The sequence below is a fragment of the Natronococcus sp. JC468 genome (genome assembly GCF_012163165.1).
In the GTDB taxonomy this organism is placed as follows: Archaea; Halobacteriota; Halobacteria; order Halobacteriales; family Natrialbaceae; genus Natronococcus; species Natronococcus jeotgali.
The window spans coordinates 54759-109914 of the sequence record NZ_JAAVUO010000008.1 but is presented as its reverse complement, the minus strand read 5'-3'; the positions used below and the strand labels follow the sequence as shown (position 1 = coordinate 109914).

60 protein-coding genes and 2 tRNA genes (2 of these 62 only partly in view) are annotated in these 55156 nt (G+C 66.1%); 13 read left to right on the top strand and 49 right to left on the bottom strand.

Annotated features, from left to right (window positions below; all coding sequences use genetic code 11):
* The 6 genes from GWG54_RS07240 to GWG54_RS07215 all read right to left on the bottom strand — a co-directional run.
* Nucleotides 1–1371 carry the 5' portion of a bacterio-opsin activator domain-containing protein gene (locus GWG54_RS07240; RefSeq protein WP_167937136.1) on the bottom strand. 552 nt of this gene lie to the left of the window's left edge, so only the first 1371 of its 1923 coding nucleotides appear in the window; its start codon is at nt 1369–1371; its stop codon lies beyond the left edge, outside the window.
* Nucleotides 1372–1544: 173 nt separating this feature from the next.
* Nucleotides 1545–1967 carry a universal stress protein gene (locus tag GWG54_RS07235; RefSeq protein WP_167937135.1) on the bottom strand — a complete coding sequence of 141 codons (423 nt, stop codon included), beginning with the start codon at nt 1965–1967 and terminating at the stop codon, nt 1545–1547.
* Between the two features lie 108 nt (nt 1968–2075).
* Nucleotides 2076–2750, bottom strand: a complete 675-nt coding sequence (locus GWG54_RS07230) for a cytochrome c biogenesis CcdA family protein (protein WP_167937134.1) — start codon at nt 2748–2750, stop codon at nt 2076–2078.
* The gene (locus GWG54_RS07225) at nt 2747–3316 is read right to left on the bottom strand and encodes a TlpA disulfide reductase family protein (protein WP_167937133.1); all 570 of its coding nucleotides are present in this window, start codon (nt 3314–3316) and stop codon (nt 2747–2749) included. The genes GWG54_RS07230 and GWG54_RS07225 overlap by 4 nt, the downstream gene beginning before the upstream one ends.
* A 2-nt stretch (nt 3317–3318) precedes the next feature.
* Nucleotides 3319–4161, bottom strand: a complete 843-nt coding sequence (locus tag GWG54_RS07220; protein ID WP_167937132.1) for an SCO family protein — start codon at nt 4159–4161, stop codon at nt 3319–3321.
* A gap of 745 nt (nt 4162–4906) precedes the next feature.
* Nucleotides 4907–4981, bottom strand: a tRNA-Glu gene (locus tag GWG54_RS07215).
* A gap of 222 nt (nt 4982–5203) precedes the next feature.
* Here GWG54_RS07215 and GWG54_RS07210 point away from each other — a divergent pair.
* From GWG54_RS07210 to GWG54_RS07200, 3 genes are all read left to right on the top strand, one after another.
* Nucleotides 5204–5941, top strand: coding sequence for a fumarylacetoacetate hydrolase family protein (locus GWG54_RS07210; protein WP_167937131.1), 738 nt, complete (start codon nt 5204–5206; stop codon nt 5939–5941).
* A 46-nt stretch (nt 5942–5987) separates the two neighbouring features.
* Nucleotides 5988–6686, top strand: a complete 699-nt coding sequence (locus GWG54_RS07205; protein ID WP_167937130.1) for an MBL fold metallo-hydrolase — start codon at nt 5988–5990, stop codon at nt 6684–6686.
* A 189-nt stretch (nt 6687–6875) separates the two neighbouring features.
* Nucleotides 6876–7736, top strand: coding sequence for a zinc ribbon domain-containing protein (locus GWG54_RS07200; protein ID WP_167937129.1), 861 nt, complete (start codon nt 6876–6878; stop codon nt 7734–7736).
* Nucleotides 7737–7814: 78 nt separating this feature from the next.
* Here the strand turns inward: GWG54_RS07200 and GWG54_RS07195 are convergent, their stop codons facing one another.
* The 7 genes from GWG54_RS07195 to GWG54_RS07165 all read right to left on the bottom strand — a co-directional run bounded on the left by GWG54_RS07195 (nt 7815) and on the right by GWG54_RS07165 (nt 16500).
* A complete protein-coding gene (locus GWG54_RS07195) occupies nt 7815–8906 on the bottom strand; it encodes a DNA topoisomerase IV subunit A (RefSeq protein WP_167937128.1) in 1092 nt (363 codons plus the stop codon).
* Complete coding sequence (locus tag GWG54_RS07190; RefSeq protein WP_167937127.1) at nt 8903–11353, bottom strand: DNA topoisomerase VI subunit B; 2451 nt, start codon at nt 11351–11353, stop codon at nt 8903–8905. Before GWG54_RS07190 ends, GWG54_RS07195 begins: the two co-directional genes overlap by 4 nt.
* A 57-nt stretch (nt 11354–11410) precedes the next feature.
* Nucleotides 11411–12460 (bottom strand): potassium channel family protein, encoded by a 1050-nt coding sequence (locus tag GWG54_RS07185; RefSeq protein ID WP_167937126.1) that lies wholly within the window; start codon nt 12458–12460, stop codon nt 11411–11413.
* Between the two features lie 74 nt (nt 12461–12534).
* Nucleotides 12535–13782: a hypothetical protein gene (locus GWG54_RS07180; RefSeq protein ID WP_167937125.1), complete on the bottom strand. Its 1248-nt coding sequence runs from the start codon at nt 13780–13782 to the stop codon at nt 12535–12537.
* A 73-nt stretch (nt 13783–13855) separates the two neighbouring features.
* Nucleotides 13856–14284 (bottom strand): universal stress protein, encoded by a 429-nt coding sequence (locus tag GWG54_RS07175; RefSeq protein WP_167937124.1) that lies wholly within the window; start codon nt 14282–14284, stop codon nt 13856–13858.
* A 96-nt stretch (nt 14285–14380) separates the two neighbouring features.
* Nucleotides 14381–15160 (bottom strand): sulfite exporter TauE/SafE family protein, encoded by a 780-nt coding sequence (locus tag GWG54_RS07170; protein WP_167937123.1) that lies wholly within the window; start codon nt 15158–15160, stop codon nt 14381–14383.
* A gap of 89 nt (nt 15161–15249) precedes the next feature.
* Nucleotides 15250–16500 (bottom strand): divalent metal cation transporter, encoded by a 1251-nt coding sequence (locus tag GWG54_RS07165; RefSeq protein ID WP_312854260.1) that lies wholly within the window; start codon nt 16498–16500, stop codon nt 15250–15252.
* Nucleotides 16501–16886: 386 nt separating this feature from the next.
* Between GWG54_RS07165 and gyrB the strand changes: the two genes are divergently transcribed.
* Nucleotides 16887–18818: a DNA topoisomerase (ATP-hydrolyzing) subunit B gene (gyrB, locus tag GWG54_RS07160; protein ID WP_167937122.1), complete on the top strand. Its 1932-nt coding sequence runs from the start codon at nt 16887–16889 to the stop codon at nt 18816–18818.
* A gap of 49 nt (nt 18819–18867) precedes the next feature.
* A complete protein-coding gene (gene gyrA / locus GWG54_RS07155; RefSeq protein ID WP_167937121.1) occupies nt 18868–21345 on the top strand; it encodes a DNA gyrase subunit A in 2478 nt (825 codons plus the stop codon).
* 75 nt (nt 21346–21420) lie between these two features.
* On the opposite strand, the gene GWG54_RS07150 is transcribed toward gyrA, so the two are convergent.
* The 3 genes from GWG54_RS07150 to GWG54_RS07140 form a co-directional block, all read right to left on the bottom strand.
* Complete coding sequence (locus GWG54_RS07150; protein WP_167937120.1) at nt 21421–21954, bottom strand: Rrf2 family transcriptional regulator; 534 nt, start codon at nt 21952–21954, stop codon at nt 21421–21423.
* A 141-nt stretch (nt 21955–22095) separates the two neighbouring features.
* On the bottom strand, nt 22096–23022 hold the full coding sequence (locus tag GWG54_RS07145; protein WP_167937119.1) for a ZIP family metal transporter: 927 nt from the start codon (nt 23020–23022) through the stop codon (nt 22096–22098).
* 148 nt (nt 23023–23170) lie between these two features.
* Nucleotides 23171–23851: a metal-dependent transcriptional regulator gene (locus GWG54_RS07140; RefSeq protein ID WP_167937118.1), complete on the bottom strand. Its 681-nt coding sequence runs from the start codon at nt 23849–23851 to the stop codon at nt 23171–23173.
* A 96-nt stretch (nt 23852–23947) separates the two neighbouring features.
* Between GWG54_RS07140 and rocF the strand changes: the two genes are divergently transcribed.
* Both rocF and GWG54_RS07130 read left to right on the top strand, forming a co-directional pair.
* Entirely contained in the window at nt 23948–24868 is a 921-nt protein-coding gene (gene rocF / locus GWG54_RS07135) for an arginase (RefSeq protein WP_167937117.1), read from the top strand.
* 87 nt (nt 24869–24955) lie between these two features.
* Nucleotides 24956–26125: an NAD(P)/FAD-dependent oxidoreductase gene (locus tag GWG54_RS07130; protein ID WP_167937116.1), complete on the top strand. Its 1170-nt coding sequence runs from the start codon at nt 24956–24958 to the stop codon at nt 26123–26125.
* A 15-nt stretch (nt 26126–26140) separates the two neighbouring features.
* On the opposite strand, the gene GWG54_RS07125 is transcribed toward GWG54_RS07130, so the two are convergent.
* The 8 genes from GWG54_RS07125 to GWG54_RS07090 all read right to left on the bottom strand — a co-directional run bounded on the left by GWG54_RS07125 (nt 26141) and on the right by GWG54_RS07090 (nt 31760).
* A complete protein-coding gene (locus tag GWG54_RS07125; protein ID WP_167937115.1) occupies nt 26141–26662 on the bottom strand; it encodes a DapH/DapD/GlmU-related protein in 522 nt (173 codons plus the stop codon).
* 56 nt (nt 26663–26718) lie between these two features.
* Nucleotides 26719–27531, bottom strand: coding sequence for a hypothetical protein (locus tag GWG54_RS07120; protein ID WP_167937114.1), 813 nt, complete (start codon nt 27529–27531; stop codon nt 26719–26721).
* A 252-nt stretch (nt 27532–27783) separates the two neighbouring features.
* On the bottom strand, nt 27784–27963 hold the full coding sequence (locus GWG54_RS07115; RefSeq protein ID WP_167937113.1) for a hypothetical protein: 180 nt from the start codon (nt 27961–27963) through the stop codon (nt 27784–27786).
* A gap of 409 nt (nt 27964–28372) precedes the next feature.
* Nucleotides 28373–28443: transfer RNA gene (locus GWG54_RS07110), tRNA-Pro, on the bottom strand.
* Between the two features lie 67 nt (nt 28444–28510).
* A complete protein-coding gene (locus tag GWG54_RS07105; protein WP_167937112.1) occupies nt 28511–29413 on the bottom strand; it encodes an RNA-guided pseudouridylation complex pseudouridine synthase subunit Cbf5 in 903 nt (300 codons plus the stop codon).
* Entirely contained in the window at nt 29413–29991 is a 579-nt protein-coding gene (gene cmk, locus GWG54_RS07100; RefSeq protein ID WP_167937111.1) for a (d)CMP kinase, read from the bottom strand. The genes GWG54_RS07105 and cmk overlap by 1 nt, the downstream gene beginning before the upstream one ends.
* A 98-nt stretch (nt 29992–30089) precedes the next feature.
* Nucleotides 30090–31037: a DUF106 domain-containing protein gene (locus GWG54_RS07095; RefSeq protein ID WP_167937110.1), complete on the bottom strand. Its 948-nt coding sequence runs from the start codon at nt 31035–31037 to the stop codon at nt 30090–30092.
* An 87-nt stretch (nt 31038–31124) separates the two neighbouring features.
* Nucleotides 31125–31760 (bottom strand): adenylate kinase, encoded by a 636-nt coding sequence (locus GWG54_RS07090; RefSeq protein WP_167937109.1) that lies wholly within the window; start codon nt 31758–31760, stop codon nt 31125–31127.
* Nucleotides 31761–31819: 59 nt separating this feature from the next.
* Here GWG54_RS07090 and GWG54_RS07085 point away from each other — a divergent pair, with 59 nt between their 5' ends.
* Entirely contained in the window at nt 31820–32230 is a 411-nt protein-coding gene (locus GWG54_RS07085; protein ID WP_167937108.1) for a hypothetical protein, read from the top strand.
* Between the two features lies 1 nt (nt 32231).
* Here GWG54_RS07085 and GWG54_RS07080 read toward each other — a convergent pair whose 3' ends face one another.
* Nucleotides 32232–32519, bottom strand: a complete 288-nt coding sequence (locus GWG54_RS07080; protein WP_167937107.1) for an amphi-Trp domain-containing protein — start codon at nt 32517–32519, stop codon at nt 32232–32234.
* Between the two features lie 320 nt (nt 32520–32839).
* On the opposite strand from GWG54_RS07080, the gene trkA reads away from it, so the two are divergent.
* The 5 genes from trkA (at nt 32840) to GWG54_RS07055 (ending at nt 41352) form a co-directional block, all read left to right on the top strand.
* Nucleotides 32840–34174 carry a Trk system potassium transporter TrkA gene (trkA, locus tag GWG54_RS07075; RefSeq protein ID WP_167937106.1) on the top strand — a complete coding sequence of 445 codons (1335 nt, stop codon included), beginning with the start codon at nt 32840–32842 and terminating at the stop codon, nt 34172–34174.
* A 273-nt stretch (nt 34175–34447) separates the two neighbouring features.
* On the top strand, nt 34448–36802 hold the full coding sequence (locus GWG54_RS07070; protein ID WP_167937105.1) for an amino acid permease: 2355 nt from the start codon (nt 34448–34450) through the stop codon (nt 36800–36802).
* Nucleotides 36803–37306: 504 nt separating this feature from the next.
* Nucleotides 37307–38149: a cytochrome c oxidase subunit II gene (gene coxB, locus GWG54_RS07065; protein WP_167937104.1), complete on the top strand. Its 843-nt coding sequence runs from the start codon at nt 37307–37309 to the stop codon at nt 38147–38149.
* Complete coding sequence (locus GWG54_RS07060; RefSeq protein ID WP_167937103.1) at nt 38149–40629, top strand: cbb3-type cytochrome c oxidase subunit I; 2481 nt, start codon at nt 38149–38151, stop codon at nt 40627–40629. The genes coxB and GWG54_RS07060 overlap by 1 nt, the downstream gene beginning before the upstream one ends.
* A gap of 459 nt (nt 40630–41088) precedes the next feature.
* A complete protein-coding gene (locus GWG54_RS07055; RefSeq protein WP_008420010.1) occupies nt 41089–41352 on the top strand; it encodes a cytochrome C oxidase subunit IV family protein in 264 nt (87 codons plus the stop codon).
* Between the two features lie 1026 nt (nt 41353–42378).
* Here GWG54_RS07055 and secY read toward each other — a convergent pair.
* The 24 genes in view from secY to GWG54_RS06930 are tightly spaced (at most 9 nt apart) and all read right to left on the bottom strand, a layout consistent with a single transcriptional unit that may run on beyond the window.
* Nucleotides 42379–43827, bottom strand: coding sequence for a preprotein translocase subunit SecY (secY, locus tag GWG54_RS07045; RefSeq protein ID WP_167937102.1), 1449 nt, complete (start codon nt 43825–43827; stop codon nt 42379–42381).
* Between the two features lie 3 nt (nt 43828–43830).
* Nucleotides 43831–44337, bottom strand: coding sequence for an uL15m family ribosomal protein (locus GWG54_RS07040; RefSeq protein ID WP_008420007.1), 507 nt, complete (start codon nt 44335–44337; stop codon nt 43831–43833).
* A gap of 3 nt (nt 44338–44340) precedes the next feature.
* Complete coding sequence (rpmD, locus tag GWG54_RS07035; protein ID WP_167937101.1) at nt 44341–44808, bottom strand: 50S ribosomal protein L30; 468 nt, start codon at nt 44806–44808, stop codon at nt 44341–44343.
* Nucleotides 44805–45461 (bottom strand): 30S ribosomal protein S5, encoded by a 657-nt coding sequence (locus GWG54_RS07030; RefSeq protein WP_008420003.1) that lies wholly within the window; start codon nt 45459–45461, stop codon nt 44805–44807. The genes rpmD and GWG54_RS07030 overlap by 4 nt, the downstream gene beginning before the upstream one ends.
* The gene (locus GWG54_RS07025) at nt 45458–46006 is read right to left on the bottom strand and encodes a 50S ribosomal protein L18 (protein WP_005559238.1); all 549 of its coding nucleotides are present in this window, start codon (nt 46004–46006) and stop codon (nt 45458–45460) included. Before GWG54_RS07025 ends, GWG54_RS07030 begins: the two co-directional genes overlap by 4 nt.
* Nucleotides 46006–46455: a 50S ribosomal protein L19e gene (locus GWG54_RS07020; protein WP_167937100.1), complete on the bottom strand. Its 450-nt coding sequence runs from the start codon at nt 46453–46455 to the stop codon at nt 46006–46008. The genes GWG54_RS07025 and GWG54_RS07020 overlap by 1 nt, the downstream gene beginning before the upstream one ends.
* Entirely contained in the window at nt 46448–47197 is a 750-nt protein-coding gene (locus GWG54_RS07015) for a 50S ribosomal protein L32e (protein ID WP_167937099.1), read from the bottom strand. The genes GWG54_RS07020 and GWG54_RS07015 overlap by 8 nt, the downstream gene beginning before the upstream one ends.
* A 3-nt stretch (nt 47198–47200) precedes the next feature.
* Nucleotides 47201–47734: a 50S ribosomal protein L6 gene (locus tag GWG54_RS07010; protein WP_167937098.1), complete on the bottom strand. Its 534-nt coding sequence runs from the start codon at nt 47732–47734 to the stop codon at nt 47201–47203.
* 2 nt (nt 47735–47736) lie between these two features.
* Nucleotides 47737–48129 (bottom strand): 30S ribosomal protein S8, encoded by a 393-nt coding sequence (locus GWG54_RS07005; RefSeq protein WP_008419983.1) that lies wholly within the window; start codon nt 48127–48129, stop codon nt 47737–47739.
* A 1-nt stretch (nt 48130) separates the two neighbouring features.
* Nucleotides 48131–48313, bottom strand: coding sequence for a 30S ribosomal protein S14 (locus GWG54_RS07000; protein WP_005559248.1), 183 nt, complete (start codon nt 48311–48313; stop codon nt 48131–48133).
* A complete protein-coding gene (locus GWG54_RS06995; protein WP_167937097.1) occupies nt 48306–48851 on the bottom strand; it encodes a 50S ribosomal protein L5 in 546 nt (181 codons plus the stop codon). The genes GWG54_RS07000 and GWG54_RS06995 overlap by 8 nt, the downstream gene beginning before the upstream one ends.
* On the bottom strand, nt 48844–49593 hold the full coding sequence (locus tag GWG54_RS06990; protein WP_167937096.1) for a 30S ribosomal protein S4e: 750 nt from the start codon (nt 49591–49593) through the stop codon (nt 48844–48846). The genes GWG54_RS06995 and GWG54_RS06990 overlap by 8 nt, the downstream gene beginning before the upstream one ends.
* Entirely contained in the window at nt 49590–49967 is a 378-nt protein-coding gene (rplX, locus tag GWG54_RS06985; protein WP_167937095.1) for a 50S ribosomal protein L24, read from the bottom strand. Before rplX ends, GWG54_RS06990 begins: the two co-directional genes overlap by 4 nt.
* A gap of 2 nt (nt 49968–49969) precedes the next feature.
* Nucleotides 49970–50368 carry a 50S ribosomal protein L14 gene (locus GWG54_RS06980; protein WP_008419978.1) on the bottom strand — a complete coding sequence of 133 codons (399 nt, stop codon included), beginning with the start codon at nt 50366–50368 and terminating at the stop codon, nt 49970–49972.
* Nucleotides 50368–50817: a 30S ribosomal protein S17 gene (locus tag GWG54_RS06975; RefSeq protein WP_167937094.1), complete on the bottom strand. Its 450-nt coding sequence runs from the start codon at nt 50815–50817 to the stop codon at nt 50368–50370. Before GWG54_RS06975 ends, GWG54_RS06980 begins: the two co-directional genes overlap by 1 nt.
* Nucleotides 50808–51263, bottom strand: a complete 456-nt coding sequence (locus tag GWG54_RS06970; protein ID WP_167937093.1) for a ribonuclease P protein component 1 — start codon at nt 51261–51263, stop codon at nt 50808–50810. Before GWG54_RS06970 ends, GWG54_RS06975 begins: the two co-directional genes overlap by 10 nt.
* Before the next feature lie 9 nt (nt 51264–51272).
* Nucleotides 51273–51509, bottom strand: a complete 237-nt coding sequence (rpmC, locus tag GWG54_RS06965; protein ID WP_008419975.1) for a 50S ribosomal protein L29 — start codon at nt 51507–51509, stop codon at nt 51273–51275.
* A complete protein-coding gene (locus tag GWG54_RS06960) occupies nt 51509–52495 on the bottom strand; it encodes a 30S ribosomal protein S3 (protein WP_167937092.1) in 987 nt (328 codons plus the stop codon). The genes rpmC and GWG54_RS06960 overlap by 1 nt, the downstream gene beginning before the upstream one ends.
* Nucleotides 52495–52974: a 50S ribosomal protein L22 gene (locus tag GWG54_RS06955; RefSeq protein ID WP_008419973.1), complete on the bottom strand. Its 480-nt coding sequence runs from the start codon at nt 52972–52974 to the stop codon at nt 52495–52497. Before GWG54_RS06955 ends, GWG54_RS06960 begins: the two co-directional genes overlap by 1 nt.
* Before the next feature lie 7 nt (nt 52975–52981).
* The gene (locus GWG54_RS06950; RefSeq protein ID WP_008419971.1) at nt 52982–53404 is read right to left on the bottom strand and encodes a 30S ribosomal protein S19; all 423 of its coding nucleotides are present in this window, start codon (nt 53402–53404) and stop codon (nt 52982–52984) included.
* Complete coding sequence (locus GWG54_RS06945) at nt 53401–54123, bottom strand: 50S ribosomal protein L2 (protein WP_167937091.1); 723 nt, start codon at nt 54121–54123, stop codon at nt 53401–53403. The genes GWG54_RS06950 and GWG54_RS06945 overlap by 4 nt, the downstream gene beginning before the upstream one ends.
* 3 nt (nt 54124–54126) lie before the next feature.
* Nucleotides 54127–54381 (bottom strand): 50S ribosomal protein L23, encoded by a 255-nt coding sequence (locus GWG54_RS06940; RefSeq protein ID WP_167937090.1) that lies wholly within the window; start codon nt 54379–54381, stop codon nt 54127–54129.
* Nucleotides 54378–55130: a 50S ribosomal protein L4 gene (rpl4p, locus tag GWG54_RS06935; RefSeq protein ID WP_167937089.1), complete on the bottom strand. Its 753-nt coding sequence runs from the start codon at nt 55128–55130 to the stop codon at nt 54378–54380. Before rpl4p ends, GWG54_RS06940 begins: the two co-directional genes overlap by 4 nt.
* Before the next feature lie 3 nt (nt 55131–55133).
* On the bottom strand, nt 55134–55156 hold the 3' end of the coding sequence (locus GWG54_RS06930) for a 50S ribosomal protein L3 (protein WP_167937088.1). The gene runs 997 nt beyond the window's last position; only the last 23 of its 1020 coding nucleotides appear in the window; its start codon lies beyond the right edge, outside the window; its stop codon occupies nt 55134–55136.

The window sequence follows — 55156 nt, the reverse complement described above, 5'->3', positions numbered from 1 at the left end:
CACGGTTCCGCCGCCGTCGGTCGGAACGACCGACCGGATCGTCAGCGGTCGGCCGATTCGGTGTGCGATCGACGCGAGCGGTTCGGACTCCCGGAGGACGAACTCGAGCTCGGCGACGGCGTCACCCCGAAGCGCGCGCCGGCTCTCCATCGCGTCGATGGCGACCCCGGCGACCCGTCCCAGACGCTCGAGCCCGCGGCGGGTCGGGTCGTCGAACGCCGCGGGCGCCGTCGAGTAGAGTACCAACGCGCCGTACCGGAACCCCTCGTATCGGAGCGGAACGCACAGCGCGGAGCGGATTCCCGCCTCGAGTGCGCGCTCGCGCCAGGGCTCGTCCGCCCCTTCGGTCAGGCGGTCCGCGGACGCCGACTCCGGGATCGCCCGCCCCATCGCCGAGGCGTGTCGTCTCGCGAGCGACCCGAGGCGACCGTCGCCCGCTCCGGCGACCGCTCGCGGCTCGAGGGCCTCGCCGCCCTCGACCGCGCCGACCCAGGCGAGATCGATCCGCCCGTCCCCGAACTCGAGCGACGCCGCGCCCCGACAGAGCCGGCGGTACACCGCCTCGCGGTCGGTGGCACCGAGCAGATCTCGCCCAGTTTCCCCGAGCCGTTGGAGCCGATCGAGACGCCGCTCCGCCTCGGTCGCGGACCCGGGGGTGACCGTCGCGACGATCCCCTCGAGGCGGTTGCTCGCCCGTAGTTCCGCCGTTCGCCGGGCGCCGTCGGCGGGACCGAGTCGGACTCGAACGCGCTCCGACGCTCCGAGTGGTCCGTCCGCGGCGGCGGCGACCGCCTCGCGGACGGCGTCGCGGTCCTCGGGGTGGACGACCCGCGAAACCGATCGCCCCTCGAGTTCGTCCGGCGAGATCCCGAGCTCGCCGTCGGTTGCCGGGCTCGCGTACGCGACCTCGCCGTGGGCGTCGAGGAGCCACACGACCGCGCTCGAGCCCTCGAGGATCGAGCGGGAGTCGGCGGTCGACTCGTCGGTCGGTCGATCGCGCTCGCCCGCCGCGAGTCGGCCGAGCCGGGCGACCACGAGCGGGTCGGGGGCGGCGGGGTCGACGACGTCGGTCGCGCCCGCCTCGAGCGCGCCGACGGCATCGGCGGCGACCGCGAGGATCGGGACCGACTCGCGCTCCGCCCGAAGGCGTTCGACCGGCGACCGTCCTCCGGGATCGAACCCGCAGACGACGCAGTGGGGATCGACCGTCTCGACGCGGGCGACGGCGCTAGAGAGCGCGCTCTCCCTGACCAGCGAGACCGAGTCGAACCCCCGCGTCACCGCCTCGGTCACCGCCTCGAGCGGGTCGGCGTCGCCGACGACGAGTACCCGGAGCAACGGATCGGCCGCGGCGCTGGTCGGTCGGGTCACGCGACCGCCTCCGGATCGGCGTCGCTCTCGATATCGGAACGGGCGGGTGCTCGAGGAGGACCTGCACGGCGGGACACGGTGGCACCTCCTCGCACTCGTCGGAGTTAACTATCGGTCTCGTAGTCTCGAGTAGCGATCCATTACGACCGGGCGAGGACGGCGGATCGGCCTCCTCAGGACTCGTCCCGCACCGTGACGACCGGAACCGACGCGTTTCTGACGACCTCCTCGGCGACGCTGCCGACGATCAGCTGGTCGAGTCCGGAGCGGCCGACTGTCCCGACGACGATCAGGTCCGCGTCGTGGGCCTCGGCGGCGTCGACGATCTCCTCCTGGGGGACGCCGTGGCGGATCGTCGTCCTGACGTCGATCCCGTGCCCGGCCGCCTTCTCCTCGGCGTGCTCGATCGCTTCGGCGGCCTGATCCTCGAGGTCGGTCCGCATCAGGTCGCGTTTCTGCTCGGCGTGGGGGCCGTCCTCGGAGACCGAGAGGATGTGCAGACTCGCGTCGAGCTGGCGCGCCAGTTCGATCGCGTGGTCGGTGGCCCGTCGAGCGCCGTCACTACCGTCCGTCGCGAGTAGAAGCTCCTGGTACATCTCGTCTCGGGGTTCGGGAAGCCGTCTGATACGTTTCCTACCTGCAGTTGCCGGCGGAGTCGCCCGGCCGTGCGGGACGAACGCGGCGCGAGCGTCGACGTCCGTCGATCAGATCACGTCGAGGACGAATATCGCGAGGTAGAGCTGGCCGAGTCCGGCGAGGATCATGATCGCGCCCGCAATTCGCTCGATGGTCTTGGTGTGCGCGGAGAGCCAGCCGCCGCTCGCGACGAGTCCCACGCCGGTCGCGACGGTCAGCGAGACCATCAGAAGGGTAACGGTGCCGGCGTACGTTCCAAGCGCCAGCGCCGCCGACGTCGTCGACAGGGTCAGCGAGTACGACGTCACCGCGATGAACACCGGCGCGACACAGCCCGCCGCGGCGAGCGCGTAGCCGACACCGAAGACGCCAAAGCCCAGCGCGCTCGAGCGCCGCTTCGGGAGCGCGATCGACAGCGAGGGGGCGCGATCGAGGACCACCAGAACGCCGAAGACGATCAGGAGCCCGCCGACGATCGGCTCGAAGACGGCGATGTTCGACAGCGTCGAGTGTCCGATCAGGAAGGTCGCGCCGAAGAGTGCCGCAAACGTCGCGAGCACTCCAAGCCCCGCGATAATGCCCCTGAGGAGTGATCCCGACAGCGATGCCGTCTCCTGATCGGTCTGGCTGGCGTAGAACCCGACGTAGCCCGGCAGTAGCGGGTACGCACACGGCGAGAAGAAGGTTCCGACGCCGGCAGCAAGTGGGAACGCGACCACCGACAGCAGCGACGCGTCGATCATGGGTCGGCCTCGAGCGCCCGCTCGATTCCGGCGACGAGCTCGTCGGCGGTCTTGACCCCCGACTCGGACCACCGCAGCCGGCCCGTGGCGTCGATCGCTGCCGCGGAGGGGTAGCCGCTCTCGAGGTACCGTTCGGTGACCGCCGCGGTCGGATCGAGCCCGATCGTCCAGTCGCCGCCGTGTTCGTCCCACCAGTCGGCGAGTTCGGCCCGCGTGATCGAGCCGTTCTCGCCGACGGACTCGCTGGTCACCGAGATGAACAACACCTCGTCGCCGATTCGGTCGTTGGCCTCGGCCAGCGCCGGCATCTGCTCGACGCAGGGCGGACACCAGGTCCCGAAGATGTCGACGAACGTCGCGCGGTCGCTCGCGGGCACGGTCGCGGTTCCGGCCTCGCTGCCCGGCGCGTCGACCGTCTCGACCTCGAGGGGCTCCTCGGGCTCCGGTTGGTCCGACTCGCGGCCGAGCAGCTCGTCGACCGACGGAACGCCGGAGGCGGCGACCGCGCCGGCGCCGGCGATCACGCCCGCGCTTCCGACGCCCGCGAGCAGCTCCCGGCGGCGCATGGTTACCCGTCCACCACCGTCTTGGTGTCCTCGACGAGTTCCTCGGGGCTAACCCCGCCCTGCGGATCGATCGCGCGGGGATACGCGCGCTCGACGACGCCGTCCTCGTTGACGAGGACGATCAGGTTGTAGTGGGTGAAGGCGTACCCGTCGCCGTGGCCGCCGGTTTCGCTTTCGTTTCCGTGCGTTTCGTTCCCGCTCGTTCGGTTCTCTCCGTGGGATCCGTTCGCCTCGGTTTCGTTTCCGTTCGTTTCGTTCCGACCCTCGCTTTCGTCCGTCCCGTTGTCCCCTCCCTCGTCGTGACCGAGCGCGCTGTGGTCCTCGACGCGCTCGACGGGCATTCCGACGTCGTCCTCGACGAACGTCTTGGCCGCCTCGTTGTCCTCGGGCCGGAGGAAGTGCCAGTTCCCGACCTCGAGGTCGACGCCCTGTTGTTTGGCGTACTCCTCCAGGGCCTCGGGCGTGTCCCGGTTCGGGTCGAACGTCGTCGCCAACAGGCCGACGTCGTCGGCGTAGCCGCGCTCGATCGCGTCCTCCTGCACACGTCGAAGCCGAAGAAGCAACGCCGGACAGGCGCCGTCCGGACAGGAGGTGTAGAAAAACGTCATCAGAAACGGTCGATCGCCCGTGTAATCCTCGAGCGATACCGTCTCGTCCGCCAGCGGATCCGGAAGCGAAAACGACGGGAACTCTTCGCCGTTGACCGGGTGCGACGGATCGCCCCGAGCGTTCCCTTCGAGGACGGTCCGATCGTCGCCGCCGATACCGGGTACGTCGCCGAGACAGCCAGCGAGACCAGCGACGCCTGTTCCCCCGAGCGCCCGAAGATACGTCCGCCGTTCCATACCGGAGTCCTGGGAGCGCGCGATCAAATGCTCGTTGGTTCGATTTCTGAAAGCGAAAAACGTCTCCGAATCGGAGAACGGGTCGGGGGTCGGTACTGTTTAATCACTTACTATTTCACGGTGCGAGGAACGTGGCGCCGTCGTTCGTCGACTAACAGCGCCATAATCGCCTCGAGCGTGGAGCGCCCTCTCGAGGTCGAACCGCCGAAACCGGACTCGAGACCCCTCGTCGAACCGATCGCGGCCGTTCTCGCACGACTCAGTCCGGCGTTTCGTCGGGCTAGTCTCGAGTTGCGTCCGGAAACGACCCGCGATCGGTCGGCCGGACGGGCTTACGACTCGGATAACTATTTGGGGATGTCGGGTACACCCGATTATGTCACAATCTAACAATCCAGCAGTGGACGTCGGGTGCCCGGAGTGTGACGGTACCGTACGCGCGTCCGTTCCGCCCGGCCCGGGCCGCTCGGACGGTCAGGGTCGAGGCCGCCTCCGCGGAACCGAAACCCGCTGTCGGAACTGCGGACACGAACTCGAGTTCTACTACTACTGAACCCGCCGCTCGAGGGTTCCCCGCGAAACGCCACGTTGGTTCGTGTTCGCTCGAAAAGCGCTCCCTCGTAACACTCGGTCACTGTAGTGCTCCGTCTGGGATTTGAACCACGCGAACCGCTCGCTGCGCTCGCGGTTCTCTCGTTCAAACCCAGGATCGCATTTTCGGCTCACGAAGTTGTTCGCCGAAAAGTGCTCCGTCTGGGATTTGAACCCAGGTCATCGGCTCGAAAGGCCGAAATGATTGGCCGGACTACACCAACGGAGCGTTCACTTCGTTCACGCTCCGAGCCCTACGTCACTGCGTTCCGTAGGACAACGGAACTGAACGCATTCACTGCTTGCCGAGGCCTAGTAAAAAACGTTCCGTTCCGCGGCCGTCGTGAGACGTCCTGCCGTGCGAGTCCACGAGCCGCCGCGTCCTCGAGGACGCCCTGCGATACCCGCCGCCATCTCAATTCTTTTGAAGCCGCGCTACGACCGATCGGCCATGAAATACGTCCGATTCCGGGACCCCGCGGGCGCCGTCCGCCGGGGCGAACTCGAGAGCGGTCACGTCCACTTCGCGAACGAGAGCTACGCCCTCGAGGACGAGGCGATCGACGTTCTCCCGCCCTGTGAACCCTCGAAGATCGTCTGCATCGGTCGCAACTACGCGGCCCACGCCGACGAGATGGGCAACGACGTGCCGGATCGCCCGCTGCTCTTTCTGAAGCCGCCGAACGCGCTCGCGGCCCACGGGGACACGGTGACCGCGCCCGCGGGCAAGGAGCGAATCGACCACGAGGCCGAACTCGGCGTCGTCATCGGCCAGCAGTGTCGCCACGTCCCCGAGAGCGAGGCGATGGACGTCGTCGAGGGCTACACCTGCGTCGACGACGTCTCGAACCGGGACGACCAGCGCGAGGAACAGAACTGGATCCGCGGGAAGGCCTTCGACGGCGCGGCGCCGATGGGGCCGGTACTCGCGACGCCCGACGAGGTGCCCGACGACGCGGCCGTCCGAACCCGCGTGAACGGGGAGACGAAACAGGACGGCTCGCTCAATCAGCTCATCTTCTCGGTGCCCGAGCTAATCGCCGAGATCACGACCTACATGACCCTCGAGCCCGGCGACGTGATCGCGACGGGCACCCCGGAGGGGGTCGGCCCGCTCGAGGACGGCGACGACGTCGAGATCGAAGTCGAGGGCGTGGGGACGCTCGAGCACTCGATCCGCCGTCCCTGAACGCACACCGCCAACGCTTTTCGTTCCGGCTCGCCAATCGCCGCCCATGACTGTTCGCTACGGCGCGGTCGATATCGACTGGCTCGGCTATGCGACGGTTCGCCTCGAGGGCGAGACCGGAACCGTCGTCTACATCGATCCCGGCCGGTACGGGGTGCTCGAGGACTACGACGCCCGCGACGGCGACCTGGTGCTGATGAGCCACGACGACCACTACGATCCCGAGGGGATTCGACGGGTGGCCCACGAGGACGCCGTTGTGGTCGCCCACGAGGCCATCGACGCCGACAAGATCGACCGCGTCGACGAGTCCCTCGAGGAGCTTCCCTACGAGGTCGAACGGGTACGAGGCGACGAGTCGTTCGTGCTCGGCCCGCTCGACCTCTATACGACCCTGGCGTACAACGAACCCGGCGGCCCCTACACCGACGACGAGGGCGAGCCCTACCACCGCGAGGGCGAGGGCTGTGGCTTCGGCGTCACGATCGACGGCGTCACCGCCTTTTGGCCCGGCGATACCGACGCGCTCCCGGTCCACGAGGAACTGGCCGTCGACGTCTTCCTGCCGCCGATCGGGGGGTCGTTCACGATGGATCGACGCGACGCGGCCGAACTCGCGGGACGGATGCGCCCGGGACTCGTCCTGCCGATCCACTACAACACCTTCGAAGCCCTTGAGACCGACCCCGACGCGTTCGTCGTCGACGTCGCAAGGCGACGGGTTCCGGTCGTCCTCGACGAGTGACCGCGTCCGCGCCCCACGGCGTGGGGTCGGGACCCGGAGCGCGCTCGAGAACGGGTCGCCCTCGAACGCGGAAGCCACACGCGGCGCTGCGGATCGACCGACTCGCGTGTCCGAGCCGACTCCGGTCGGTACCGCTTTCGTGACTGACAGCTCCAAAGAGTTAGTGTCGCTCTCGCCCTTTTCCCGCACATGCGAAACGACCGTCGGAGGGGGAGTCGCGTCGACGGCCCGTACTGCACGCACTGCGGCGAGGCGCTCGAGCTGTCGATGAACTTCTGTCCGGACTGCGGCCGTCACGTCGGCGGGGCCGACGGTTCGGCGTCGCGATCCACCCTCGAGCGACGCGTCGCGGCCGCGACGGCGGACGGGTGGACGCTCGAGCACGACTTCGGCGACCGCGTCGTCATGGTCCGTCGGACGGTCGGCGGGAGGAACGAGCACCTCGTCGTCGCGGCGCTGTCGGTCTGGTGGACGATGGGACTGGGAAACGCGCTGTACGGGCTCTACCGCTACGTCAGTGACGCCGAGCGGACGGTGCTGCGGGCCGATCCGTCGACCGACGAGCGCAACGCCGGTTCGCGGTTCGAGACCGTCGGGCGGATCGCTGGCGCCGGCTGTCTGGCGACGGCCGTCGCGCTGGCAGGATTCGCCGCCGTCCCGGCGAGTCCGACGGTGACGCCACTGCTGGCCGCGGTCGCGGTCGGACTCGCGACCGTTGGGCTGGGGCTGTTTCCCGGGGTTCGCCGCCGCCTCGAGAACCGTCGTTCGCCGTCCGCGAACGGCCTCGTCAGATCGGTCGAGGAGTCGGCGATCGTCGACTACGAGCGGTCGTGTACGGCCTGCGACGGCCCCGTCGGCCGCGGGCTCGAGCGAACCTACCGAAAGGGGGTCTACGTCCTCGGCGTCCCGCTGACGCTGTCGGAAGGGCACAACGCCTACTGCGGGCGCTGCGCGACCGAGGCGACCGAGGACTCGCGGTCGGTCGGCGAGACGACGATCCCGATCACGGACTCGAGCCCGGGTGAGCGCGAGTCCGAGCCGCGGCGCTGATTCGGATTCGAGAGCGGGGACTCCCGCGATAGTCGGCCGTCGAACGAGCCTCGAGCGCTCGAGACGCGGCCGTCGGCTCTAGAGGACGCCCATCTCGTCGAGGCGCTCGGGCAGGTAGGTGTCGGTCACGAAGTCCAGGCCGCGGGAGGCGAGGGACTGCTGTTCGGACTTCTTCCCGATCTCGAGCTGGAGCTCGATCTGTTCCTCCCAGTAGTCGGTCTGGAACCGGGGGTCCTCGAGTTCGCTCTCCAGGGCGTTGACGTCGGAGTCCGAGAGGGGGTCGGTCGGCAGGTCGTACTCGACGATGTCGGCGGGCTGGATGCCGATGAACTTCGCCTCGGGCGTCGCGAGGTACTCCGAGAGGTGTGCGGACTTGATCGAGCCGTAGGCGACCGAGCCGTAGATGCGGTACGACCACGGGTCGCCGTCGGTGAAGACCACCACGGGGAGGTCGAGTTCGTCGTGGAAGCGCTTGGTCAGCCGGCGCGTGGCGCGTGCGGGCTGGCCCCCGAGGTGGACGACGATGGCGTCGTACTCCTCGTCGAAGCCGTTTTCGACGAGGCGGTCGCGCATCCCGCCGGTCTCGACGCAGAGAACGAACTCGGCGTCATTGTCGAGGAACTCGATCATGTCTGGATTGTTCGGGATCTGGTAGCCGCCCTGGCCCACGTCGAGCTGGCAGTGGATGTCGCGGTCGCCGCGGTTGGTCTGCTCGCGGATGTGCAACGGCCCCATCACCTTCGCGCCCGACTCCTCGGGGCGCATGTGGAAGTCCTCGCGGGTGACCCCCGAGACGATCTCTAAGTCCTCGATCAGACCGTTGGACTCGTCCTGGCTGGTGAACTGGGCCTCGTCGTTGTCCCAGCTCTCCGAGAGGTAGTACAGCTCCCGCAGCGTCGAGGACCGGTCCTGCTCGAGCTGGTTCGCGAGGAACTCGATCGTGTAGACGGCCTTCAGGAGCTTCCGGGCGCCCCGCACGGAGTTCGCCGAGCGGGTCGACTCCCGGTCGCCGTACACCCAGACGTCCTTCTGTTCGTCGTACTCGATGTTGCTCTTGGTCCGCGTCGGGACGGACATGTGTGGGATCTCGCCCAGTTCGAACTGGTCGTAGAACTGCGCGGCGAGATCGAGCAGCTGTTCTTTCGCCTGCTGGTCGGTGTCTGCGCTCATTGGTTGACGGTGAGTTTCGCGCCTTCGACGCCTTTCACGTCGAGGTCGAACGCGGCGTCGTCGGCGATCTCGTACTCGAGGACGGCCTCGTCCTCGCTCGATACTTCGGGCTCCCACTTGACGAACCACTCGCCGTCCATCTCGACGGCGGTCGCGCCCTCGGAGAGGTTGCGCGGTTCCGCGGAGACGATGTCGGTGATCTCGAGGCTCTCGTTCGTGCTCGAGTGGTTCTCGACGACCAGGGAGACGGACTGGCCGTCGCCGTTGGCCTCGCAACGGCGTTCGACGAGGACGTTGTTCATGATGCGGGCGACCGCGTCGTCGATCTCGGGTTCCTCGCGGTCGGTGACCTCCGCGACCTTCTCGGCCATCTCCGGCAGGATCTTCCCGAGGACGTTCTGTTTCTTCCGGCGCTTTTCCATCGAGCGGCGCTTGTTCAGGAAGCTCTTGAGTTCGCGGGCCGCCTCACGGATCGCCAACTCGATCTCGTCCTCGATCGCGGGCACGTTGGCGATGGCGTCTTTCGACTCGCTGGTAAAGGGAACGTTCGTCGAGGCGACGTGGACCATGATGACGGCGGGGCCGTTGGGCAGTCCCGAACCGCCGGGCTGGTCGAGCCCGTAGTTGCGCCAGCCGATGGACTTGACGACGTCGGTGGTCGCGCAGGCGCCGCGCTGGTAGACCAGCGGGACGCGGTTGGCAAACCGAAGGACGTCGGCGCTGCCTTCGGCGGGGATCTCGCCGCCGTAGGCGATCCCGGCCTCGACGATGAATGGATCGCCGGAGTGGACCTCGGCGTCCCGGGTCGCCGCGGCGTAGAAGTCGGCGTCGAACTCCTTCTCGAGACCCGCGCGGATGAGGTCGTCGGTGATCGGCGAGAGACACCGCGTCGGCGGCGCCATGATGTCGGTCGCGCGCATCGCGTCGACGAGGTCGCTGGTCGCGTCGCGGTCGCCCGCGAGTTCCCGCACCAGCGGCGGGTCGTCGGGGACGGTCACCATCACGTCCCAGACGGCGTCGGTGACGTTCTCGCGGGCGGTGTCGCCGAAGGAGACCTCGTCGTACTCCTCGGTGAGGTCGGCCGCGCGGTCGACGTGCTCGCGGAGCCGTCGGCGAGTGAGTCGGTGACGGTCGTCGTCCTCGTCCTCGAATTTCGCCGCCAGCCGGCTCGCGAAGCCGTGGATCACGTCGTCGTCCTTGCGGGTGCTCGTCGCCTCGTCGGCGAGCTCGTAGCAGTCGGTGACGAGTCGTGACTCCTCGACGGCGTCCTCGTCGGGCTCGGCCGCCTCGTCGGGCGCATCGATCAGTACGTTCCAGACCGCGTCCGCGGCGTTTTCCCGGACCGTCTCGCCGAAGACGGTTCCGTGCTCGCCCGCGACGTCGTCGGCCGCCCCGGCGACGAGTTCGAGCAGTTCGTGGTGGGCGATCCGCTCGCGGTCGGCGACGGCGTCGGCGACCGCGTCGGCGAAGGCGGCCGTCGCCTCGGGACCCTTGTTCGCGGTCGCCTCGGAAACCGCGTCCCCGATGTCGACATCTTCGGTGTCGTCGGGGGAACTCCAGCGCATCTCGCGGCCGTAGTGGCGGTCCCGGAACGCGTCGATCACCGAGTCGGCGGTCTTCTTGCCGACGCGGGTGAACTCCTCCTGGAGAAAGCCCGAAATCGTCTGCGAGTCCGTCGCCGAGAGCATCTTGATGACCGTTCCGAGCTCGACCCCGTGGGGGTGAGGTCGGATCTCTTCGGTCTCCTCGGGGAGCTGGTCGGTCCCGCGCTCGAACTTGAAGTGGGCGTTGGGCTCCTCGAGCTCGAGGCGGGCGTGGGGGTTGACGACTGCCGTGTGCTTGACGTAGTCGTGGAGCTGCTGGCGGGCGCGCATGTTCCCCTCCATCTCGAGTTCGATGCGGGTGCCGTGGGGACGGTCCCAGCTGGTGGTCTCCTCGACGCTGATCTCGGGTTCGTTCTCGTCGGTGTCGACGATGAGCTCGAAGTACTCCGCCTCGCTCGAGCCCTGGGTTCGGCTGGTGATCTTCGCGGGTTTCCCGCTGGTCAGCTGGGAGTACAGCACGGCCGCGGAGATGCCGATCCCCTGCTGGCCGCGGGACTGTTCGCGGGCGTGAAAGCGAGAGCCATAGAGCAGCTTGCCGAAGACCTTCGGAAGCGACTCCTTCGTGAGCCCGGGGCCGTTGTCCTCGACGATCAGCGTGTAGTAGTCGCCCGACTCCTGGATCTCGACGTAGATGTCCGGCAGAATACCGGCCTCCTCGGCGGCGTCCAGGGCGTTGTCGACGGCCTCCTTGACGGCCGTGACCAGGCCCCGAGCGCCGCTGTCGAAGCCGAGCATGTGCTTGTTCTTCTCGAAGAACTCGGCGATGGAGATCGCTTGCTGGCTCTCGGCCAGCTCCTCGGCGATCCCCGACTCCTCGCCGAGCGTCGACTGGAACGACGTCATCGTCTCCCTGTACTAACGGCGGGGGTAAAAGCCGCACGCTACCGAAGTGAAAGTGAACTACTGCGAGTCGCTCTCCTCGGCCGCGTCGTCGGGCCGGGGAACCGAGTCGCCGTCGTCGATCGGCGGCCAGTGCCACGCGTCCGCCTGGACGACCCCCAGCAGGTTCCGTCGGCGCTCGGTCAGCTCCTCGAGGGCATCCTCGAACGCCTCGTCGTCGGCGGTCGGGATGCCGTCCTCCCGGAGGCGGTCCAGGTCGGGCCGCGGGGGCTCCTCGTCGGCGGGCTCGATGAACGCGGTCTCGAGCGTATCGAGGTAGCTGTCCGTGCTCGAGCGGGCGTTCTCGACGAGGGCGGGGTCGAGCTGGACGTCGTCGTCGACGCCGTAGCGAAACAGCGTCATGGCCTCGTCGAAGACGGGGACGGCCATCGCCGAGGCCCGTTCGCCCTTCTCGCTGTGGTAGTAGTGGAGGATGGGGTAGGCCTTGTGCTGATCCGCGAGCTCCGAGAGGTCGGAAGCCAGCGACTCGACGGGGAGATCTAGCCCGTCGAACCCCTCGTCGGTCCAGCCCGCGCGGACGAACTCCTCGCTGCGCTCGCCGAGCCCGGTGACGCTGTTGGCGAACGCCCGCTTCTCGGAGACGGCGCCGATCACGGTGAGGATGTAGGAGACGCCGAGCGTGACGAAGGCCATCCCCGTCGCCGTCGTGAACGAACTCGCGATCTCCCAGACGCCCGTGGTCGGCGAGTAATCCCCGTTCCCGTTCGTGAACATGGTGTAGGCGACGTAGTAGAGCCGCCCCGTCCAGTCGGCGGGCACCCCAGTCTGGGGGTCGACGAGGGCGACGTCGCCGCCGGCGAACAGGAACGTCCAACCGAGCCACAGCAGCGCGATCCACATCGAGAGCGTCAGCGTGAGAATCAGCGGACCGGCGATGCTCAGCGCCCGGGGGTGATCCCTCGTCAGTATCCGAAGGCCGCGCCAGACGGCCGTCGTCAGCCGTCCGGAGAGCGGTCCCGAGCCGCCGTCGACCCACAGCGCCGTCCAGATGATGTCGACGATGACCGCGATCAGCGCGACTGTTCCGACCGCGAGGTACAGCGGTTGCATTTCCGGAGGCTACCGTCTCGAGGACCGTCAACGACACGCCGGTTACTGCACGGTCGGGGGGTCCGGACCCGTCGTTACCGGTCGTCCTCGACGACGTCGGCCATCACCTGCGCGATCTTCCTGTTGGTCTGGGGGCTGTAGTGGCCGCCCTCCCCGCGCTCGACGTACAGCGACTCGACGTCGCCGCCGCCCGAGAGGTGGGTCGCCATGTCGACGGTCTCGAGGTCGTCGTACTCGGTGTCGAGCCGTTCCATCAGGTCGCCGTAGATCGGGCCGTGCTCGGCCTCGTACTTCGCGTACCGGAGCTGCTGGACCATCACGAACACCGGCGTGAACCCCTGCTCGTCGGCGTAGTCGACGAACTCCTCGATCAGGGCGTCGAACAGGTCCTCGTGGGTGTCGAACAGCCGCTCGTGGTAGCGGACCCGGGGCCGTTCCATCCGCAGTTCGGTGCGGGTCTTGGCGTCGTCGAGGTCGATCCCCGGAATCGCCCGACCGGAGCGTTTCTCGAGTTCGATCCCCGCCTCGTAAAGGGCGTGGCGGACGTTCTCCGCGTCGTCGAGCAGATCCGCGGTGTAGGGTCGGGAGGCGTGGTGCGGTTTGAACCAGTGGTCGTAGTGGAAGTCGTGTTCCCGCAGGAAGTCGGCCTTCGACTCGAGGTCGAGCAGGTCCTCCTTCTCCTCGATCGGACTCTCGATGCGTTTCAGCGCGCCGTCCTCGAGGGTGTAGCGAGGTTTGACCGCCAGGATGTTGCCGAACTCCTGGTAGTGTTTCCACACCGAGAGGATTCGGGCGATCGAGGAGGCGGTGACGACCACGAAGACGTAGTCGGTTTCCTCCTCGGGGTACTGGCGTTTCAGCCGCATCAGCGCCTGGTCGAGCCCGTAGTTCCCGCCGCCGTAGTTGGCGACGTGGGTGTCCAGTTCCCGGGCCAGGTAGTGCTGGAACGTCTCGTCGTCGTCGACCTCCCGGCAGAAACAGTAGGAGTCGCCGTACGTCGAGACCGTCACCTCGGCGTCCTCGTCCCGCTCTTTCGCCCGACAGACCCGGCTGCCGTACTCGTCGGTCGAGTAGGTGACGACGCTGCGGACCTCCTCGCCGGGGAGGTGGTCGCCCGTGTCCTTCTGTTTCTCCCGGTTGGGCTGGGGAACCCAGCCGAGTTCGGCGTCGAAGCTGCTGAACTTGCCCAGCAGTTCGCGGTCGATCCCGGGAAACTCCTCGGTCGCGACGGAGGGGTTTCGCTCGAGCGCCCGGTAGGAGACGCGCTCGAGAGCGACCGCTGCCACGAGTATCGCACCGACAAGCGCGACGTACGGAAGCATTCGGCCGGTGGTTTCTGAGCGACCCCGAAGTGGGTTGGGCCGGCAATGGCCATCGCACCGCCGACCCCGCGGGTCAGCGGACGACGGTGACGGGAACCGGCGAGTGCCTGACGACGACCTCGGCGACGCTGCCGAGCAGGAGCCGCGTGACGCCCGATCGCCCGCGACTCCCCATCACGACGTGGTCGAACTCGTGTTCCTCGGCGCAGTCGATGATCTCCCGGGCCGGCGGGCCGATCCGGCTCCGCTTCTCGAGGGAAACTCCGCGTTCGGCCGCGATCCGCTCGGCGCCCTGTAGCTGGTCGTCGGCCTCCTCGAGCAGGTCTCCGATCTCCTCGCCGGGATCGGAATCGCCGGTGGCGTTCGGGAGCAGCGGGACGCTGTCGGTGTCGACGACCGTCAACGCGAGGAACTCGCCGTCCGGGAACAGCCCGATCGCGTACTCGAGGGCCTCCCGCGCGGGCGCCGAGCCGTCGAACGGGACGAGGATTCGGGGTGGCATGCTATCGAGAGACTAGGGAAGGACGCTCTTGAGTCTGCCACCTGAACGACCGCCCGCGACGGCGATCTCGCCGGTTCGAACCCGGGGCTCGAGCGATCACAGCGCGAGGTAGGGGCCGACGCCGAGCAGGACGGCCCCCAGTGCGACCTTCAGCCGCGCGGGATCGACGACGTGGGCGACCCTCCAGCCGACGACGACCCCGAGAAGCAGCGGCGTCCCGACGACGACGGCCAGCGGGAGGAGGACGTCGCCCTGGACGGCGTAGCCGGCGGTCGCGAACGCCGCGATGAAGATCGACTGCACCTGCGCGACCGCGACGGCGAGCAACATCGGGACTCCGACCAGCACGAGCGCCGGCACCGCGAGGACGGGGCCGCCGATTCCGAGCAGACCGCTGGCGACGCCGAGAACGAGCCCCAGCCCGGCGAGCGCGGCCTGTCCCTCTCGAGTCAACGGATCGATGTCGACGATCGGCGTGAACCCCCGGCGCTCGCGGTAGAGGATGACCCCGCCGACGGTCGCCGCGACGCCGCCCAGCAGGATCCCGAACAGCGACCGCGAGACCAACGGGTTGATCTGGGAGCCCAGCAGCGCCCCGAGAACGCTCGAGAGGCTGAGCACGATCGCGATCGCCCGGCTCTCGCCGGTTTTCATCTCGCCGGAGTAGAGGTAGGCGACGCTGCCGACCAGCCCGGTGACGATGAACGTCGCGTGGGCGGTGCCGGCGACCTGACTCGAGGGAAGCGGCGTCAGCGAGTACAGCGCGATCGTCACGAAGATCCCGCCCGGACCGATAGTGGTGATGCCGATGCCCGAGAAGAACGCGATACAGACGAGCAACAGCACCAACGCGAAATCGAACGGGAGTCCGAGCATGACGGTATCGGGTCGATTAGCTCGGCGGACGTGATTCTTCCGGTAGCGAAACGGATCGATTCTCGGACGGCGCTATCGCCGTCGGTCGCTCACAGGATGTTCACGATCGTCTCGTAGAGCGACTGGACGGTCGTCGCGCTACCGAGCAACAGGACGATCCCCGCGGCGAGAAACGCCGCGTTCTCGTACCACTCGACGTCGGAGAACTCGTTGACGGCGCCGATGAGCGCGAAGACGGTTACCGGGAGTCCGACCGCGCCGTTGACGGCGGGCATGACGATCGCAAGCTGAACGGGACCGAAGCCCGTGTACACGAGCAGCAGCAACGCGACGCTCGCCGAGAGCACGATCAGGCCGATGACCGTCCGTCGGAAGGCGGCGTCCCCGAAGACGGTGCGGCGGCCGAGCGACTGGGGGATCATGAACCCGGCGCCGAACAGCGTTCCCGTCGCCGAGGAGATCGTCGCGAGAAACACCGCGACCATGAACACGATTAACGCGCCCTGGCCGAGGATCCCCGCCAGCGGGACGCCCGGCCCGGTCAGGGTCATCTCGCCCCCCGTAAGCGTGACTGCCGAGACGATCATCACGAAACTCCCGATCAGCAGCGTCGTCGCGATCCCGACGGCGTTGTCCTGGCGGTACCGCCGGAGGTCGGTCCACTCCTTGGTCGGCTGGATGCTCGACTGGATGAAGAAGTTCGGCCAGTAGACGGTCGTCCCCAGGAGCGCGATGACGGTCGTCAGGTAGCCGATGTCGCTCTCGAGCACCGGCTGGAGGCCGGCAGCGACCGACTGCCAGGGGACGTCGAGCCCCGCCAGAAGCAGGCCGTACGAGCCGAAGACAGCGAACACCATTACGGCGATCGCCGCCTCGATCCGGTCGTAGACTTTCAGCTGAACGAGCCCGATGCCGAACCCGGCCGCGAGCGAGATTCCCACGAGGACGTTGTCCAGGCCCGGGACGAGCCACGCGAGCGCCGCGCCGGCGACGGCGTAGTTCGAGACCGCCCAGAGCGCGGACATCAGCGATATCGCGACGACGAGCGCGGAGCCCCCGACCGGCAGCGTATCGACGATGTAGTCGGCGAGGGGTTCGTCGGCCACCGCGAGCCTGGCGCTCATGTCGTGGAGCGCGATGTCGATGAGGAAGGCCAGCGGGAGCACCCACAGCAGGGAGAACGCGAAGTTCGCGCCGGCGTCGGCGAGGATGTAGACCGACCCCGCGCCGAAGACGTTCGCGGCGAACAACACGCCGAGCCCGTACCGATAGAGCGCGCTGTGAATCGTTTCGCCTCCGGGGATCGCCTTCACGACGTCGGACGCCGTCGCCGAGCTCACGTGCGATCACCTCGAGAGCCGGGCCGACGGAGAGGTTCGTCGGTGAGACGGCCGTCGACTCCGGTCGGCCGTCCCGCGTTCGCCGACATCGGTGCCGACGGGTCGTGCCCGGAGTTCGACCGTCCGGGCGGGGTTTCCTCGAGCGTCGATTCGTCCGTGCGCGTAGGTGTGCCTTGCATACTGGAAACCGGCGGTAGTGGCTAGCTGTTCGAGCGTGAGTACGGGGGGATCGTCTCGGATGCGAACGGCGTATCGATCACGATTCCTCATCCGTCACACCGATCCGGAGCGTGGAGAGTCGCCGGCCGGCAGGCGAAGGCGGTCGCGCTCGCGCGCGTACGCGAAGTTTTATACCCAGCCAGGCGCTACCCGAAAACAGGTTTCTCATGTCCCAGGAAAGCGAGTACGGCGCCGGACAGATCCAGGTCCTCGAGGGCCTGGAAGCTGTACGAAAGCGGCCAGCGATGTATATCGGCTCTACCGACGCGCGGGGGCTTCACCACCTCGTCTACGAGGTGGTCGACAACTCGATCGACGAGGCCCTCGCCGGCCACTGCGACGATATCACCGTCACCATCGAGGCGGACGGGTCGGTACTCGTCACGGACGACGGCCGCGGGATCCCCGTCGACACCCACGACGAGTACGACCGCCCCGCGCTCGAGGTCATTCTGACGGTCCTCCACGCCGGCGGGAAGTTCGACAACAAGTCCTACCAGGTTTCGGGCGGCCTCCACGGCGTCGGCGTCTCCGTGGTGAACGCCCTCTCGGAACGCCTCGAGGCCGAGGTCAAACGCGACGGCGGCGTCTTCCGCCACGCGTTCGAGGGCGGCGAACCCGTCGGCGATATGGAACGGGTTCGCGATATGGAGCCCGACGAGGAAACCGGAACCGAGATCCGGTTCTGGCCCGACAGCGATATCTTCGAGACCGGCGAGTTCTCCTTCTCGACGCTGTCGAGCCGGCTGCGCGAGCTCGCCTTCCTCAACTCGGGGGTTCGCATCAACCTCCGCGACGAACGCGAGGAGACCGACGACGGCGCCGCCGTCGAGGAGACCTACGAGTACGAGGGCGGCATCCGCGAGTTCGTCGAGTACTTGAACGAGACGCGCGCGGTGATGCACGACGACGTCATCTACTTCGAGGACGAGGACGAGAACGTCCGGGTCGAGGTCGCGATGCAGGCGACCGAGGACCTCCAGGGCTCGATTCACGCCTTCGCGAACAACATCAACACCCGCGAGGGCGGCACCCATCTCACCGGGTTCAAGACCGCGCTGACGCGGGTCGTCAACGACTACGCCAACGAGCGGAACCTGCTGGGCGACGTCGACGGCAACCTCAAGGGCGAGGACATCCGCGAGGGACTGACCGCGGTGATCTCGGTCAAACACCCCGATCCGCAGTTCGAGGGCCAGACGAAGACGAAACTCGGCAACTCCGAGGTTCGAGGGATCGTCGAGGGCGCGATGCACGAGCGACTGGGAACGTATTTCGAGGAACACCCCGACACCGCCGAGGCGATCGTCGCCAAGGCCGTCGAGGCCGCCAAGGCCCGCAAGGCCGCCCAGAAGGCCGAGGAGCTCACGCGCCGGAAATCGGCGCTCGAGTCGACGTCCCTGCCGGGAAAGCTGGCGGACTGCCAGACGCGAGACCCCGACGAGGCCGAACTGTTCATCGCGGAGGGCGACTCCGCCGGCGGCAGCGCCAAGCAGGCCCGGAACCCGGAGTTCCAGGCCATCCTCCCCATCAAGGGGAAAATCCTGAACGTCGAGAAGCACCGACTCGACCGCATCCTCGAGAACGACGAGATCCGCAACATGATCACCGCGATCGGTGCGGGGATCGGCGACGAGTTCGACATCGACGACGTCCGGTACAAGAAGATCATCATGGCGACCGACGCCGACGTCGACGGCGCGCACATCCGCACGCTCCTGTTGACCTTCTTCTACCGGCACATGCGGCCGCTGCTCGAGGGCGGCTACGTCTACGCGACCCAGCCGCCGCTGTACCGCATCCGGTACCGCGGCGAGACCTACGACGCGATGACCGACGCCGAGCGCGACGAGATCGTCGAGGAGGTCTGCGACGGCAACCCCTCCCAGGTGCAGCGGTTCAAGGGGCTCGGCGAGATGAACCCCGAGCAGCTCTGGGAGACGACGATGAACCCCGAGAACCGCATCTTAAAGCAGATCACCGTCGAGGACGCGGCCGCGGCGGACAAGATGTTCTCCGTGCTGATGGGCGACGCGGTCGAACCGCGCAAGCAGTTCATCAAGGACCACGCACCGGAAGCCGAGTGGATCGACATCTAAGTGATCGAATGCAGACAACTACGCAACTACCAGCGGTGACTGTACACGCATGAGTTCGGAAGTACCCGATCCGACGGATATCGAGGCGGCATCGGTCGATTCCGTCCGGATCGAGAACGAAATGGAGCAGAGCTACATCGACTACGCGATGAGCGTCATCGCGGGCCGGGCCCTTCCCGACGTCAGGGACGGTCTCAAGCCCGTCCACCGGCGCATCCTCTACGCGATGCACGAGCTGGGCGTCTCCTCGGGCTCGAGCCACCGGAAGTCGTCCTCGATCGTCGGGGAGACGATGGGCGACTACCACCCCCACGGCGACAGCGCGATCTACGACACCCTGGTCCGGATGGCCCAGGACTTCTCGATGCGGTATCCCCTTGTCGACGGCCAGGGGAACTTCGGTTCGATGGACGGCGATCCGGCCGCGGCACCCCGGTACACCGAGGCCCGGATGGCCCCCGTCGCCGAGGAGTTGCTCGAGGACATCGAGAAGGACACCGTCGACTTCTCGGCGAACTACGACGACCGCCTGCAGGAGCCGGACGTGCTGCCGGCGGCGTTCCCGAACCTGCTGGTAAACGGATCCTCGGGGATCGCCGTCGGGATGTCGACGAACATCCCGCCGCACAACTTAGGCGAGGTGATCGACGCGACCGTCGAGCTGATCAAGAACCCCGACGCAACCGTCGAGGACCTGATGGACCACGTCAAGGGGCCGGACTTTCCGACGGGGGCGAACATCGTCGGCCGCGACGCCATCTACTCGGCGTACAAGACCGGCCGCGGCCGGGTTCGGGTTCGCGCCGAGTTCGAAGTCGAGGAGTGGAAGAGCGGTCGCGAGCGGATCATCATCACCGAGTTACCCTTCCAGGAGAACAAGGCCCGCATCGTCGAGCGCATCGCGGAGGACGTCAACGAGGGCGACCTCGAGGGGATCACCGACCTGCGCGACGAGTCCGACCGCGACGGCGTTCGGATCGTCGTCGAACTCAAACGCGGCGCGAACGTCGAGGTCGTCAAGAACAAACTCCTCGAGAGTCACCTCGAGAAGACCTTCGGCATCATCAACCTCGCGCTGGTCGACGGCCAGCCCCAGGTGCTCTCGCTCAAGGAGACCCTGGAGGAGTACGTCGACCACCGCCGCGAAGTGGTGCGACGGCGCAGCGAGTACGACCTCGCCGAGGCCGAGGACCGGGCCCACATCCTCGAGGGGCGGCTGAAAGCCGTCGAGAACGCCGAGGACGTCGTCGAACTGATCCGGGACAGCGAGGACCGCTCCGCGGCGAAGGCGCGACTTCAGGAGACCTACGGGTTCTCCGAGGAGCAGGCCCAGCACATCGTCCGGATGCAACTCGGCAGTCTCACCTCGATGGAGGCCGCCGAGATCGAGTCCGAGTACGAGGAGGTCCAGGCCGAGATCGAACGGCTCACCGAGATCCTCGAGAGCGAGTCCGAACTGCTCGCGGTCATCAAAGAAGAACTCCGCGAGATCAAAGACGAGTACGGTGACGAGCGCCGAACCTCGATCATCGAGGACGAGGGGACGGTCACTCACGAGGACCTCATTCCGGAGGAGGAGGTCGTCGTCGTGATGACCGAGGACGACTACGTCAAGCGGATGCCGATCGACGAGTTCGATCCCCAGGGTCGGGGCGGCAAGGGTATCATCGGCGCGGACGTCAAGGAGGGCGACCGCGTCTCGACGGTGTTCCGGGCGAACACCCACGACTACCTGCTGTGTTTCACGAACCGGGGGAAAGTGTACCAGCTCAAGACCTACGAGATCCCCGAAATGGGCCGCACCGCCCGCGGGAAGTCCGCGGTCAACATCCTCGACCTCGACCCCGGCGAGGACATCACGGCGATCGTCGACACCGACGCCTTCGGCGACGGCGAGTACGTGACGATGGTCACCCGGAACGGCTACGTCAAGCGGACCGCCGGCGAGGAGTTCGACAACATCCGTTCGACGGGGATCATCGCCGCCGATCTCGAGGAGGGCGACGAACTCGTCGACGTCGAGGTCACCGACGGCTCGACGGACCTGGTAATCGCGACCGAGGGCGGGATGACGATCCGGTTCGACGAGGCCGAGGTTCGCGCGATGGGCCGGAACGCCCGCGGGGTAAACGGGATCAAGCTCACCGACGACGCCGTCGCCGGCCTGGTCGCGACCGACGAGACCGACGAGCGAGCCCTGCTGACCGTCACCCGGAACGGGTACGGAAAGCGGACGCCGCTGTCCGAGTACAGCCGTCAGTCCCGCTACGGCAAGGGACTGATCGACATCAAGACCGACGACCGGAACGGTCCCGTCGCGACCGTCAAGGCCGTCGACGACGACGATCACCTCGTGATGATGAGCGAGCGCGGTCAGATCGTCCGCACCCGGGTCGACGAGGTCTCGACCGTCGGCCGGAACACGATGGGCGTGATCGTCATGGACGTCGAGGACGGCGACGCCGTCGCGAGCGTCGACGTGCTACCGGCCGCATCCGTGGCCGACGAAAACGAGCGCGCTGACTAGAACTGAGGCCGTCGCGGTTTCGGTTTCGAAATCGAGAGACACTACAAACGGAACTGAGCGGTCGATCCCAGTCAGTCAGTGGTTCGGCTCCTCGGCGGGCGCAACCATGTCGTCGATGCGCAGGATGAGGATGTTGTTCGTGTCGTCGCGTCCGTCGAGGGTGCCCTCGACGACGAGTTTCGACAGCGGCGTCGGACCGACGGTGACCGAGTCGCCCTCCTCGATTCCGTCGGAGGTTCCCTGCATGTGGATCTCGGCCCGACAGAGTTCAGGGTGGTGGACGCTCGAGAGGTCGATCTCCTCGACGATGACGTCCTCGAGCGGTTCGCCCTCGTGTTCGATCGGAACCGAGGCGGGATCGTCCATCTGCTGGATCTCCAGCGCCTCGAAGGCGGCGGCGGTCGGCTTGTAGCCGCCCTTCGGTCCCGGAACGCCCTCGACCAGCTGGAGGGCCTTGAGACTCTGCATCTGGTTGCGGATGGTTCCCGGATTGCGGTCTACCTGTTCGGCGATGTCCTCGCCCTTGATCGCGTCCTCGGATTCCTTGTGCAGGTTCGTCAGCGCGCGGAGAATCTTCTTCTGACTGGGAGTGAGTTCGATCGATGACATGCTGTAATCTTCGTGATTGATTTCCTTAAACCCGACGGGTAGGCCGGGACGTTCGCTCGATTAGGAGTGGGCGCCCGACGCAGTAATCAGTTTTCATTCCGCCGTCCCCAAGATTCGGCGCCCCGGAGCCGACGCGACGGGCTAGCCCGGCAGGACCCATCCCTCGACGACGACGTCCTCCAGGAGGAACATCAGCGCGACACCGACGACGAACGTCGTCGCGTTGAGACGCGTCACGATCGCATCGGCGTCGAACCGGATGAGGTCGGCGAGTTCGACCAGCACCTGCAGGATCGCGCCGATCGCGATCGCGTAGAAGACCATCGCGAGCAGCGCCGAGTCCGCGAGGCTCCCGAGCCAGCCTCCCAGGATGACCGGGCCGCCGGCGAGCACGCCCATGATCGCGAAGTGGTGAAGCGGCGGGCTCGTCCTGTCACGGGCGACCGCCGCCACGACGGTCGGTCCCTCCATGATGTTGTGCATGACGAACCCGATCACCAGGAGCGTGACGAGTTCGCCCCGTCCGAGGACGAACGCCGTCCCGATGGCCAGTCCCTCGCCGATGCTGTGGAGACCGAGCGCAACGGCGATCAGGTACGCGACGTGGAGGCCGCTCTTCTCGGTGCCCGCCGCCGTTCGCTGGCGCCACTTACTGAGCGCGTACATGATGCCGAACGTCGCGGCCACGCCCCCGATCGCGGCGACCGACGCGAGCGACGCGCGCTCGAGTTCGGCGCCGTAATCGAGGACCTCCCCGATCATCTCGAAGGCGATAAAGGCGAGCACGCCGGCCGAGAGGGCGAGAAACCCGTGGACGAGTCGATAATCCAGCGCACGGATGAACGGGAACCAGAGCATGCCGACCGCGACCGGGACGACCCCCGCCAGAAAGCCGACGATCGTGAGCATCCGGAGGATGTCGGCGGTGCTGGCTCCCGCCATCGACTCGATGTCGCCGAACGGAGACGTAACGACGAGTAGACCGACGACGAAGGCCAGAACGCCGAGTGGAGCGATAGCGAGAAACCAGTGTGGCACTCGTTCGTGGATGGGTAACCCGTCATCCATCGGACGACACCTCGATCAGGTCGCTTCGCTGTCTCATTGGAACACTATTAGACACGTCTAATCATATGCCTTTCTCACGCAGCACTCGACCGAGGCGAATCAAACGTCGATGCTGAGCGATGACGCTTCGACGTTCGATACTGGTCGCTCACTGCTCGGCGTCGATCGGTCGTGCGACGCGGACGTGGTGGGCGACGGACTCGGGTAGCGACACGGCGTCCTCGCGCCCGCTCGAGCGTGCCGTCACCATCCCGAACGGTGCGACCTCGACGATCTCGAGTTCGACGCCCGGTTCGATCCCGTGTTCGGCCAGATACGAGAGGATCTCGGGATCGCGGTCGGCGACCTCCTCGACGACGACGACCTCGCCCTCTTCGAACTCGGTTACCGACTCCCCCTCTCGGCGCTCGGGCGGTTCGAGGTCGGCGCCCGGGATCGGCGACCCGTGGGGGTCGACCGTCGGCTCCTCGAGTGCTGCCGCGACGCGGGCCTCGAAGTCCTCGCTGATGTGGTGCTCGAGGCGGTCGGCCTCCTCGTGAACCTCCGACCAGTCGTAATCGAGGTGTTCGGTCAGGTACGACTCCAGCAGTCGGTGGTGGCGAACGACCTCGAGGGCGACGGTCTCGCCCTCGTCGGTGAGGGTGACCCCGCGGTACTTCTCGCGGTCGATCAGGCCCCGCTCCTCGAGTTTCTCGAGCATGCTCGTGACCGTCGGCGACGTAACGTCTAACTCCTCGGCGATCGCCGACGTCTTGATCCGGGCGTCGGTCCCCTGCTGGAGCTGGTAGATGACCTTGAGGTAGTCTTCCATCACGTCGCTCAGCATCATTTCGCTCGAGTTTCGAGCCGTCTAACCCTAAACCTATCGGCACCGATATTCCGGGGAAACCGGCACGAACAAAACCGTGCCCGCGAATGTCGTCGTATGGGACGGACCGTTCGAATTATCGGTGCGCCGATGGACTACGGAGCGAACCGTCGCGGCGTGGACATGGGACCGTCGGCGATCAGGTACGCGGGACTGGCTGACGGGCTCGAGGACGCCGGGGTCGAACCGGTCGACGCCGGCGACCTGCACATCCCCCGCGCCGAGGAGCGCGACCCGGACGCCGCACAGCCTCGAGAGGGAAACGCCAAGTTCCTCCGGGAGGTCGGCGACGTCTGTTCGCGACTCTCCGAGGAAGTCGCGGCGGCGATCGAGGAGGGGGCGTTTCCGCTGGTCCTCGGCGGGGACCACTCGGTCGCGGTCGGATCGATGGGCGGGGCTTCGCGGACGGCGACGCTGGGCGCGGTCTGGTTCGACGCTCACGCCGATCTCAACACCCCCGAGTCCTCGCCGAGTGGCAACGTCCACGGGATGCCCCTCGCCGCGGCGCTGGGTCGGGGCACGTTCGCCGAGATGGAGTGGGCGCACGCACCGAACCTCCGCGAGGAGTCGATCGCGTACGTCGGCCTGCGCAGCATCGACGAGCGCGAGCGCCAGTGGGTTCGCGACAGCGAGATGACCGCCTTCACGATGGCCGACATCGACGAGCGCGGCATCACCGCCGTCGTCGAGGACGCCCTCGACGTCGCGACGGCCGGCACCGACGGGATCCACGTCAGCCTCGATCTGGATTGGCTCGACCCGAAGGCGGCCCCCGGCGTCGGGACGCCGGTTCGGGGCGGGGTCACCTACCGCGAGGCCCACTCGGCGCTCGAGCGAGTCTCGACCCGCGACCAGCGCGAGGACGTCCTTCGCTCGATGGACGTCGTCGAGGTGAACCCGATCCTCGACGAACGAAACGAGACGGCGACGCTCGCCGCCGACCTCACGGCGAGCGCGTTCGGCAAGCGGATCCTCTGAGCCGACTGCACTTCGGTGCGTGTGAACAGTACACGGTGCGGTTTCAGTTTCAACACCTTTGTATCGGAGTGTTTCGGAGTGACAGGTATGACAGAAAACGTCGTCGTGCTCGGCGCCGGCTACGCCGGGGCCGGTGCGGTCAACACGCTCCAATCCGAACTCGATGACGACGCGCGGCTGACCTGGGTCGCCGACGTCGACTACCACCTCGTGCTCCACGAGTCCCACCGCGTGATCCGGGATCCGGACGTCCAGTCCGACATCACCATCCCGGTCGAGGAGATCGCGGCGCCCTCGACCCGGTTCGTCGAGGACGAGGTCACCGGGCTCGACACCGACGAGCAGGTCGTCGAGCTCGCCGACGGCGAGGACGTCGACTACGACTACGTCCTCGTCGCGCTGGGCAGCCAGACCGCCTACTACGGCATCCCCGGCCTCGAGGACCACTCCCTTACCCTGAAGAGCTTAGACGACGCCCTCGAGATCCACGAGGCCGTCGTGGAGGCCAGCCGCGAGGCGACCCGCGGCGACCCCGCCCAGATCGTCATCGGCGGCGCCGGTCTCTCGGGCATCCAGACCGCCGGCGAGATCGCGGAGTTTCGCGACCGCCACCGCGCTCCCCTCGAGATCCACCTCGTCGAGGCCTTAGAGGAGATCTTCCCCGGCAACGACCCCGAGATCCAGCAGGCGCTTCGCGACCTGCTCCAGGACGCGGGCGTTCAGATCCACACCGACGACCCGATCACCGAGGCCGACGAGGACGTGATCCACTTCGACGAGGGCGAGCCGCTTACCCACGACGTCCTCGTCTGGACGGGCGGGATCACCGGACGGGACGCCCTCGAGACGGCCGACCTCGAGAAGGAACACAACCGCGTCAACACCGGCGCGAACTTCCAGACCTCCGACGAGCGCGTCTTCGCGATCGGCGACTCGGCGATCGTCAACCAGGGCGACGGGCCCGCGCCGCCGACGGCCCAGGCCGCCTGGCAGGCCGCCGACGTCGCCGCCGAGAACATCACCCGCGCCATCCAGAACCGACCGCTGAAAACCTGGGAGCACGAGGACAAGGGGACGGTCGTCTCCGTCGGCGAGAAGGCCGTCGCCCACGGCGTCAAGCCCGCGTTCGGTCTCGCGCTTCCCGTCGACACGTTCGGCGGCATTCCCGCGAAACACCTGAAGAAGGCCATCGCCGCCCGCTGGATCGCCGACGTCTCGTCGATGAATCGCGCCCGGAAGGCCTGGCCGTCCCTGTAGTCGCTCGCCGCTCGATCAGTCCTCGGCGAGCGAGTCGCCGTCCATCGGCCGGGCCGGCACGCCCGCGACGGTTTCGCCCGGTTCCACGTCCCGCGTGACCAGCGAGTTCGCCGCGACGCTCGCTCCGGCGCCGATCTCGACGCCCGGCAGGACGATCGCACCCGCCCCGATCATCGCCCGCTCGCCGACGACGACCTCGCCGGTGCGGTACTCCTCCTGGAGGAATTCGTGACAGAGCAGCGTCGCGTCGTAGCCAACGATGGCGTGGTCCTCGACGGTGATCAGCTCCGGCCAGAATACGTCCGGGGTCGCCTCGAGCCCCCAGGAGACGCCCTCGCCCACCGCGGCGCCGAGCCGGCGCAACAGCCAGCGCTTGAACCGCAGGCTCGGCGAGATCCGAACGAGCCAGACGACGACGTAGTTGATCGCGACACGGAGCGGGTTCCGCGCGTCGGGCCAGTGAGCGAGCGAGTTGCGCGGGCTGCGGGTCGCGTGGCGGCGAACGCGGTCGTGTCGGGAGGGCGTATCGTCGGTCACTGCGAGGGGCGTAGGAACCGTCAGCACATGAAACCGATCGATCCGACCGCCGCGAGTCAGCCGTCGACGACTGCGGCGTCGGCCGTCCGTTCGCCGGGAACGCCGATCAGTTCGCGAAACGCCTCGCCGGAGAGCTCGCAGCGGTAGGCGGGCTTGTACATCATGTTCGCGCCGCCGGTCCGTACGTTCCAGGCCGTTTCGATCTCCTCACGCAGGTAGTACTGGGCCCGGACGTTGCCCTCGCGGACGTAGTAGTCGCTGAGCCGAATCGGGTGGCGATCGAACAGCCCTCCGGGCTCTCGACCGTCGACGATCACAACCGGTTTCTCGAGGTAGAGCTCGCCGTCCCGCGCCCGCTTGGCGTGGGCGTTTTCGGGGTGGGCCTCGAGGACGGCCCGCCGCGTCTCGGGGGGCGTCTCCGGGGAGACGACCGCGACCGAGTCGACCGTGACGTAGCCGATCAGGTACCGGTGGGCCCGGTCCCCGCCGGGGCGTCGGAGCCCCGCGTAGAAGCCGACGACGTCCCCGGGCTCGAGGGCGCGCAGCCGAGAGACGTACCCGCTCGTGCGGTGTTCCCCGTAGGTCAGCGCCTCGAAGTTCGGATCGCGATGCAGCGGCCAGGACTCGAGTTCGTCGCCGGTAACCGTCTCGCGGCCGCCGCGGACGGGCTGGGGTTCGATTCGCGTGGTCAGGTCGGCCGCGACGCCGTCGCCGCCCCGAAGCGGCCACGAGCCGAGCGTCTCCGTCTCGTCGGTCGCTCGCGTCTTCTCCGGGATCGGCACGTACTCGAAGCGTCCGTCGTCGTACAGCGGTCCCAGCGCCCCGAGGTTGGTGCTGTCGGCGCCGACGCCCGCAAGAACGACCGTCATAGCCGTTCGTTTCGGCGGGGTGGCGATAAGGCCGCCGGTGTCCTCCGGCGCTTCGACCCCGCGGCTACCAACGTCGCTGGGAATGACGTACTCGACCCTCGAGCCGTACCGTTCCGGGGCGTAAACTCGTCGAATGCGCTATCCGTGAGGTCGTCCCGCCGGCAGGCGGCGGCGCCGCCCCGATTCCGAAACGACGGGACGCGCCCGCGCTGTGACGAAGACGAGTTTCGGTTTCTCGAGGACGGCGTCCGACTACGGCTCCTCGGGGGGCGACCCGAGCGCGTCGACGACGCGAAGCGTCCCGTCGGGACAGTCACACCCCGTCGTCGCGCTGATCGGAACGATCTCGCCGTCGGGACGGATCCACACGGCACAGACCGCACGACAGCGATCGCACACCGCGGCTCGCTTCTCTCGGTTTTCTGCTGTCATTCTCGTTTCGGGCGCGCGGCAGGCGGTCGGCATCGTCCCGCCCGCTCGTCGCTCCCGTTACCGATCGCGACGCCGAACGCGGACATTGAACGGGGTGATCGTCCATTCGAGTTACCAATCGTTTACCGGGATTATCCCGTCTTTCGGCACGTTCTCCGAACCCTTCGACGGTCCCGGCACACTCGAGGGATCCCCGCGGGGCCGACCGCCCTTGGTCGGGACTCGTCGAGTCGTTCGTTCGTTCGCTCCGTCACGACGGTGCATCCGAATTTCCACAGTTCTGCCGCTCACGTTTTTTGTTCGCGACAGAAGTGGGACCGTGGTCGCGGCAACGCCGCACCCTACTCCCATTTCACTCTCCACACGTCACAACGGTCGCTCCGCTCCCTCGTTCGTTGTGTCGTGAAAGTGGGACCGCCGAGAATTGAACTCGGGTCCTACGGACCCCATCCGCAGAGGATACCACTACCCCACGGTCCCGTGCGTTTAGACGGATGGTCGTCGGTCGTTTAAGGGTGTCGTTTCGATTCGGGTGTGTGCACGGTACTCAGACCAGCACGCGCTCGAGGTCGACGACGGTACCCGATTCGGCGTCGGGATCGCCGACCAGTTCGCCCAGACAGACGGCCGCGCCGTCGGGCGTGGTGCAGGCGACGAGCGAGCCCCGTTCGACGTCGTCGGCCTCGAGGACGCCCGGCGCGTAAACCGGCGCCCCCGTCGCGACCTGCTCGGCCGCGCTCTCGGCGATCACCACCCGCGGGATCCCCTCGAGGATCCGTTCGGCGGGATCGACGACCTCGAACAACGGGTCGGGATCGTCGTCCTCGAGCCAGAACGCCAGCGCGTCGTAAAACTCCCGGGCGGTGTGCAGCGTCGTATCGTCGAACGGCGTCGTCGCCGTCCGCCGGAGGTGTCCCATGTGGGCGCCCGTACCGAGCGCGAGTCCGAGGTCGTGACAGAGCTTGCGGACGTAGGTCCCGCTCTCGCAGCCGATCCGCAGGAGGAGGCGACGGTCCTCGGTCTCGAGTACCTCGAGGTCGTAGATCTCGCGGGTGCGAAGCCGCCGGGAGACGGCGCTCTTGCGGGGCGGCTTCTGGTAGATCGGCCCCTCGAACTCCGCGACGACGTCGGCGGCGTCTCCCGGTACCGAGCCGTGACACTCGAGGACGGTAACGTACTCTTTCTCTCCCTCGAGGAAGGTCTGTGCGAGCCGGGTCGCGTCGCCGAGCATCACCGGAAGACAGCCCGTCACCTTCGGGTCGAGCGTTCCGGCGTGGGCGGCGCGGTCGATCGGTTCCGCGCCCCGTTCGGCGAGGGCGTCGGCGACCGCGTCTCGAAGCCAGCCGCTGACCTGGTGGGAGGAGGGGCCGGGCGGTTTGTCGAGGTTGACGACGCCGAACGCCAGCAGTTCGGCGGGCGAGCGCTCCTCGGGTGGGCCACGAAGCGCCATCAGAACTCGTAGTCGACGCCGGTGACCGGGGTCTTTCCCTCGTCGCCGTCGGCGTCGTACTCCTCGACGGCGGTAACCAGCATGTCGAGGACGGCGTCGGGCTCCCAGCGGGCCGTGTTCACCGAGAGGTCGTAGATCGTCAGATCGCGGATGTCGATCCCGTAGTACTCCTGGTAGCGCTGGGCCTCGCTCGCCTCCCGGGCTTCGGTCTCCTCGGTCGCCCGCTCGGGATCTTTCCCCTCGCGCTCGGCGATCCGCTCGCCTCGGACCGCCGCGGGGGCGTCGAGCCAGAACCGGAAGTCGGCGTGGTCGCCCGCGAGCCACCCCGCCAGCCGCGACTCAAGGACGAGGTCGTCCTCCTCGGTGGCGATCTCCCGGAGCCGCCGGTCGAGGTCGCGGTCGATCTGATCGTTCTCCTCGGCCAGCTTGTTGAACTCGAGGGGGGTGTAACCGCGCTCGTCGGCCAGTTCGCGGAAGATGTCCCCGCCGCTGACGTGGTCGAGATCGAAGGCCTCGGCGAGCAACTCCGCGGTCGTGCTCTTCCCGCTTCCTGGCGGGCCGGAGACGGTGAGTAACATATCCGAACTGCGGCGGGGCGGGTAAAATGGGTTTTGAATCGTTCGACGGGATCACCGCCGAGAGTCCAAACGGAGCGAGGACGTGGGCTCGAGACGGCTCAGGTGCCGGGGCTCATGTCGATGTTCAGCGCCTTTCGCAGCAGCTGCGTAAAGCCCATCGAGCACAGGAAGTACCAGACGATCCAGGCCCACATCGGACCGAGAAGTCCCTCGTCGAGCGCGACCTCGCCGACGATCGGCATGATCATCATCCGGTCGGTCTCGGAGAGGTGCCCGCCGCGGATCTTCCAGTACATCCAGAGGAACAGCGGGATCGTCAGCAGCATGATCCAGACCATCGGTCGGAACTGCTCTTTGAACATCCCGATGTTGTCCGTCATCGCCTCCATCTGTTCCTCGCGGACCTCCTCCATCTCCGTTTCGAGGCGTTCGATCTCGGCGTCGCTCGCGCCGCGTTCCTCGGCCGCCTGTTTGCGCTCGCGGACGTCCTTCTGTTTTTCCTGCATCGCCTTCATCCGTTCCTGATACTTGCCCATCCGCTCGGGGTTCATCAGGTTCGCCTGGAGGAGCGTCGAGTACAGCCCCGTCAGCAGCGCGACCGAGAGGATCACGGCGTAAAACGGAAGCGTGGTGTCGAGTGGCCCGAGGACGATATTGAGCGTGCTCCCGACCGTGTTCTGTACCGGATCGAACCAGTAGCCAAACATCAACAGCAGGGCGCCGACGCCGGCCATCTTGTCCCACTGCGACCAGCTCGCGGCGTCCTCGTCGATATCTACGTCGGAGGCCGCGCCGCCGCCACCGTCGCCGTCGAGGGCCTCGTCGTAGGCCTCGCGGTCGGCGATCTCGAACCCCTCGTCGCCGTCGACCAACACACCCTTTTCGATCAGTCGACCCCACTGTCCGCTCGTCAGGTCGTCGTTGACGTCGCCCCACTGGACCTCGCCGCCGTTTCTGTCGGCCTCCTCGCGGATCGCCTCCAGAGCCTCCGCCATCGAGGAATCTTCCCGGACGAGGGCGTTGATCTTCTCGGCTGTACGCGTCATCTGCCAGAGGCTAGGGTACGTCCGATATACAAGTGTTTTTCTTCGCCCGGGCGAGCGACGTCGGCCCGAGGTGTCGAGTCTCTCCTCTCAGGCCGCGTCCTCGATCGTTTCCCTGACGTCCTCCCAGACCTCCTCGGGCGACTGGCCGCCGTCGATGCGCTCGAGGATGCCCTCCTCCTCGTAGTGTTCGACGACGGGCTCGGTGTTCTCCCGGTAGACCCGCAGCCGTTCCTTGACGGTTTCCTCGGTGTCGTCCTCTCGCTGCTCGAGTCGGCCCTCGACCTCGGGGTCCTCCGGCGGGTTGTACTCGACGTGGTAGATATCGCCGGTCTCGGGATCCAGTCGGCGGCCCGTGAGTCGGTGGACGAGTTCGTCCTCGTCGACGTCGAGATACAGGACGACGTCGAGGTCGGTCATCTCGGCGAGCTCCTCGGCCTGCTCTAAGTTTCGCGGGTAGCCGTCGAGCACGTAGCCGTCGGCCTGGGAGAGGGCCTCGTCGACGATGGCGTTGACGACCTCGTCGGGAACGAGTTCGCCCCGATCCATGTACTCCGCGGGCGTGTCGTACTCCGTGTTCATCTCGGAGATGTCCATCTGCTTGTTCGCGCGGAGCGCGTCGCCGGTGGTGACGTGTTCGACGTCGAACTCCTCGGCGATGTTCGCGCTCTGTGTTCCCTTCCCCGCTCCGGGCGCTCCCAGGATCAGGATGTGTGGTCGTGCCATGTTCCCCCGTTCAGCGCCGTCGCATAAAGGCTTAAAGAATCGGGCACGTCGCTACGGGTATGACTCGATTCGACGCCGCCGAGCCGGCGGAGCGACGGAAACTGTACGCTGCGGGGATCCAGGCCCACCGCGAGCGCGGGACAGGGTTCGTCACCTTCGAGGTCGACGAGGACTCCCTCTCGGAGGCCGCGGACCTCGATCCCGAGCTGGGGACGCCGTGGGTGCAGTTCGCCGACGGGACGATCAACCTCGACTGCACCGACGAGGAGCTCGAGTCGCTCAAGGGGCTGCTCTCGGAGTTTCCGGTGTTCAAAATCGACGAAATCAACCGTTCGGAGGAGGCCGAAGGCGTCAACGTTCGGATCAGCGCGAAAGCCGACCCGAACCGGATCGGCCAGTTCGTCGACGCCGTCTTCGCCCGCGTCTACGGCCTCCCCGAGGACGTCCGCGTCTGGCTCGTCGACCTCTGACCTACTCGATGCGAAGCTCGCCGCCGGAGCCGCCGTCGCCCTCTTCCCCTTCGTTCCACTCGAGTTCGAACTCGACGCTGAGCTCGGCGGGGCCGCCCGAACTCGAGGTCTCGCGCTCGGCCTTCACCTCAAAGGTCGGCCGCGCCGGCGGCGCCATCGTGACCGACTCGTCGCCGGCCTCGAGGGTGAACTCGCCGTCGTCGATCGAGTCGGCGACCGACCGAAGGTAATCCGCGATCTCGGGACGCTCCATCGAACGCTCGAACTTGAAGAGTACTTCCTCTGGCATACGCGAAGAAACGATCCGGCAGGTATAGAGTCTATCGTCGAATTCGAAACGGCGAGAACGAGTGGCGAACGTCGGCTGTCAGCCGTTGCATTTATCGCCCCCGGACGGAGACAACAGGATACGTACGCCCGCTCGATTCGAGTCCGAACGCGATCGGCGCGCCGCGCCGAATCGGATCCGGGCCGAGGAACGATCCGTCGCCGCGGAACCGACTCGACCGTTCACCTCTCACTACGCATGACGCTCCCCAGATCTTCGCTCGCTCGACCGCCGTTCCGATCAGAGACCGACGTGGCGCCGACCGCCGCGAGGTGGCCACCGTGCGCGTAATAATCGTCGGCGCCGGCGAGGTCGGCCGATCGATCGCACAGAACCTTCAGGCGTCACACGAGGTCGTCGTCGTCGATCGGGACGAGGAAATCGTCGAGGACCTCACCTACTCGATGGACGTCCTCGCGATCCGCGGCAACGGGACCGAGATCGGCACCCTCCGGGAGGCCGGCATCGAAGACGCCGACCTCGTGATCGCCTCCACCGACAACGACGAATCGAACGTCGTGATCTGCGGCGCCGCCAAGACCAAAAGCGACGCGTTCACGATCGCCCGCGTGCGACGCCGGACGTTGCTCGAGACCTGGCAGGGAAGCCAGGGGGCGTTCGGGGTCGATTTCATGGTCTGTACCGACCTGTTAACCGCCCAGACGATCTTTCGGATCTCCGGGCTCCCCGCGGCCCAGGACGTCAACATGTTCGCGGGCGGGCTCGTTCGCATGGCGGAGTTCGAGATCGGCGAGGACAGCCCGATCGCCGACCGATCGGTCCAGGAGGCCGACTGTTACGACTCGATGACGTTCGCGGCGATCTTTCGCGACGACGAGATGATCGTCGCGAGCGGGGAGTCGATCATCCGCCCCGGCGATCGGGTCGTCGTTATCGGCAGCCCCGACTCGGTGAAGGGGTTCGCCTCGGACATCACGTCCCCGGGTCAGGACGAGGACAAGGAGATCGTAATCATCGGCGCCAGCGAGATCGGGTTCCAGACCGCCCGAGAGTTCGAGGACCACGGCTACGAGCCGCGCCTGATCGAACAGGATCACGAACGCGCCCGCGAGGTCGCCGAGGCGCTGCCGAACACGATCGTGATGGAAAGCGACGCCACCGACACCGAGTTCCTCGTCAGGGAACACATCGACGAGGCGGACCTCGTCGTGGCGACCCTGGACGGCGACGAAAAGAACCTCCTCGCCTCGCTGCTGGCCAAGCGTCTCGGCGTCGATCGAACGATCGGGGTTATCGAGAACCACCAGTACGCCGACCTCTTCGAGCAGGTCGGTGTCGACGTCGCGATCAACCCTCGAGAGGAGACCGCCGAGGAGATCATCCGCTTCACCCACGCCGACCACACCGAAAAGATCGCGATGGTCGAACACGACCGCGCGGAGGTCATCGAGATCGAGGTCGGCGAGAACAGCGTCCTCACGAACCGGCAGATCGCCGAGGCGACCGCCGATCTCCCCGATTGCGTCGTTATCGGCGCGATCTCTCGCGGCGGCGAGCTGATCACGCCGCGGGGGACGACCGTCGTCGAACCGGGCGATCACGTCGTCCTCTTCGTCGACGCGGCGGTGCTCGATCGGGTTCTCGAGGTACTGTAACCGCCGCATCCGTCGCGAGTCCGATCACGGATTCGAGGTCTCTCGACGCGACCTCTCGGAACGGGGATTCGCCCCATTTATGGCTCTCTGCTGGCGTTGGATATGTATGTGGTTGTTATTCGTCGCGACAGAGCGGCCCTCCTCGAGCGAACCAGGGACGACGAAGACCCGACAGCCGATCGAGGGATCCTGAATGCCGCCGTCGACGATCGCCGCCACCGATCGGTGTCGAGCCGGCCTCGAGGTCGACGACCTGTACGAGGAGCGTGAACGATGAGCGACGAGGAGCTCGCGAAGGACCTCGGCCCGCTGGCCGCGCTGACGATCGGGATCGGAACGATGATCGGAGCCGGCATCTTCGTGCTTCCCGGAACCGCGGTGGCGGACACCGGGCCGTTCGCGGCGGTCACGTTCGTCCTCGGCGGCGTCATCGCGCTGTTCACGGCGCTTTCAGCGTCGGAGCTCGGGACGGCGATGCCGAAATCCGGCGGTGCGTACTTCTACATCAATCACGCGCTCGGGCCGCTGTTCGGCTCGATCAGCGGATGGGCGAACTGGATCGGGCTCGCGTTTGCCTCCGCCTTTTATATGTACGGGCTCGGCGAGTACGTCAACACACTCGCCGGCGTTCCGGCGGTCGCGCTCGGGCCCGTGACGCTGGAAGCGGCACAGCTCATCGGACTGGTCGGGGCGCTCCTGTTTATCGGCATCAACTACTTCGGAGCCAAGGAAACCGGCGGCCTGCAGATCGTCATCGTCCTCCTCCTGATGGGAATTCTCGCGCTCTTTACGCTCGTGGGCCTGTTCAACGCCGATATCGGGACGCTCACGTCCGGCGTTCCGCCGGGTTCCACGGGCGAGATCCTTCCCGTGACCGGAATCATCTTCGTCTCTTATCTCGGCTTCGTCCAGATCACCTCGGTCGCCGAGGAGATCAAGGAGCCAGGGAAAAACCTACCGAGAGCTGTCATCGGCTCCGTACTCATCGTCACGTCGGTCTACGCGCTCTTTCTCGTTGTCCTCCTCGCGTCAGTACCGACGGAGCTGGTCGCCAACAACGAAACCGCGGTCGTCGACGCGGCGGTACTGCTGTTCGGCGAGTACAGTATCGCCGGCGTGGGGCTGGGGTTCGTCGGCTGGATCCTGCTGCTGTTCGGCGGACTGCTGGCGACCGCCTCCTCGGCCAACGCCTCGATCCTGTCGTCATCGCGGATCAACTTCGCGATGGGACGCGAGAAGATCGTTACGCCGGCGCTCAACGAGATTCACCCCCAGTTCGGCACGCCGTACAAATCGATCGCCATCACGGGCGGTCTCATCGTCGTCTTCCTGCTAGTCGGGAACCTCGAGTTGCTGTCGACGGCCGGCTCGGTACTCCACCTCATCGTGTACGGCCTCCTGAACGTCGCGCTGATCGTGATGCGCGAGACGGAACCGGAGGGGTACGATCCGGACTTCGAAGTCCCGCTGTACCCGATCGTCCCGATCGTCGGCGCCGTCACGTCGTTCGCGCTGATCGCGTACATCGAGCCGTTCGTCATCCAGCTCTCGGTCGCGTTCGTCGTCTTCGCCGGCATCTGGTACTTTTTGTACGCCCGCTCGCGCGTAGAGAATCGCGGAGTGCTCGCGAACTGGGTACTCGACCGCTCCGAGGAGCTTCCCCAGTCCGCGGTGTCGGCCGTGACGTCCGTCCAGCCGGAAGGCGACGACTACCGCGTGATGGTTCCGCTGGCGAACCCGGCCACCGAGAAACACCTCATCACGCTCGCGTCGGCCATCGCCAACCAGCGAAACGGGACGGTCGTCGCGGTCAACGTCGCGAACGTGCCGGACCAGACGTCGCTGGAGGCTGCTCGAGACCGCGGCGCCCACGACGCGGCCCGCGACCTGCTCGAGCGGGCGCAAAACGACGCCGAGACGTTCGGCGTCGACGTAGAGACCCACGTCGTTCTCTCACACCGCGCGTTCGAGGAGGTGTTCGCCGCCGCGAACACCTACGGCGCCGACATCGCCGTCATGGGATGGGGGCCGGACTCGCACGGCGCGCCCGGCCGAGCCGAGTCGGCGATCGACGAACTCGCGCAGTCGTTGCCGTGTGACTTCCTCGTGTTTCGGGACCGCGGGTTCGATCCGTCCAGAATTCTGGTTCCGACCGCCGGGGGTCCGGACTCGGACCTTTCGGCCGCGGTCGCTCGGATGCTCGAGGCCGAGTTCGACGCTCGGGTCACCCTGCTACACGTCGCCGACGACGAGGACGCGGGCCGGACGTTCCTCTCCGAGTGGGCCGCGGAGCACGACCTCTCCGACGCCGAGTTGCGAGTCGAAAGCGGCGACGTCGAGGAGCGCATCGAACGCGCCGCGGAGGACGCGACGCTGTTGATCATCGGCGCGACCGAGAAGGGGCTACTCTCGCGACTGGTCCGCGGATCGCTGGTGCTCGAGGTGCTCAACCGGGTCGACTGTTCGGTGCTGCTCGCGGAGAAAAAGCACGACCGGGGCCTCCTCGATCGATTCGTCGGTTCCCGCGAGCGGGACGCCCACTCGGAAACGGGCGTCACGACGAATCCGTCGACGCCGACGGTGGAGGGTGCTCCGGAGGAGCGAAATCGTTCGCAATCGGAGCGGTAGTTCTCGCTTCGCTGCCGTTTCGGTCGTGCGGACCCCTCTGTGTTTTGCTTTCGCGCGCGACGAACGGCGGAAACCGACGGTGACGCACACCTCGACCGACGTTCGGCGACGAGGGCGGCCGACGACGCCGACGAGCGTTCCGAGGGCAGCGGGTCTTCTCGAGGGGCGAGCTCGAGGTCCGTCCTCGCCGGCACAGACTCGGTTCTTCGGACCGAACCGGTTCGCGTCTTCGGTCGGCTCGCCGAGAACCGGTACGGAGACCGTCATGTGAGGGGACCACAAGCGACAGAAAAAAGGCCCCACACTCTAACTGGCTCCTGATGGAGCGACACGCGAGCGCTCGAGAGCATCGGTCGAGATCGAAGATATTCGCCCGACAGCGCGCAGCGACGCGAATTCGACGGGGGCGTTTCCAAATAGATAAGTGCCCGCGGCAACCATCGACCGACATATAAGCGGTCTTCAAACGAGGTGAACACAATCTTCAGCGAAACTATGATTCCCATGCAGGCGCAATCACGCGTCGATGTCTTCGATCAGATCTTCCTGGTCTTTCTCGGACTCGGGACGATCGTCGGCATCGTCGTCGTCACGTACACCTTGTACAACGCGTACAAGTATCGAGACGACGGCGGACGGACATCCGACGCAGATACGCCGACACTCGGGGAGTTACCGACTGGAGGAGAGGGCGGTAAGAAACTGTTCCTGTCGTTCGGCCTGAGCGCGATTATCGTCATCTCGCTCGTGGTCTGGACGTACGGGATGCTGCTGTACGTCGAGGATCCCGGCAACGATATCCCGCAGGAGGACGCCATCGAGGTCGACGTCACCGGGGAAGGGTTCGCGTGGTTCTTCGACTACGAGAACGGTGCTTCGAGTACGAGCACCATGACCGTTCCCGAAAACACGCCGGTGTGGCTCAACGTCACAGGTGGTGACGTTTGGCACACGTTCGGCATATCCGAGCAACGCGTAAAAGCCGACGCTATCCCCGGCGAAACCGACGAGACGTGGTTTATGTCCGGAGAGGCGGGTGACACTTACGAGATCGAGTGCTTCGAACTCTGCGGTCCGGGACACACGCAGATGACCGGTACCGTCGAAGTCGTCGAGCAGGAAGAGTTCGATCAGTTCCTCGAGGAGGAAGCACCGGAAGATGAAGGAAACAGCTCTGAAGGAGGAAACGCCAGCGACGGTGGGAACGCCAGCGACGGCGGAAACGCTAGTGACGGCGGAAACGCCAGTGACGGCGGAAACGCCAGTGACGGCGGAAACGCTACCGATGGCGGGAACGCCACCGACGAAGCGAACGCGAGCAACGAATCGGACGGAGGTGACGTCTAATGAGTGACCTCCCGCCGATGAAGTCGGCCAAGCGCTGGCTGGTGACGACCAACCACAAGGACGTCGGTATCCTCTACATCGCGACGGCCCTGTTCTTCCTGGTGATGGGCGGCGTGATGGCGCTGTTGTTCCGGGCCCACCTCTGGCAAAGCGGTGGAACCGGGCTGCTCACGAACAGCCAGTTCAACCAGGCGGTGTCGACCCACGGCCTGATCATGGTGTTCTGGTTCCTCTCGCCGATCGCGTCCGGGTTCGCGAACTACTTCGTCCCCCTCCAGATCGGGGCGAAGGACCTCGCGTTTCCGCGACTGAACGCGCTGAGCTACTGGTTCTACCTGTTCTCGGGGCTCCTGTTCGCACTCTCGTTCTTCCAGGGCGGCTCCTGGGAGGGCGGTTGGACGATGTACGCCCCGCTGAACGTCCCCACGTACACGCCCGCCCTCGAGGCGACCACCGGCAGCAACGCGGCGGTTCTCGCGTTGTTGCTGTTCGTCTTCTCGATCACGATCGGGACGATCAACTTCCTCGTGACCATGCACCGCTCGCGGGCGGAGGGGCTCGGCCTGTGGAACATGCCGCTGTTCAGCTGGTCGTGGCTGTTGACCGTCTGGATGATGCTGTTCGCGTTCGCGGCGCTGCTGGCCGCGCTGCTGTTGCTGTCTATCGATAGAATCTTCCTGACACAGTACTTCGCGACCGATCAGGGATCGGGACTGCTGTGGGGACACCTCTTCTGGTTCTTCGGTCACCCGGAGGTGTACATCGTCTTCTTCCCCGCACTGGGGATCATGTTCGAGACGTTCCAGACGTTCACCGGACGACGGCTCGTCGGCCGGAAGTGGGTCATCATCGCGATGGTGCTGGTCGCGGTGCAGTCGTTCCTCGTCTGGATGCACCACATGTTCCTGACCACCATCAACCTCGAGATCAAGACGCTGATGATGGCAACGACTATCGGGATCTCGCTGCCCTTCGACCTGATGGTCTTCGCGCTGATCTACACGATGGTCAAGGGGCGGGTGCGGTTTACCACGCCGTTCCTGTTCAGCCTGGGCGCACTCGTGTTGTTCATTCTGGGCGGGATCACGGGGGTCTTCCTCGGGGCCGTCGTGCTGGACTACGAGTTCCGGGGAACCTACTGGGTCGTCGCGCACTTCCACTACGTGATGGTCTCGGGCGTGACGGCGCTGGTCGGCGGACTGTACTACTGGTGGCCGAAGATCTCCGGAAAGATGTACTCGGAGACGCTGGGCAAGCTCAGCTTCGCCGTGTACTTCGTCGGGTTCAACCTGCTGTACTTCCCGATGTTCCTGGCCTGGGAGACGCCGCGACGGGTCTTCCACTTCGGCGAGGAGCTGCAGATCTACCACCAGCTCGCGACCGTCGGCGCGTTCGTCCTCGGGGCGGGCGTGCTGTTGGTGTTCGTGACGCTCGCACACAGCTTCCTCGCCGGCCCGCGAGCGCCCGAAAACCCCTGGGAGTTCTCCCGCACGGCCGAGTGGGCGATCCCCTCCCCGCCGCCGCTCGAAAACTGGGACGGCCGTCCCTCCTACGCCAGCGGCCGTCTCGAGTTCGTCGATGACTCGCCGGCTGCGACCGATGGCGGCGTCGCGCAGGGACAGGACGCCGTCTCCCGGACGGCCGAAACTCACGAAGAGGAACACGCCGACCACGCGAGTATCTGGCCGCTCGGCATCGGTGCCGGGATGTTCGCCCTCTTCCTGGGGCTGTCGGGACTGACCCCATATATGGTCCAGTTCGCGCAGGGAACCGGCGTCGCCCCGGAGGGGCTCCAAGGTACCGCCGCCGAACCCACCATCGCCTACCCGATCGTCACCGTCCTCGGACTGGCAATTCTCGCGTACACGCTGTTCAACTTCGGCGTCGAGCAGTTCGACGCCCCGGTGATGAACATCGCCGAGCGCTGGCCGTTCGGCGGTGTCGGTAACACGAAGTTCGGCGTCTGGGTGTTCCTCGCCTCCGACGTCGTCGTCTTCGGCGCCGTGATCGGCGCGTTCGTCTTCATGCGCATCCACATGGGGTGGAACCAGTGGGAATTCGACGCCATCACCATGGCCGGGCTGTTCAACACGTACGTCCTGTTGACCTCGAGCTTCACGGTGATTCTGGCGCTCGTGATGGCCGAGCGGAAGAACAAGCGGGGGCTGCTCGCGACGCTCAGTGCGACGCTCCTGCTCGGGCTGACGTTCATGGGCGTCAAGGCCTTTGAGTACAGCTCCAAGTTCGCCGACGGCCACTACTGGTGGTACAGCATCGAGTACTCGATCTACTACGTCACGACCGGGTTGCACGCGCTGCACGTGATCCTCGGACTGCTGATCGCAGTCTTCATGCTCTACCGCGTCTGGTCGGTCGACGCCTACCTCGAGGACCACCGTCCGGTGGAGTTCTTCGGGCTCTACTGGCACTTCGTCGACATCGTCTGGGTGTTGCTCTTCCCGCTGTTCTACCTGATGTAACGGCGGTCCTCCGTCTCGATTTTTCGTCAACGTCGATTCGACGCTCGAGCCGACCCGCTCGCTGCAATCCGTTTGAAAGAGCGCATACGCCAGCAAAGCGAAGCCGTATCCGACGAACGCGGGTCGAACTCGTCGTCGAGCCACCGAGCACGACACGTTCCGAGCGACCGTACGAGACGAACGGTTCGACCCCGTGCTGGCTCGGAGAGTGCCGTATGCTCCGACGTCCGACCCGTCCCGCCGTCGTTCTCGAGTGTACAGCGATGCTGTCTGGCAGCTCGTCGCTGCCGCGGACGCATCCGTTACCAGAATTCGGCGCCGAACACGAACCGCTGACGGACGTCTCTTCCGACCGCAGCCGGCGCAGAACAGCGAGAGACGACCCGTCCCGTCCGCCCGTCCCAACGCCGCCCGGGAGATAAGGAAGATATAAGTGACCACCACGCTCATTCGGTAGCAATGGCAGGCATTCGTACCTATACCATGGTCTATATTGCGCTTCTGGCGCTTGGTACAGGGAAGTTCGTCCTTTTCGAAATCCCGCAGTTCAGTCAGACGGTCGCGATCGTGGGAACGTTGATCCTCGCGGTAATCAAGATCAGTCTCATCGCGGGGTACTTCCAGCACCTCATCGAGGAGCCGCGCTCCATCTCGTACATGATGGGTCTCGCCGTATTCATGGTCTTCCTGCTGACCATCGCGGCCGGGTACTCCATTCAGTAAGCGCACCGCGTCTTCTCTCCGTCTCGCTCGGAAGTCTTACAGCCTCAGCGACCTCGCCGGTGAACCGAACGCGTACCCCGCGGTAGCTGTCGCCTCGAGATCGCACGCGCCGAACGTTCGATTCGACCGTGTGGAGACGGGTCCGATCGTCCGGACACGACTCGAATCGGAACTCGCGGATAACGCGATGCAAGAACGGTTCTCGAGTGGTCATACGTTCTCGGAGTCGACTCTATGGACGATCACAGCACCCGAGGGGGAGTAACTACGGTAGCCTGAAGAAAGCTGTAGCCGAACATCGAGGGCCGTTCGAGCGCCCCGTCTTTATCGAAGAGGCTGTGACTATCCTCCGGTTCGCCGGGGTATTTTCACGCTGCTTCCGTATCGAACTCGACTCCGAGACCGAGTCTGTCGGTGACTGCGATCGCCCCGGCGGGAGAAGCGACCGTGACGATCGAGGGAGATTCCGCCATCTCAGCCGACGGTCTCTCGGACAGCCTCGAGTAGTTCTGCGACCTCGTCGATCTTGCCGTCGGTCAGCGAGTACTCGTAGCGAGCGACTGGATCGCATTCAGCGCGAGGTATCCCTGCTCTCGACGGCCATCTTCGCGTGGTGAGCGTAATTTTCAGGGTCCGATCCCCGATGTGCCAACCGTTTGCGTACACTGGGGCCTCGTCACGGACGTTGCCGCCGGCAGTTTCCAGACGGGTTCGTCGTAGCACTTGCCGGCAATGTCCCAAAGGGCGATATCGAACGCTGACGCGACTGCGTTGATGAGGTAACGACCGCTGATCGAAGTAGTGGCTTCAGTTCCTCGCTCGGGTGCATAGCCGTCCCTCGATCTCGAGACGAGCAGTCGCGGACAGGGGCGTGGCGTTTCGTCCCGCGACGAAAGCTGCAGGCTTTCGCGCTGCATCAGTGTAATTAGGGAGCACAAGAAAACGCTTTCGGCGGACTCCTACGCGATTTCCCTATTGACACACCGAAAAGAAAACGCGGTACTGGAGTCGCTCGGCGAAGTGTTCTTACTCGTTTCCGAACATCTGGCGCATCATCGGGTGCATCTCCATCATCTGCTCCTCGGCAATCTCCTCGTACAGCTTGTACGTGATGGAGACGGCGAGCAGCAGTCCCGTTCCGGAGACAGCACCGATGGTGCCGAGCATGTTCGCCCAGACGGCGAGCAGGCCGACCAGGGCGCCACCGATGATGGTCACCTGCGGGATGTACCGCTCCATGACCTTCTCGATGACGCCGACGTTCTGCCGGAAGCCCGGGATCTGCATCCCGGAGTTCTGGATCTGTCGGGCCGTCGCCTCCGGCCCCATGTCGGTCGTCTCGACCCAGAAGATCGCGAAGATCGCCCCGCCGACGACCATGAACGTCACGTCGATGGAGATACGGATCAGCACCATCCACGTTTCCTGGGCGACTTCACCGGTCCACCACATCCAGTCCTGCGGCGAGTAGATCGGTGCGACGTAGTAGAAGAACCCGCTGACGGGCTCTCCCTGCGCGTTGTACTCCCCCAGCACCGCGGGAATTCCGACGGTCCGGTTCAGGATCTGGCCCAGGAACTGGATGTTCGCCTGCAGCGCCCGCACGAGGATCATCGGCAGGACGCTCGCGTAGATGAGCTTCACGGGGAAGCGACCGCGGGCGCCTTTCACGCGGGCGTGGCTGAGCGGGATCTCGACGCGAACCGATTCGGCGTAGACGACAATCGCGAAGATCAGAATCGTCGTTAGCAGGGCGAGGATCTGCCCCTCGCCGAGTAACAACGTGCTCAGCGTGTCTCCGGCGAGATCGACATCGCCGAAGATGATCTGGTACCAGTCGTAGAAGAACCCGCCGTCGGCGGGCTGTATGAACCCGGTTACCAGTCGCTGACTGACGCCGGCGATGATGAACAGGCCGATCCCGCTGCCGACGCCCCACTTGCTGACGACCTCGTCCATGTACAGGATGAGGATCCCACCAATGAAGATCTGGACGAACATCAGCGCCTGGATCTGCGTGCTGTCGAACGCGAGTCCGCCGAGGGACAGCGACTGCTGGACGGGGAGGAAGCCGCCTGCGAACACCATCGGGAGCGCGGTCAGCGCGGTCATCATGACGACCAGAAGCTTCTGGAGCCCCTGGTAGAGGACCTGATCCCGGGGGTCGTCGGTGTCGAGACCCAGGAGGTTCGCTCCTCCCAGCAGCTGCATCACGATGCTCGCCGTGACGATCGGACCGATACCAACCTGGAGCAACGAACCGTGTTCGCCGGCAAGGATCGCACGGAACTCTCCGAAGAGGTCGGTCGCACCATCGGCCTGCATCCCAAGCAGGGCGATGTTCGTCAGGAAAAAGTACAACACGAGGATCCCAGCGGTCCACGCCAGCTTCCGCTTGAAGGGAACATGTCCCTCCGGGCGTCGAACTGCCGGCATCCGTGTCAGAACTGGTTCAGCGGCTTCCTTCCATCCCATGCGTTAGTCCTCGTCCTGTTCTGACTCGTCGTCGGCTTCCGCCTCGGCCTCGTCCTCGGCGATCGCTTTGCCTCGTTCGGAGAGCGCCGCCTCACCGCCGGCGTCCTCGAGTTTCTCCACGGCGGCCGCCGAGAAGGCGTCGGCCGTGACCTCGAGGGCGTTCCGGACCTGCCCGGAGCCAAGCACCTTCACGACATCGACCTCGTGGCCGTCCTCGACGATATCGCGAGCGTCGAGCCGGTATCCCTCGTCGGTCTCCTCGGCCTCGCCCTCGGCAGCGTAGAGGACGGCGTCCTCGTCGAGCTTCTGGACGTCGATCTCGGCGACGTCGGCCTGAAGCTCGTCCGGTCGGTTGAAGCCGTGTTTGCCCTTCGGTTCGTAGTTGTGGAACTCGTGTTTGCTGCGGCCGGCGCGTCCGCGTCCGCCGCGGTGGCCGGCTCCTCGGCGGTTCTTGTGGGAGCCGCCGCTGTGCGTCCGCGATCCGCGCTGGCGTCGTTTTTTACTCGTCATGATTTATCGCATCGATTCTAACAGTTGATTAATCTCCTCGGTTGTATGTTTTCCGAGTTGGCCGCCCTCCGCGGTCGGCTTCTTGATTCCCTCGTGACCGCCTCGCGGGGGGTGGAGACGTAGCGTCGGGGAGAGTCCCTGCTCGCGCAGCGTCGTCTCCTCGGCGAGCAGTGCCTCGGCGAGCGCACCGAAGTCGTCGTACTCGGTGTTCTCGGCGAGCCACTCCTCGTCGACGTCGGCCTGTCGTCCCTCGAGGGGCTCCGCTCGCTTTGCGAGGACGGTCTCGAGGACCTCCTGTTCGGGTTCACCGATCGCGACGTAGTCGTTGACCTTCGCGACCATTCCGTCGTAGGCGTCGGTCTCGGGGACGAGCGCGCAGTGGTTGACGCCGTGGATGTTGAGCATCTCCAGGGTGTCCTGGATGTCGGTGTTGCGGTTGACCTCGCCGCGAACCTGCACGACAGCTCTCATCGGTCAGCCACCTCCGCTTCCTCCTGGCCACGAGAGCTCGGGTGACGCGATTGGGAGGCGTTCTCGAGGGCGTTAAACGTCGCCTTCGCGAGGTTGACGGTCGTTCGCGTGTTGCCGTGGCTCTTCGTCCAGGCGTTCTCGATACCGGCCAGCTCGAGGACGGCACGAACCGTGTCGCTTGCGGCCAGTCCCAGCCCCTCGGGGGCGGGAACGAGCTCGACCTCGACGGAACCGGCCTTGCCGGTCGTCTGTCGGGTCAGCGAGTGCGGTCGGTCCGACCGATCCTCCCACGAACCGGAGCCTCGTGGGACCTTGATCATGTTTAGCTTCGCGATACCGATCGCCTTCTGGATGGCCGACCCGACCTGGTCGTCTCGACCCTCGGCGTAGCCGACATAGCCGTTGCGGTCACCGACGGCGACGACGCAGCGGAACTTCACGCGTCGTCCGGAGTCGGTCATCCGCTGGACCATGTTGATGTCCAGCACCTCGTCGTCCAGCCCGGGGAGGAGCTGGTCGACGATCTCGGGCTCCTTCAGCGGGAGTCCCGAGTTGAGGGCGTCCTCCATCGTGTCGATTTCGCCCTCCTGGACCATTCGGCCGAGACGGGTGACGGGTTCCCAGCCACCGTCGTTGTAGTTGTTTCCACTCATTCGAGAATCGCCTCTCGTACCTCGTCGAAGTGTTCTGGTAGCTCTGTCGCGTCGAACTCGCCGCCGTACAGCGGCTCGTCGAGCTGCTCGGCGTACTCGGCGATGTGCTCGCCGCGCGTGCGCGACCAGTCCGCGAGTACGCTATCGTTGTGCGGGATCTCGAGGCCGGCGTCGATCGCCCCCTCCTGAACGGCGAACACCTTGTTGCCCGGCGTCGCCTTGTTGAGGCCGATGTCGAGGACCGCTTCCTCGAGGCCGGCGTCGACGGCTCGCTTGCCGGCCAGCAGGCCGGTCAGGTAGGCCGCGGAGATGTTACTCGTGGGTGCTTCCCAGCCGTACTCCTCGAGATCGCTCGAGTGTGCGCTCGCGAGCGTCTCGTCGCCCTGGGGTCCGGGGACGATCAGCTGCGCCGTAGTGTGCTTGTTGCTCTTGCGAGCAACGAGGCGCGGCTTGTCCGATTTCAGCAGGCGCAACCTCTGATGGTAGTCCGTCCGGACCTCACGGCGACGCCGCATCGGAACGTTGTATCGTGGTCCTGTCGCCATTATTGGTCACCGTAGTTGTCGTCGATGTAGTTCAACAGGTACCGGACGCTACGGAACTCGCCACCGCCAGCCTTCTTGTAGAGCTCGCGGTACTGCGTGGGCGTAATCTCGCCCTTGTCGCGGAGTTCGCGCAGCTTCCGTCGCTGTGCACGGATCTTGTCCTGCCACTCCTCCTTCTGGCTCTGGCGGGCGCCCTTCTTGCCCTTGCGCTTGCCCTGGCCCTTGCGGTGGCCGTAGGCGCGTTTCGCGTTGCGCTCGCGGGCGCGACCGCGGGAGTTGCCGCAGGCGTCCTTGGCTCGAATGCTGCCTTCGTCGACGAGATCGCGGATCTCGTCGCGGGTGATCGCTTCGGCGATCTCGCCCTGGGCGTCCGGGTCGATCCAGACACGGTTCTTGCCGACGTCGAGGACGTCGGCGGCCAGTCGCTTCTGTGCGGAGAGATCAGTCATCGGATTCCACCTCGACTTCCTCGTAGGTCGGGTTCAGGACGCGAACGCCGCTGTCCTCGGCCTGCTCCTCGATGCGCTCGCGCTTGCGCGCGCCGACCGAGGAGGCGATCCGAACCGCCTCGCGGTCGCCGTCGACGCCCTCGAGGTCGTCCGTGTTCTCGACGTAGACCTCCTCGAAGCCGCTGGGGTGTTTCCCGCGAACGGCCTCGGGCGTTCGGTAGCCGGCCTGGACCTTGGGGCCCTTGCCCTTGATCCCCTGGCGCTGCTTCGAGAGCTGACCGCGGGGGCGACGCCAGGACTCGGGCGTGCGCTTTTTCTTGTGGTAGTCCTGTCGGTTGAACTGCGGCTTGCCCGCCTGCTTGCGTCGGGTGAGCAGGCGCTGCTCCTCCTCGGAGAGCTCGGGCGTCTTCTCGGTCAGCCCGCGGGGCTGCAGTTCGGTCTCGACGTCCTCGTCCGGTTCCTCCTCTTCCTCGACGCCTTCGTCTTCGATCTCGGCTTCGGTCTCCTCGGTTACTTCGAGGTCGCCGACGTCGGCCTTAATACGGGCTGCGAGTGCGTTTCCGACGCCGTCAGCCTCCGCCAGGTCGTCCTGGTCGGCCTGCTTGACGTCGTCGATCGTCTCGAAGCCGGCGTCGCGCAGTGCGTCGGCCTTGCTGGCGCCGACGCCGCTGATGTCCTCGAGGTCCTGTGGAGCGTCCGCCTCGGTAGGGGCGTCCTCGGTCTCTTGTTCGTCGTCAGCCATCTATCAGGCACCTCCTTTCGCGGGTTTCTCGGTGATGTAGACCCCGTCCTGGAAGACGCGGGTGTCCTTGCCGCTGACTCGGGTCAGCTGCTCGATGTCCGCCGCCGTCTGGCCGACGTCCTCCTTGTTCGGACCGGAGAGGACGAGCCGTTCGTCGTCGACGGAGACGTCGGTCTCACCGTGGATGGTCGTGCGTCGCGGTGCCTTTTCGCCGAGGAAGTTCTCGATGACGACATCGTCGCCCTCCACGCGGACCTGCATCGGGAAGTGGGAGTAGAAGACTTCCATCTTGTACTCCCAGCCCTCGGTCACGCCGTGGAAGGCGTTCTTCAGGTGGCTCTCGAAGGTGCCGACGGTCGCGTTCGTCTTCGCGTCCTCGGCCGTGCTTTCGATGACCATCTGATCGTCTTCGGCTTCGACGGTCACGTCGGGGTACCAGAGACGCCGAGTAACGGCGCCCTCAGGTCCGTCGACGGTCACGTCGAGATGATCGACCTCGACAGATACGTTTTCGGGGATTTCCAGTTCGACTCGCATGATTAGTAGACGTATGCGATCACCTGGCCGCCGATCCCCTGCTCGCGCGCTTCGTAGTGGCTCATGATGCCACTGCTCGTCGTGACGACGAGCGCGCCGAAGTCTCGAGCCGGGAGGTATCGCTTCTCCCACTTCTCGAAGTCGTCGGCGCCGACCGCGTAGCGGGGCTTGACGGGGCCACACTCGTTGATCGCTCCTTTCAGTTCGACGTCGAACTGACCGGCCTTACCGTCGTCGACGAACTCGAAGCCGTCGATGTACCCGCGGTCGTAGAAGACCTCGAGCACGCTGCCGATCTCGTTCGAAGCGGGCGTTACCTCGTGGCTCAGTTTCCCGACGCTCTCGGCGTTGTCGATCCCCGAGAGCGCGTTGCTGAGTGGGTCGTTTCCGGTCATGTTATCGGTACTTCCTGAATCCCATGTCGCGGGCGATCTCTCGGAAACACTGCCGGCAGAGGTTGATGTCGTACTTGCCGACCAGTCCCTGTTTGCGGCCACAGCGCTGGCACTCCTCGATCTGGCCGGTACGCTTTGCCGCGTGCTCGCCCGTCTGGTCGTTTTCTACGTCGCTTTCACTCATCCGTGGACTCCTCTACGTTGACCTCGAAATTCGCCTCGAGGAAGCGGATCGCGTCCTCGGGGGTGAGTCGGTGCTTCGCCGGGATCGATCGGGTCACCTTGTCGCGCTTGGCGATGCGGTAGCCCGGACGCACCAGGTTGACGGTGACGTCCATCCCGTAGATACCGACGTTCGGATCGTACTCCTGGCTCGGGAACTCGGTGTGTTCCTCGATCCCGAAGCTGAAGTTGCCCGTGTCGTCGAACTGGGTCTCGGCCAGCGACGCGAGCGGGAGCGCGGTCTCGAGGAACTCGGCCGCGTCCTCGCCCCGAAGGGTGACCTTCGTGCCGATCGGGTCGCCCTGGCGGATGCCGAAGTCGGGCTCGGTCCGCTTGGCCTGCGTGCGGACGCTCTGTTGGCCCGTGACCTCCTCGATGATATCCTCGGCTTTCCCGAGCTCGCGGCCACCGCGACCGACGCCCATGTGGACGACGACCTTCTCGACGCGGGGCTCGCGCATCTCGTGGAACTCGCCGTCGGATTCTGCCTCGCTACTCATCGTCATCACCTTCGCTCACGGCGTCGCCGTTCGCGTTCTCCGAGGACGAGTCCTCGCCCGTGAAGTTCTCGTCGATCACGACGACGTACTCCTCGACGGTCTCGAACGGCTCGTCGTCGTCAGTTTCGACGGTGACGATGTTCGAGCCGCTGCCGGGAGTGACGTCGATCTCGCTTACCTCGCCGATCTTGCCGCCGTGGTTACCGCGGACGGCCGTGACGAGTGCACCCTCCTCGTAGGGGAAGTGCGCGACGATCGACTTGTCGTCGTTGTCGACGACGATCGAATCGTTCGTGCTGTACTCCTCGTCGACGACGACGTTCGTGCCGTCGTGCAGCGTCAGCTGGGTGTCGCCGCCCGACACCTGCTGTTTGTTCTCGATCTTGCCCAGGCGGCTGTCGGCGGCCTCGGCGTCGATCTCGGTCAGGGCGAGCCGGCCTCCCTCGTCGGGGAAGACCCGGTAGTACTCCTCGCGACCGGGGAACGCGACGATGTCGAACATGCCGATCGGGCGCTGCTCGTCGTTGATCGGCTCCCCGTTGACGAGGATCGAGTCCTCCGAGAGGGCGTACCGCGCTTCCTTCTTCGAGTCGACGTAACCGAGCACGTCCCGAAGCAGGACGACGAGCGGAACGCCGTCCTCACCGTGCGGGCCGGCGTCGGCCTTGACCGTGAAGACGTCGGTCTTGCGCTCGACCGGCCAGGACTTGGGAACGGACAGTCGCTTCTGATGTTTCGTCATTCGCTATCACCTTCCGTGTCGTCAGCGTCGCCTTCGAGGCGTGCCTCGCGACGCTCGTCCTCGAGATCCAGCTCCGTGATCCGAACGTTCGAGGGCTCGAGTGCCCGGGGAACCTCCTCCCCGTCGGCCGTCTCGACTGTCACGTCCGCGACGTGGATCGTGCCGTCCTCGAGGATCGCGCGAACGACTTCGCCCGTTTCGCCGGCGTGGTCGCCGCGCATGATCTCGACGGTGTCGCCCGCGTTGACGCGGGTCCGTCGCGTATCGTACTCCTCGCGGAGGTCATCCGAGAGCGCCGCGTGGAGCTGCTTCTGTCGCTTGTGCAGCGGCGCACGCTCCGTCTGGGTTCGCTGTTTGTGTGGTTGTTTGCTCATACTCAGACGATCATCGTTGCGGTCGAGGCGATCGCGCCGAAGCGTTCGGCGACCTCGCGCGCGATCGGGCCCTTGATCTCCGTCCCGCGGGGCTCTTCGTTCTCGTCGATGATGACCGCCGCGTTGTCCTCGAACTTCAGACGCGTGCCGTCCGGTCGGCGGATCGACTTCCGCTGGCGGACGATGACGGCCTCGAGGACCTGGCGGCGCATCTCCGGAGTACCCTTGGTGACCGAGACGGTCACCTTGTCACCGAGACCCGCCTTCGGCTGGCGGTTCTTGGTGCCCTGGTAGCCCGAGACGCTGATGACCTTCAGCTCGCGGGCGCCGGTGTTGTCGGCGCAGGTTACCAGGGATCCCTTCTTGAGTCCCTGGGTGACGTCGGCTTTCATTGCCTCCATCACTGATCACCCTCGACGGCTTCCTCTTCGGCACCTTCGGTGACGTCGCCGGTCGAGAGCTCACGGTCAGGCTCGGCCTGACGGGTCAGCTCGGCGATGTCCTCCGCGGTTGCCTCCTCGGTTACTTCGACGACCACGTGCGATTTCGTCTTCGACAGTGGTCGGGTCTCTGCGATCTTGACCGTGTCACCGACCGAGAGCGGCTCGAGCACGCCCGGTACGTGGGCCGGGATGCGCGAGCGACGCTTCATCTGGCGGTCGTACTTCGGAACCGCCACGTCGTACTCTCGTTCGACGACCACGGTCTTGTCCATGTCCGTCGAGATGACGGTCCCCTCGAGGATCTGCCCTCGAACGGAGAGCTCGCCGTAGAACGGACACTTCTCGTAGTCGTATTCCTCCGGGTTTTCCGGCTCCGGAGGGGTTTCAACGTCTAATCCTATTGCCATGGTGAGTCACCATTCGTTTCCGTGCGTCGGGCGGGTTGTGAGAGCAGTCGCGAGCCATCGACCGTAACGTAGGCCACGCCCTCGCCGGCGCAGTCCGAACCGGCGGAGGAAACCTCCTTCGGTTCGGGTTTAGCATCGGCCAGTTTGGACGCGGTCCCCGACGCCTTCGCGGCGTCGGCGGCGTCATCTGTGATCGCGAACTCGAACGTCGAGCCCGACTTCGGCACCATCACGACCCGAGACGCGCCCTCGCCGCACTCGGCGGCGTTGCCGCCTCGGTCCCGTTCCGCCTCTGGCGGAACGCAAACTTCTACCGAGAGCGTGTTGGTCGTCTCGACGACGACCCGTCCCTCGAGACCGACCCGCGAGGCGTCGTCGCTCTCGACGACGCGGACGGGCAGGCCGTTGAGTTCGTGTCGGGGCAGCGTTTCGGGTGTCAGTGCCATGTTAGTGTGTTATTCCTCGGTCTCGTCTGCGTCCGCCGTCTCGTCGAGGTCGCCTTCCTCGCGCTGGATCGTCTTGATCCGGGCGATGGTGCGACTCAGTTCGCCGATGCGACCCGGGTTCTCCGGGGCGCCACCGGCCGCGAGCACCGACTTCTGGTTGAGCAGCTCGGTCTCGAGCTCCTCGAGTTCGGACTGGCGCTCGGCGGCGGTCATGTCGCGGATCTCTTCGACGTGGAGGATCGCCATCAGGCGTCACCTCCCTCGTCTTCGTCCGCGTCCTCGTCTGCTCGCGGCTCGTCGCCGCTCGCGTCTTCCGAGGCGCCTTGCTCCTCGCTGTCCATCTCGGCCATCAGCTCTTCGGCCTCGGCCTCGACGTCCTCCTCGAGGTCGTCGAGCTCCTCCTCGGCCGGCGCCTCGTCGGGGACGTCCTCGTCCTCGTCCTCGGCGGCCTCGACCTCCTGCTCGATGACCTCCTCGATATCCTCTTCTTCGGGCTCGGGCTCGACGGCCTCGTCCGTGGGGGCTTCGGCGCCGCTCTCGGCGGCCTCGGCCTCCTCGGGTTCGCCCTCGAGCAGCTCTTCGACGCCCTCGGCCTCGTTGGCCTCGACGGCGTCGGGGACGAGCTCCTCGGGATCCGCGTCGTCGTCGATCTGGAAGTCGTCGGGCAGCTCGGCGCCCGGCGGAATGATCTTCACGTCGACGCCGATCGTCCCGAGTTTCATGACGGCGACGCCCTGGCCGTGGTCGACGACCTCCTCGGCGGGCTCGCCGTTGTGCTTGATGTAGCCGCGGTTGAACTTCTCGACGCGCGAGCGGGCGCCGGTGACCTTCCCGGAGAGGACGATCTCGGCGCCGAGCGCGCCCGAATCCATGATCCGATCGATCGTCGTGTGACCGGCCTTTCGGAAGTACCAGCCCCGTTCGAGGGCGTTTGCTAGACGGTCGGCGACGATCCGTGCGTTGAGGTCGGGTTCGTCGACCTCCTGGACGTCGATCTGGGGGTCCTCGAGGTTGAACTTCTCCTCGAGGGCCGTCGTGACCTTCCGGATGTTCTCGCCGCCCTTGCCGATGACCATTCCCGGCTTCTCGGCCTTGAGAACGATCTGGGTACCCATCGGCGTCTTGGCGACGTCCATACCGCCGTAGCCCGCGCGGCCGAGCTCCTCTTCGAAGAACTCGTCGATCTGGGACCGCTGCAGGCCGTTTTCGATGAACTGGTGTTCGTCAGCCATTAGTTCTCACCCGCCTCGTTCTCGTCGACTTCCTCGACCACGATCTCGACGTCCACTTCCGGCGTGTTCCAGGCGGTCGCCCGCCCCATTGCGCGGGGCTTGCGGCCGACGGACTCGCCGACCTTGTGAGCGGCGATGTGGACGATCTCCATCGAGGCGCCGTCGAAGCCCTGGTGGTCGGCGTTGGACTCGACGTTCTCGAGCAGATCGAGGAACTCCCCCGAGACCTTCTCGGGGTACTTGCCGGCGTCCCAGCCCTCGACGTCGGAGCGGTGTCCGGCGCCGGTGTTGTGGGACTTGAACGGGACCGACTGCTCCTCGTCGATGACGTCCTGAAGGTACGCCTGCGCGTCCGCGACCGTGCGGCCCTTGATCTCGCGGGCGACCTCCTTGCTGTGCTTGTGGCTCATGTGACGCTCCCGGAGCATCGCCTTCGCGGTCGTGTCCGGATCCGCGTCGACTGAGTAGTTGATTCCCATGCGATGATCACTTCAGTGGGACGAACTTCGAGGATCGAGTCGCGCCGATCCCGGCCTGTCCGTGCTCGACGGACGTGCGGGTCAGCTGGAACTCGCCGAGATAGTGGCCGATCATCTCGGGTTCGACGCGAACGCGCTCGAAGGACTGTCCGTTGTACACGGAGAAGGTCAGTCCGACGAACTCCGGAAGCACCGGCATGTCCCGCAGGTGTGTTCGGATCGGCGCGTTGGCGGTCTCTTCCTCGCCTTTCTCGCGGGCCTCCTCGAGCAGCTTCTCCTGCTCGACGGAAAGACCGCGTTCGATACTTCGCCGCTTGCGAGCGGGCAGCAGTTCCGCGACGTCCTCGAGCTCCATCTCCTGCAGCTCGTCGAGCGTGTGGCCGCGGTAGGTGAACTCACCTTCGCGACCGGTTCTGTACTCCTGACTCATTTGTTTCCACCTCGGCCGGTACGGCGCGAGGAGATGTCACCGACCTTCCGTCCCGGCGGGGCGTCCCGCGAGACGGACTTCGGCTTGCCCGGGTGCTGGCGACCGCCGCCACCGAAGGGGTGGTCGATCGCGTTCATCGCCACACCGCGGACGCGGGGCCACTTGGTGCCCCGAGCTTTCATCTTGTGATACTTGTTTCCGGCCTTGACCATCGGCTTCTCCGTGCGGCCGCCGCCGGCGACGACGCCGACGGTGGCGCGACACTGCGGATCGAGCCGCTTGACCTCGCCGCTTGGCAGCTGGACGACCGCGGCCGATCGGTCGTGGGTGATCAGGTCCGCGCTGACGCCCGAGGCGCGAGCGAACCGACCGCCGTCTCCGGGGTTGGCCTCGATGTTACAGACCGGAACGCCCTCGGGAATCTCCGCGAGCGGGAGCGTGTTGCCCGGCTTGATCTCGGCACTGACGCCGACCTGGATCTCCTCGCCGACGGCGACCCCTTCCGGCGCGAGCACGAGGCGCTGATCGCCGTCCTCGAACTCGATGGCGGCGACCGGCGCCGAGCGGGCGGGGTCGTGTTCGATGTCGACGACGGTCCCGCGGACGACGTCGTCGTCCTCCTCTTTCTTGTGGTCGAGCTTCGCCTTGTATCGGTGCGACGGGGCGCGGAACGTGGAGGTCCCGCGGCCGCGCCGTTGTCCGAGAATGCGTCGTCCCATCGGTTAGAACACCCCGATACGCGAGGCGACTTCCTGGGCGTCGTCGTCCTCGGACAGCTTGACGGATGCTTTCTTCTTTCCTTTCATGGTCACTTGCGTGTTGACGTCGTCGACCGTGACCTCGAAACGCTCCTCGACCTCGTCCCGGATCTCGGGTTTGGTGGCGTCGGGATTGACGACAAACTGGAGCTTGTTCTCGAAGTCCATGTCGTTCATCGCCTTCTCGGTGATGAGCGGGTGCTCGATCTGGCGGCTCATCGGTCGGCCACCTCCTCGAGCGCGCTCTCGGTCCAGACGGTCAGTCGACCGGGCTGGGCGCCCGGCGCGAGATCCTCGGCGTTGACCTCTGCAGCCGTCGTCACGTCCGCGCCGGCGAGGTTCCGGGCCGCACGCGACGGACCGGTCTCGCTGGAGGTGACGAAGAGGATCGATTTGGGCTGTTTGTACTTCCGTCCGCGGGTCGTCCCGCGACCCGAGCGCACGCTTCGACCCTCGTCGGCGCGTTCGACGTCAGTCGCGAGGCCGGCATCCTCGAGGAAGGAGACGACCTCCTTGGTCTTCTCGAGGTCCTCGAACTCGTCGCTGACGACGACCGGCGTCTCGATGTCGTCGTCGAACTCGTGGCCGCGCTTGGCGACGAGTTCGGCGTCGGTCGTCGCGGCGATGGCGCTGCGGACGGCCAGCTTCTTCTCTTTCGTGTTGATCGATTCGGTCCAGTCCTTCTCGGCTTTCGGCGGGTGGGCCTTGCGTCCCGAAACCGTCTGGGGAACGCGTCGACCGCGTCCGTTCTGTCGGGGGACGTGGGCCATCCCGCGGCCGCTACCGAACGATTCGGCCGGTGTTCGAAGGCCGGCGAACTCGTCGGCGCCGTAGTCCTGTTTTCGGTTGGCCTGGGCGGCGCGGACGGCGCGGGCGATCAGGTCCGGGCGGTACTGGGTCTCGAAGACCGCCGGGAGCTCGATCGAGTCCGCGTCCGAGCCGTCCAGGTTGCGTACTGTTGCGTCCATGTGTTATCCCTGGTTGGATGCGGTGG

Coding starts and splice junctions, on each gene's coding strand:
- GWG54_RS07095 (WP_167937110.1), bottom strand. CDS start 31,037: ATGACGCGTACAGCCGAGAAGATCAACGCCCTCGTCCGGGAAGATTCC.
- secY (WP_167937102.1), bottom strand. CDS start 43,827: ATGGGATGGAAGGAAGCCGCTGAACCAGTTCTGACACGGATGCCGGCA.
- GWG54_RS07175 (WP_167937124.1), bottom strand. CDS start 14,284: ATGCCACCCCGAATCCTCGTCCCGTTCGACGGCTCGGCGCCCGCGCGG.
- GWG54_RS07090 (WP_167937109.1), bottom strand. CDS start 31,760: ATGGCACGACCACACATCCTGATCCTGGGAGCGCCCGGAGCGGGGAAG.
- GWG54_RS06950 (WP_008419971.1), bottom strand. CDS start 53,404: ATGAGTCAGGAGTACAGAACCGGTCGCGAAGGTGAGTTCACCTACCGC.
- GWG54_RS06940 (WP_167937090.1), bottom strand. CDS start 54,381: ATGAGCCGCCAGATCGAGCACCCGCTCATCACCGAGAAGGCGATGAAC.
- GWG54_RS06970 (WP_167937093.1), bottom strand. CDS start 51,263: ATGGCACTGACACCCGAAACGCTGCCCCGACACGAACTCAACGGCCTG.
- GWG54_RS07115 (WP_167937113.1), bottom strand. CDS start 27,963: ATGACAGCAGAAAACCGAGAGAAGCGAGCCGCGGTGTGCGATCGCTGT.
- GWG54_RS07140 (WP_167937118.1), bottom strand. CDS start 23,851: ATGATGCTGAGCGACGTGATGGAAGACTACCTCAAGGTCATCTACCAG.
- GWG54_RS07195 (WP_167937128.1), bottom strand. CDS start 8,906: ATGAGCGCAGACACCGACCAGCAGGCGAAAGAACAGCTGCTCGATCTC.
- GWG54_RS07015 (WP_167937099.1), bottom strand. CDS start 47,197: ATGGCTGACGACGAACAAGAGACCGAGGACGCCCCTACCGAGGCGGAC.
- GWG54_RS07150 (WP_167937120.1), bottom strand. CDS start 21,954: ATGTCATCGATCGAACTCACTCCCAGTCAGAAGAAGATTCTCCGCGCG.
- coxB (WP_167937104.1), top strand. CDS start 37,307: ATGCAGGCGCAATCACGCGTCGATGTCTTCGATCAGATCTTCCTGGTC.
- GWG54_RS07230 (WP_167937134.1), bottom strand. CDS start 2,750: ATGATCGACGCGTCGCTGCTGTCGGTGGTCGCGTTCCCACTTGCTGCC.
- GWG54_RS06990 (WP_167937096.1), bottom strand. CDS start 49,593: ATGACGAAACATCAGAAGCGACTGTCCGTTCCCAAGTCCTGGCCGGTC.
- GWG54_RS07235 (WP_167937135.1), bottom strand. CDS start 1,967: ATGTACCAGGAGCTTCTACTCGCGACGGACGGTAGTGACGGCGCTCGA.
- GWG54_RS07020 (WP_167937100.1), bottom strand. CDS start 46,455: ATGACTGATCTCTCCGCACAGAAGCGACTGGCCGCCGACGTCCTCGAC.
- GWG54_RS06945 (WP_167937091.1), bottom strand. CDS start 54,123: ATGGGACGACGCATTCTCGGACAACGGCGCGGCCGCGGGACCTCCACG.
- GWG54_RS07130 (WP_167937116.1), top strand. CDS start 24,956: ATGACAGAAAACGTCGTCGTGCTCGGCGCCGGCTACGCCGGGGCCGGT.
- GWG54_RS07070 (WP_167937105.1), top strand. CDS start 34,448: ATGAGCGACGAGGAGCTCGCGAAGGACCTCGGCCCGCTGGCCGCGCTG.
- GWG54_RS07005 (WP_008419983.1), bottom strand. CDS start 48,129: ATGACCGGAAACGACCCACTCAGCAACGCGCTCTCGGGGATCGACAAC.
- GWG54_RS07210 (WP_167937131.1), top strand. CDS start 5,204: ATGAAATACGTCCGATTCCGGGACCCCGCGGGCGCCGTCCGCCGGGGC.
- GWG54_RS07080 (WP_167937107.1), bottom strand. CDS start 32,519: ATGCCAGAGGAAGTACTCTTCAAGTTCGAGCGTTCGATGGAGCGTCCC.
- GWG54_RS06975 (WP_167937094.1), bottom strand. CDS start 50,817: ATGGCAATAGGATTAGACGTTGAAACCCCTCCGGAGCCGGAAAACCCG.
- gyrB (WP_167937122.1), top strand. CDS start 16,887: ATGTCCCAGGAAAGCGAGTACGGCGCCGGACAGATCCAGGTCCTCGAG.
- GWG54_RS07040 (WP_008420007.1), bottom strand. CDS start 44,337: ATGACGAGTAAAAAACGACGCCAGCGCGGATCGCGGACGCACAGCGGC.
- GWG54_RS07060 (WP_167937103.1), top strand. CDS start 38,149: ATGAGTGACCTCCCGCCGATGAAGTCGGCCAAGCGCTGGCTGGTGACG.
- rpmC (WP_008419975.1), bottom strand. CDS start 51,509: ATGGCGATCCTCCACGTCGAAGAGATCCGCGACATGACCGCCGCCGAG.
- GWG54_RS06960 (WP_167937092.1), bottom strand. CDS start 52,495: ATGGCTGACGAACACCAGTTCATCGAAAACGGCCTGCAGCGGTCCCAG.
- GWG54_RS07000 (WP_005559248.1), bottom strand. CDS start 48,313: ATGAGTGAAAGCGACGTAGAAAACGACCAGACGGGCGAGCACGCGGCA.
- GWG54_RS07220 (WP_167937132.1), bottom strand. CDS start 4,161: ATGGAACGGCGGACGTATCTTCGGGCGCTCGGGGGAACAGGCGTCGCT.
- GWG54_RS07120 (WP_167937114.1), bottom strand. CDS start 27,531: ATGACGGTCGTTCTTGCGGGCGTCGGCGCCGACAGCACCAACCTCGGG.
- GWG54_RS07185 (WP_167937126.1), bottom strand. CDS start 12,460: ATGCAACCGCTGTACCTCGCGGTCGGAACAGTCGCGCTGATCGCGGTC.
- GWG54_RS07085 (WP_167937108.1), top strand. CDS start 31,820: ATGACTCGATTCGACGCCGCCGAGCCGGCGGAGCGACGGAAACTGTAC.
- GWG54_RS07055 (WP_008420010.1), top strand. CDS start 41,089: ATGGCAGGCATTCGTACCTATACCATGGTCTATATTGCGCTTCTGGCG.
- GWG54_RS07025 (WP_005559238.1), bottom strand. CDS start 46,006: ATGGCGACAGGACCACGATACAACGTTCCGATGCGGCGTCGCCGTGAG.
- GWG54_RS07105 (WP_167937112.1), bottom strand. CDS start 29,413: ATGGCGCTTCGTGGCCCACCCGAGGAGCGCTCGCCCGCCGAACTGCTG.
- GWG54_RS07225 (WP_167937133.1), bottom strand. CDS start 3,316: ATGCGCCGCCGGGAGCTGCTCGCGGGCGTCGGAAGCGCGGGCGTGATC.
- GWG54_RS06980 (WP_008419978.1), bottom strand. CDS start 50,368: ATGGAGGCAATGAAAGCCGACGTCACCCAGGGACTCAAGAAGGGATCC.
- GWG54_RS07170 (WP_167937123.1), bottom strand. CDS start 15,160: ATGCTCGGACTCCCGTTCGATTTCGCGTTGGTGCTGTTGCTCGTCTGT.
- GWG54_RS07200 (WP_167937129.1), top strand. CDS start 6,876: ATGCGAAACGACCGTCGGAGGGGGAGTCGCGTCGACGGCCCGTACTGC.
- GWG54_RS06955 (WP_008419973.1), bottom strand. CDS start 52,974: ATGGGAATCAACTACTCAGTCGACGCGGATCCGGACACGACCGCGAAG.
- cmk (WP_167937111.1), bottom strand. CDS start 29,991: ATGTTACTCACCGTCTCCGGCCCGCCAGGAAGCGGGAAGAGCACGACC.
- rplX (WP_167937095.1), bottom strand. CDS start 49,967: ATGAGCAAACAACCACACAAACAGCGAACCCAGACGGAGCGTGCGCCG.
- gyrA (WP_167937121.1), top strand. CDS start 18,868: ATGAGTTCGGAAGTACCCGATCCGACGGATATCGAGGCGGCATCGGTC.
- rpl4p (WP_167937089.1), bottom strand. CDS start 55,130: ATGGACGCAACAGTACGCAACCTGGACGGCTCGGACGCGGACTCGATC.
- GWG54_RS07145 (WP_167937119.1), bottom strand. CDS start 23,022: ATGGATGACGGGTTACCCATCCACGAACGAGTGCCACACTGGTTTCTC.
- GWG54_RS06995 (WP_167937097.1), bottom strand. CDS start 48,851: ATGAGTAGCGAGGCAGAATCCGACGGCGAGTTCCACGAGATGCGCGAG.
- GWG54_RS07190 (WP_167937127.1), bottom strand. CDS start 11,353: ATGACGTCGTTCCAGTCGACGCTCGGCGAGGAGTCGGGGATCGCCGAG.
- GWG54_RS07180 (WP_167937125.1), bottom strand. CDS start 13,782: ATGCTTCCGTACGTCGCGCTTGTCGGTGCGATACTCGTGGCAGCGGTC.
- GWG54_RS07010 (WP_167937098.1), bottom strand. CDS start 47,734: ATGCGAGTCGAACTGGAAATCCCCGAAAACGTATCTGTCGAGGTCGAT.
- rpmD (WP_167937101.1), bottom strand. CDS start 44,808: ATGAGAGCTGTCGTGCAGGTTCGCGGCGAGGTCAACCGCAACACCGAC.
- GWG54_RS07205 (WP_167937130.1), top strand. CDS start 5,988: ATGACTGTTCGCTACGGCGCGGTCGATATCGACTGGCTCGGCTATGCG.
- GWG54_RS07030 (WP_008420003.1), bottom strand. CDS start 45,461: ATGAGTGGAAACAACTACAACGACGGTGGCTGGGAACCCGTCACCCGT.
- rocF (WP_167937117.1), top strand. CDS start 23,948: ATGGGACGGACCGTTCGAATTATCGGTGCGCCGATGGACTACGGAGCG.